This is a genomic window from Pseudomonas sp. R37(2017), from assembly GCF_002113375.1.
GTDB lineage: Bacteria > Pseudomonadota > Gammaproteobacteria > Pseudomonadales > Pseudomonadaceae > Aquipseudomonas.
The window spans coordinates 169,189-225,943 of the sequence record NZ_NEHO01000003.1; the positions used below are offsets into that span (position 1 = coordinate 169,189).

The following is a 56,755-nucleotide window of genomic DNA, read 5'->3' on the forward strand; positions in this document are numbered from 1 at the left end:
ATACTTCCAGAAAGAACAAAAACACCGCCGATTGAAATAAGTGTCGATAACCATGCACCAAAAATCGGCCCTGCGATCATAAATAACAATGTTAAGCTGCGTGCGGACGCTGACACTGTCCCTAGATTAGATAAAGGGCAGTATTTCTGCAAGGTTACGCCAAATCCTAAAGATGTAAGCCCATAGGAGAAGCCAGCGATGAAGAAAATAAACATCAAGGTGGCAAGTATCGATGCGTTTTCTATCATTGGAAGTAGTCCCGCAATTGCTACCATTAGACCAAATATTAGTAGAGAGAAAGTTGAGCATAGAGAGATTTTTCTGGGGTAAACTAGTTTGAAGGTCAGGCCGGCTAAGATTCCCCCTAGTGCCGTAGAACTAACGATTACTCCAAATACATATGCTTCAAATCCAATATTTTTCAGAAGTATACTTAGTAACGAGTCGTAGCACCCCAATACGGCAGATTGAATTAATGCGCAGGTGAAAAATAATTGAGTGGAAGGGCCGCTCCGTAACAGCACCTTTAATGCTTCTAGATTTCCAAATGATCGTCTTTCGGGATTGTGTATTTTTTTCTCTCGACAACTTAAAGAAAGCAGGGCTACACAGAATACACCGAATAGTGAAAAAGAAGCGGATATTAAAAAGCCGTATGCTTTATCTGCCATGGTCGCAATGATACCGGCCGCGAGAGGTGAGCAGACTTTAATGAACTGATCCATTATTGTTATCAGTGAAATATTGTTAACGAGATCTTTGTTTGTCAAAAGCTTTCTGGTTAAAATTATTTCTGCTGCTCCTGAGCCGAGATTTGATATTCCTTTGAGGCAGACAAACACCAGGAAGAAAGCTTCAGAGTTTGCTCCAAATAATAGACAGGCAACGATAAAGCGGATTAAAAAGCTGATAGTTAAGAATTTTAAAGGGCTCGTATGATCGGCCAGTGTGCCGAAGAATGGCCCTAATAGTAGTGATGGAAGTCCATATAATGCTGCTGCATACCCCAGTATTTGTGGAGAAGCATTGAATCCAAATGTAAGCACCGTAAAAATTAGAACGAAGTCTACCCAAAGTGTTACAGAACTACTAAATCGTATGCCACATAAGTAGCTGTATCCGTTTGCATGTGGACGCATTACTGTTCGGCCCAGTTGGTGCGATACATTGTTTGATCTACTACGAACATAGATATTTTGTTTTTCAAACAAAAAAGCTCAAGGTCGGCTAATGAATTTATAAAACCTCTTCCTTTGGTGTTTAGTGAGGTGTTACAAAGAACACTGACCCCCGATAGTTTTTTGAATTCTGATAATAAATTGTACATGTTGATGTTGTCCTTATAGTTGATCGTCTGGACCCTGGCCGTCCCATCAATATGAGTAATGGCTTTAAGTCGCTTGTCAATTACGTTGTGAAAAGACAACATGAATTTGCTTTGAGTGCAGTTTTCAAAGTAAAGCTTGGCATCGTCCTCTATGCAAATTGGAGCGACAGGCCGATAGTGTTCTCTTTGTTTTATAATGTTTAATTTTTCAGTGGTGCTCCTTGAAAAAGGTGCGGCGATAATTGATCGATTACCCAGTGCTCTAGGACCAATTTCACAGTTCCCCTGAACCCAGCAAACAATCTCACCTGCTAATAGTGCTTCGCACACATCTTTCAGAACTAAAGGGCTTTTTGAAAATTCAGATTTACCCACAGTTTCTGAAATGAAAGGTTGTCCTGAATAGACTGACCATTTGAGTTCGACATTACCCGTAAGTATTTTTTGCGCCACAGCGGATGCACCAATACCGACGCCTGTGTCATTGGTACAAGGAGGAACAAAAATATCTTCAAATAACCCTGATACTTCCCATTTCTTATTCCATTCACAGTTCAAGCCACAACCGCCTGATATCAGTAAGGGAAGTTTTTCGGTGATATGTTCGCTGACAAATTCATAAAATACGCTAAAAAGTCGGTCTGATAGCTTTTTAGCTAGATTGCAAAATTTTGCAGAGTCTACGCCTATGTTGTAGTAACCGCTGTCTATTAGTTCTGCCTTGTTGAGTGTGTCGATGGCAGATTCGCAGTTTATTATATAGTCGATAACTTTTGACTCAAATTCATCCGGTTCTCCGCCCTTTCCGAACGCAGCCAATGCCATCATTTTCCCTGCATCACCCAACCTGCAATAGCCTTTTTTTAGATTAAAAGTTGGGTCAGCCAAACCATAAGTAAATGCATATCGAAGCCCCGGTCCTTGCATAACTTCACCGATCAACTGAATCTCCATGTCGGGGGCGATCTTATAGAAGTTTCCTATAAATCCTTCCCAAAGTAACACGTAGCAGGCTTTTTTATCCGCGTAGGGAGATAGGGCGTAAGAGGAGATAATGTGTGATATCTCATGGCTGCAGTTTATCCAAATTATATCTTTACCACCTAAGTCACAGATACTTTGTTCGATATTTAGCCCAAGATACCCACCTTCGGTTGGCGTATTTCTGGGGTCCACACCTTCTGCCCATCCGCTTACGGCGATGGCATCCAGATCTCCAAAATTTTGAATGACATTGGTTATTGCTGAACTCAGGGATAGAGGCGCATATCTCGCGCCACTATTCTTTTCGGATTCGTGACTGAATACCAGCATCCCATTTTCAATTAAACAAATGTGGCCGTCATGACCAGTATTTATGCCCAGTATTTTCATCGTCATCTCCTTATGGTTTTAACCAAAACAAGTACATTTCGCTAAAAAAGGCAGGGCTTGAGCTTTCAAATCGCTTCCAGGCGTTAAAGAACTTTTCTATATCCGAATGATTTCCGAAGTCTCTGAATGTCGGAGATCCTGCCTGCCCGCCTTTTTCGAAACCTGCAAACTCGCAATTTAAAGTTTGTACAAGTTCATTGATTTCATTGGCGTTAAAAGTTTTTTCCGCTGGGTTGAAAAGTAAGTCCATACACCCGCTTCTGCTGAAAAAATCACGTGAGTTGACTATTTCACTTACTCTTCCTTGATTATAATTTTCAATTGCCAATTTTCGTATTTTTTCTAAGTTACTGTGCACGTATGGAATTCTTTTCTCTGCCGCCAGGCTTGCCAGTTCTGTTATTGGAGCCCGTGCGGATGTGCTGTACAGCCCTAATTTTGCTATACCACCCTGGCAGAGGGCTGAGAGAATCGCTCGGCATCCCTTCAATGGATCTTGTAAGTGGTGCAAGACTCCTATGCATTCAATAAGACTGTAGTTCATGCCAAAAGAGGAAATGTCATTCAAATCACCATGAATGAATTTCAGATTTCGTATTTTGTATTCGTCTCTTTTACGGGCAGCATATTCTAAACTCACCAGACTGATATCGAGCCCTATGACATCTGCATGCGGGTAGGTCAAGGCTAGTTGAATGGCATGTCTTCCTGTTCCACACCCCGCAACTAATATTCTGTTTTTCTCAGATGGCGGGCTGTTTAGGTTTAGGTTCCTGAAAAGTTGGTCCAATGTTGATGGGGTGCTTTTTGGTTTGGATGTCCATGCGGGATATGGATTGGATTCATAAAACGCCCTAATGAGTTGTTTGTTTCTCAATGAGTCTGTAATTGGTGTTGCTTTGCTGCCGAATTTGTGGGTTGAGTACTCTGGCAGGACGTTATTCGATTTCTCTATAACGTCGATCGCTGAATATGAACTGATTATTAACTGTGCATCGAAGCGGACGTCAGTTGGAAGCTCTAGAATTTTTTCTTTCAGCTTTTCAACGCCCGACAGTTCTTCGCTGTCAACTGGATAGATGAATCCGTTTAGTGTGCATTGTTTTTTTAAAGCTATGAGGAAGTCGGTATGCGTTTTTGTATAGCAGCCACTGAGCATGGATGTCATAAGGTTTTTTCTTATATCTAAAATGACTTCCTCTATGACATGGTTGGTGATTAGGTTATTACTTAGGATAGTAAGCGCGATTTGCTCTGTCTCTATAAGGTTAAGCGCAAATATAGTGTTTTTATTTTTTGGGTGTTTTGATTTTTCAAGTTTAAGTGCAAGCTGTGAAAGGTATACTTGAGCTAGCGCGTCTGTATCTATTTCTTCGACGTTAAAGAGTATGGCTAAGCTAGAAAATGTTATGGGGTCGAACGACGTGAGATGTGTTGAGCTAAGTAAATAAAGATAATTAAAAGCAATGCGGCTTTTCGTAAAGCCTTCTATTTTTACAGCCGATTGGTAAGTCCAAAGTGCCGCGTTAAGGTTTCCATTTTTTTCTTGGATAGATGCTAGGTTTTGAAGGTATTTAAGTTTATCTGCTGCTAGTGTTTCTGATATTCCGCAAGCTTGCTTGTAGAGTTGCTCTGCTTTCTTGTTGTCACCTAACTCCTCAGATAATACTGCCAGGTTGTTCAGTGCTTTTACGTTGTTTTGGTTTATCTTTATGCTAAGCTCGTACAGTCGTGACGCCTCTTTATATTTGTTATTTCTGAAATAGAGATCAGCCATTTTTCTGTTTTGTTCGGAGTACTCATTTTTTCTCACTGTTTCATCATGCATGTGAGCACCTAAGGGCTTGAGTTTATGATGCTGTTGCTTTCAATAATTTTGCGACTCCGGGGGTCAGAGGGTCTTGTAGGCCATGTCCTCCTGCCAGAACAAACAGAGAGTGCTCTTTGAAACCATCAACCTTGATTAGGTTGTTCAATAGGTCATCTATGAAGTAGCCGGTCAACCAAGTGTTTAGTTTGTGAGCTGTTGCCACGAGGTTGAATGTCTGAGATAAATGTCCTACATCCATTAAGGCCGAACGGTACGCTCGTGAGTGTGGGTATTTCCACCAAAGCTTATCAAAGCGTGAGCTCATTACAATGAGAAAGCTTGCATCCACTGCAAAACTTTGATGGCATAAAATTTGTGATAAATCAGAGCCTATTCCATCCTCCAGCTTTGTCAGAATATGTTGGTGGGACCTGTAATGGTAGACGCCTCGATCTAGGTTATTGACATTTAACGCTACCAGATACGCTTCTGTTGCTTGTAAGCATCCCGCGCTGGGTGAAGATCTGCGATAGCCAACGGTCAGAATTCCTCGCTCTGCAAGTTTGGATTTGTGCGAATCTCCGTGTATTTTCCCGAATGTAGTAAATAAGATGTTAGATACAATTTCCAGTGGGACGGATTTCTTGTTGAAGTTTCGACTTGTAGTTCTATTCCATAGAGCTTTTTTCAGGCTGTAAGAGTCAATTACCTTGCTGTTGTAATCGGGAAGATGCACCTGCTTTCCTTCTCGTTCTGTATCGAGGTTTGGTGTGCTTTCAGCAATGCTCTCGCAGAAATTTACATAACCGATCTCTTCGTTAGTCTCGGTGTTTGTGAATTTGCTAGGGAAGTTGTGCTTGCTTCCAAAGTGGAATATTTTTGAAATGAGATCCCATCCCCATGGTCCATTTAGAATTTTTTGTTTCTGGCACTCTTCAGCCTGTCTACCGATTAATAATATTCCTGCTTCAATTAATATGTCATCCTCTGTCTTAGGTGTATATGGCATTCCAATTAGTTCGTTTAGTTCGAAAATTCTATCAAGGTATTGCCTTTCGAATATTTCGTATTGCTCTCCCGTTTCCAAGTTCCATAATCCGAAGATACCTTCGTTTAGTGTGATCGTTAGGTTTTCATTAATTTTGAAGTAAGTCATTTTTAAGTGCTCCGCGTTGATGTGCCGAGAGGGCATAGTAACCAACCCGGCACTGGGCTCAATTAATTTGCTAGTTTCGAGTCCCGCTTCGCAGGAGTGATGAGAATGTTGTATGCGTTGTTGGAGAGCGCAGTCAGTCGAGTTTGCAGATTTGCTTTACGCATAATAAGAACCTCTTGCTATTTTTAGGGTTATGAAGCCGTTTGACTTCACTGACGAAACTAGTCGTCTTCAAAAAAATGGTCAATAATTTGAGTTGTAGGAATATTCGTATAATGTAAGTTCCTAGATCGCACACTAAATTCCTACTTGAAATCATTTTTGAAAGGTAATCATGCTGTTGCGGAAGGACTCATAGGATGTAGTTGTTTCTATACCTTCGGAAAAGGTGCCTGTTAGTAGCATTTCGTTACGCAATCGTAGGCACGATGGCTATGGGCGATAGAGGGTAAATATTGATCGAAGAAGGAGAAGTAAATCCTGTTCGACGAATGCCAGAACCTCACGCCGCACCAGATGAAAACCATCATCACCCGCGCCGGCGCCGGTTCCAAAGTGGTGTGCCTGGGCAACCTCGCACAGATCGATACCCCTTACCTGTCCGCGACCAGTTCCGGGCTGACCTACCTCACTGAACGCTTCAAGGACTTCCCGAACGGGGTGCACATCACCCTGCAAGGGGTGCCACGCTCGATCCTGGCCGAATACGCCGAATCGCACCTGTAACTATCTACCGGAACCGGGCGGCCGCAAGGTCGCCCGGTTTTTTATGTCCGACACAAATCCCTTGTGGGAGCGAGCTTGCTCGCGATGACGGTGTGTCAGTCGCCATCTCAGGTGAATGGCAGGCCGCTATCGCGAGCAAGCTCCCACAGGGGATTGTGGTGGAAGCATAATCGTGCGTGCGGAAATCTGACCCGCAGGTTTACAATCGATGCTCCTGATCAGGAGTAATCCCGTGCTGACTCATCTCGATTCCCAAGGTCGCGCCAACATGGTCGACGTCACCGAAAAAGCCGTGACGTTCCGTGAGGCGACCGCCCAAGCGCTGGTGCGCATGCTGCCCGAAACCCTGCGGATGATCGTCAGCGGTGGCCACCCCAAGGGTGATGTGTTTGCCGTGGCGCGCATTGCCGGCATTCAGGCGGCAAAGAAAACCAGCGATCTGATTCCCCTGTGCCATCCGCTGATGCTGACCGGCGTCAAGGTCGAGCTCAGTGCCGAAGGCGACGACTCGGTGCGCATCGTGGCGCGCTGCAAGCTGTCCGGGCAGACCGGTGTCGAGATGGAGGCCCTGACCGCAGCCAGCGTCGCCGCGCTGACGATCTACGACATGTGCAAGGCCGTTGACCGCGGCATGACCATCGAAAGCGTACGACTGCTGGAGAAGGTCGGCGGCAAGAGCGGCCATTTCCAGGCGGAGCAACCATGAACGTAACCGTGAAGTTTTTCGCTCGTTATCGTGAAGCGTTGGGTCTGGACTCGGTGAAGGTTCAAGGCGATTTCTCCACCGTCGATGATGTTCGCGCCCTGTTGGCCCAGCGTGAAGGTGCCGAGGTGTTGAGCGAGCAAAACCTGATGTGCGCCCGCAACGAAGACCTCTGCCAGCTCGACGAGCCGGTCAGCGAGGGTGATGAAGTGGCGTTCTTTCCGACTGTGACCGGGGGCTGAGACATGGCCATTCGCGTGCAGTCCACACCGTTCGACCCGGGTGCCGAAGTCAACGCCATGCACGATGCCAATGTCGGCGTGGGGGCGGTGGTGAGTTTTGTCGGCTATGTGCGCGATTTCAATGACGGCCTCGACGTCGCCGGGATGTTCCTCGAACACTATCCCGGCATGACTGAAAAGGCTCTCGGCAAGATCGCCATCGAGGCCGAGCAGCGCTGGCCGCTGCTCAAGCTGGAAGTGCTGCACCGCATCGGCGCCCTGGAACCGGGCGAGCCGATCGTTTTCGTCGGCGCGGCCAGCGCCCATCGTCAGGCGGCGTTCGACGCCTGCGCCTTTGTCATGGATTACCTGAAAACCCGTGCGCCGTTCTGGAAAAAGGAAAACACCAGCGACGGGCCGCGGTGGGTCGAGGGGCGTGACAGTGATCATGCGGCGGCGGATCGCTGGAAGCAGTAATTCCTGCGGCGTTTTCAATTAAGTCTTCGCGAGCAGGCTCGCTCCCACAGTTGAGCGCATTCCCCTGTAGGAGCGAGCCTGCTCGCGATGGCGACATCTGCATCACCAAAAACCTTGATGACTCACCACCCGACCATCGGCCGGCACGGGCTGCAATTGCCTCATTGACGGATAATACATAAAAGTCCAGTATGGAATTATAAGTACAAAAAAGGTTCCCATCCCGTTTCAGCTTTTTCTTCTGTCTTGCCAAACCAACAACAACCCGCGAGAAACGAACATGAAGAAGTTTCCCCTCATCACCGGTCTGGCCCTGAGCCTGTTGGCGTGCAGTTCTGTGTTTGCCGCCGAGAAAACCCTGCGCATCGGCATTGAAGCCGCTTACCCACCGTTCGCCTCGAAAACCGACCAAGGCGAGATCGTCGGTTTCGACTATGACATCGGCAACGCCCTGTGCGCGCAGATGAAGGTCAAGTGCGTGTGGGTCGAAGGCGAGTTCGACGGTCTGATTCCTTCCCTGAAGGTGAAGAAAATCGACATGGCGCTATCGTCCATGACCATCAATGAGGACCGCAAGAAGTCGGTGGACTTCACCCACAAGTACTATTTCACCTCGTCGCGCCTGGTGATGAAGGACGGCGCGGTGGTGGATGACCAGTACGCCAGCCTCAAGGGCAAGACCGTCGGCGTGCAGCGCGCCACCACCACCGACCGTTACGCCACCGAGGTGTTCGAGCCCAAGGGCATCAACGTCAAGCGCTACAGCAACAACGAAGAAATCTACATGGACCTGGCGGCCGGTCGCCTCGACGCGATTTTTGCCGACACCATTCCGCTCAATGACTTCCTGTCGATGCCGCGTGGTCAGGGGTATGCCTTTGTCGGGCCGGAGCTGAAAGATCCGAAGTATGTGGGCGAGGGGGCCGGGATTGCCGTGCGCAAGGGCAATACCGAACTGGTCAGCGAGCTGAACACGGCCATCGATGGCATTCGCAGCAGTGGCGAGTACCAGAAGATTTCCGAGAAGTACTTCAAGTCTGATATCTACGGCGACTGATCAATCGCCATCGCGAGCGTGCTCGCTCCTACAGGGCATGGTGTACGCCTATCCATTGTAGGAGCGAGCCTGCTCGCGATGGCGCCAGATCAAACAATACAGGTCTCAGGGTCTAACCCTTCAACTCCTTCAAATGCTTGTACACCGTCGCCCGGCCCATGTTCAGCACATTGGCCACGTAGTTCGATGCGCTTTTGCCCTTGAACGCGCCTTCGGCGTGCAGCGCCAGTACCAGCTCGCGCTTGTGGTCGCGGGTCAGCAGGTTCAGGCTCAGCTGACGTTCCCGTAGCCAGGCATGGAGGAAGGTGTTGATCCGTTCCTGCCAGTCATCGCGGAACAGGGCATCCGGTTGCGGGATCAATTTGGTCGGCGACAGGAACAGATCCAGGGCGGCCTTGGCATTCTCGAACAATGAAATATTCAGGTTGATGCACAGCACGGCCAGCGGATGACCTTCGCTGTCGCGTAGCACCGTGCTGAGGCTGCGAATCTTCTGACCATCCCAGTTGAGCTTTTCGTACGGTCCGATATTGCGCTCGCTGACATCGTCGCTGAGCATGTCTTCCAGCGCCGAGTCGTCGCCGATGTCCCGCTTGGACAGGTTGTTGGCGATGTAGTCGACCTTTTGTGAGCGCAGGTCATGCAGCACCACTTCGGCGTGGGGAAAGAACAACGTGGCGATGGCATCGGCGATCGCCCGGAAGTTATCCAGCGACGCGGTGTCGGGGGCCGAGTCTTTTTCGGGGGCGTTCATGCAGTGGAACTCCAGGCAGCGTCAGCGCCCCATCAAAGGGGCGCTGAAAGTGTGCCGTAATCGTGTGGGCGCGTCACCTGAGGATCTGGATCAGCCGAGGCGCGCAGGGGAGAGCATTTCGGCACTCAGGCCGAAACGGCCGAGCGCCTCGGGCAACGCCGCACCGCGTACCAGCGCAGCACTGGCCTGGCCCATGGCCGGCGAGGTCTGGATGCCGTAACCGCCCTGTGCCGCGACCCAGAACAGTCCCGGCACCTGTGGGTCGAAACCGGACAGCAGGTCGCCATCGCTGACGAAGCTGCGCAAGCCGGCCCAGGTGCGGGTCGGACGGCGAATGGTCAGGGTCGTGGCTTCTTCGATCTGGTAGATGCCCATGGCGATGTCCAGCTCTTCGGGCTGGACGTCGTGGGGCTCCACCGGGTCGGCGTTGGCTGGCGAACCGAGGAACATGCCGGCGTCGGGTTTCATGTAGAAGGACTCGTCGAGGCTGACCAGCATCGGCCAATGGTGGATGTCCACGCCTTCCGGGCCGGCGAAGATGAAGGCGGCACGGCGTTTGGGTTGCAGGCCCAGCGGCTTGGCGCCGGCCAATTCAGCGATCTTGTCGGCCCAGGCGCCGGCGGCGTTGATGATGATCGGCGCGCTGAATGTCTGGCTGCCGGTTTGCACGTGCCAGTGACCTTGATCATCGCGGCTCAGGCTGACGACCTCGCTGTCGGTATGCACTTCACCCTGGTTGCGGCGAATGCCGCGCAGGTAGCCCTGGTGCAGGGCATCGGTGTCGATGTCGGTAGCCGTTGGATCGTAGATCGCGCCGTGGACTTTTTCCCGACGCAGGATGGGTACCAGCGCGCAGGCCTCGTCGGTACTGAGCAATTGCATCTGCGGCACGGTGGCTTTCGCGCTCTGGTATTGCCTGTTCAGTTCATCAGGGTCACCGGTCAGGTCCACGGTCATCTCGCCGCGCGGGGTCAACAGCGGGTGTTCGCAGAAGCCGGTGGGCGGGTTGTCGAAAAAGTCGCGGCTGGCCAGGGTCAATGCCCGCACTTGCGGCGTGCCGTAGGCGGCGGTGTACAACGCCGCCGACCGACCGGTGGAGTGATAGGCCGGATGGGATTCGCGTTCGAGTACGATCACGCGGCCATGCTGCGACAGCCAGAAACCCGTGGAAGCGCCGGCAATCCCGCCGCCGATGATGATGAAGTCTGCCTGGCTCATGAACGTCTCCTTTTGGGGCGTAAATGCCAATGGTGTAGAGATTTCCTGTGGGAGCGAGCCTGCTCGCGAAAGCGTCGGATCAGTCAACATCCCTGTTGAATGAAAGATCGTATTCGCGAGCAGGCTCGCTCCCACAGGTGGATTGTGGTGTCAGTGCTGCAGGCGATAGATCGCACTGGCCAGCGCTATGTCTTCCAGGCCCAGGCCGATGGAACGGAAGAACACGTGGCGGTCGTAACCGGGGCGCTGTACTTTTTCGCTGATCAGGTCGGGCAGGTCGCCGACAATCGCGTCCTTGTTCCAGCCATGCCGTTCAGTCGCGATCAGCATTTCACCGGCCGAGCCCGGGGTGGTCTGGCGAAAGTCGCAGAACACCTGCATGTCGTTGAGGCTTTGCGGCGGCACTTCGTGGGCGCGCGGCGCGTTGGTGCTGATGGAGGTGATCAGCGCCGGTTTGCTCAGGCTTGACGGCTCGATCACCGGGCCGGCGGACGAGGTGCAGAGCATGATCACATCGGCGTCCTGAACGGCAACCTCGCGGCTGTCGACGATATTCAGGCGTGGTTCGATGTTTTTCAGCAGGCTCATGGTTTCGCCATCATCGCTCAGGTTCGGCGCGTACAAGCTGATGCTCTGCCAGTGGCGCAGGCCTTTCACGTAGTGCAGGTGCGCCTGGGCGACTTTGCCGCTGCCGATGATGGCCAGGCGATTGGCGGTGAGCGGGGCGAGGGCATCGACCGCCACGGCGGTGGTCGCGGCGGTGCGTGCGGTGGTCAGTTCACCTGCATCGCACAGCAACAGCGGCTGGCCGGTCTGCGTCGACATCAGCAGCGTCCATGCGGTCACTAATGGCCCCTGATCACGGACGATGTACGGCGAAGTCTTGATCCCGTACACGCCGTCTTCGGCCAACACACCCAGGTAGTTGATGAAGTCACCGGCGCCCTGTGGGAGCTCCACCAGTTGCTGCGCCGGTTGCACTGCTTGCCCGGACGCCAGGTCACGGAACATTTTGCGCAGGATCTGCGGCACATCGACCTGCGCCAGCAGCTCGCGAGCCTGGGCTTGGGTGATCACTTGGGGCGTACTGGACATGCTCGGCTCCGGCGTTGGCTGAAAGTAAACTATTTTGTCTATTATGGACTTTTAGTTGTCTCTCGCAAGCGTCTGTTGAAAAGCCGGGCGAAAAAAAAGCGCAGTCCGTTTCCGGCTGCGCTTCTCTTTTCAGCGTCGCTTAATGAGGACGCTTGCGTTCAACGGCCCGCAACAGATGGGTCGGTGGCGTTTCACAGCTGATCTTGCGCCCCAGTTTTTCTTCGATGGACGGTAGCTGGTAGGAGTCGTCTTCACCGGCAAAGCTGATGGATACACCGTCGGCACCCGCACGCCCGGTACGCCCGATGCGGTGCACATAGTCGTCAGGCACTTCCGGCAGGGTGAAGTTGATCACATGGCTGATGCCGTCGATGTGGATGCCGCGACCGGCCACGTCGGTGGCGACCAGCACGCGAATCTTGCCTTCGCGGAAACCTTCCAGGGTCTTGATGCGCTTGTGCTGCGGCACGTCGCCGGACAGTTGCGCGGCATTGATGCCGTCGCGCACCAGGCGTTCTTCGATGCGCCGCACTTCATCCTTGCGGTTGGCGAACACGATCACCCGCTCCCAGCCGTTGTCGTTGACCAGGTTGTAGAGCAGTTTGTATTTGTCGGCACCGGCCACGGCGTAGATGTGCTGCTCGACGTTTTCGTTGGCCACGTTGGTGGCTTCGATTTCGACGATCGCAGGGTCGGTGGTCCATTGCTTGGCCAGGTTCATCACGTCTTCGGTGAACGTCGCGGAGAACAGCAGCGTCTGACGCTCGGACTTCGGCGGCGTCTGGCGAATGATCTGGCGCACTTGCGGGATGAAACCCATGTCGAGCATGCGGTCGGCTTCGTCCAGCACCATGACTTCGACCATGTCCAGATGCACGTCGCCGCGCTGGTTGAAGTCCAGCAGACGACCGGGCGTGGCCACGAGAATGTCGCAGTGGCGGGCTTCGAGCTGCTTGAGTTGCTTGTCGAAGTCCATGCCGCCGACGAACGTCATGACGTTGAGGCCGGTGTACTTGGTCAGGCCGGCGGCGTCCTTGGCGATCTGCACCACCAGTTCGCGGGTCGGCGCGATGATCAGCGCCCGTGGCTCACCCATGTAGCGCTCTTTCGGCGGTGGGGTCTGCAGCAACTGGGTGATGATCGAGATCAGGAACGCAGCGGTTTTACCGGTGCCGGTCTGGGCGCGGCCGATCGCGTCCTTGCCCGCGAGGGTGAAGCCCAGCACCTGGGCCTGGATCGGCGTGCAATATGGGAAGCCCAGGTCGTGGATGGCGTGCATCAGTTCCGGGGCGAGCTTGAAGTCGTGGAAGCGGGTCTTGCCTTCCTGGGGCTCGACGACGAAGTCTTCGAGTTTCCACGGGATGACCGGGGCTTTTGGCTTCGGTTCGCGGCGTGGTTTGGCGGGCTTCGGCGTTTCGCTGCGTGGCTGCCCGGGGGCAGTGGTCGCCGCGGGCTGGGCGGCGGGAGGGCGCTTGGGCTCATGTCGCGGTTCGTCTTTCGGTGCCGCCGTGGGGGCGGTCCGGCCAGGCTGATTACCGTCGGTGCGGTGGCTGGGCTGGTGAGACGGAGCGCTGGGGGCTGGCGCGAGTTGTTCGGTCTCGCTTTTACCGAACATTTTCTTGAGTGCTTTGAGCACGGTCATCTCATCGATTGGTTAAGGAATGTACGCCGGCCAGTGTAATGCAAGAAACGGGCGCGGCGTAGTGGGATGGATCAATGGGCGCTTTTAAACAGAAAAACGCCGGTAAAACGTTTAGCGCAAACGTTCAGCAAGCCACTTACCGATGTCGCGAATTTCCTCGGGTAACACTTCGTGGGCCATTGGGTACTCTTGCCATGTCACGGTGACACCATGCTGCTTGAGGTGTTCGTAAGCGCTACGGCCCATCGAGCTTTGCACCACGTCGTCATATTGGCCGTGCATCGACAGTACCGGAATGCGCTGCTGACTCGCGGACAGTTGCAGTTCGTCGCTGAAGGTCGGTGCATAAGTGGACAGGGCAACGACGCCACCCAGCGGTCCCTGCCATTTCAGAAACGCGGTGTGGAACACCACGGCGCCACCCTGGGAAAAACCTGCCAGGAAAATCCGCGAGGCGTCTATTCCGCTGGATCGCTGCGCTTCAATCAGTTCGATAATCCAGTTGGCGGACTCTTCCAGTTGTTCGCGATTGATCGCGCGCGCCGGGCTCATGGCCAGGATGTCGTACCAGCTCGGCATCTCGTAGCCGCCGTTGATAGTGACAGGGCGATGCGGTGCCTGCGGCAGAACGAAGCGGGTGCTCAGCAGGCTCTCCTGCAGCGCTTCGGCCACCGGCAGGAAGTCGTAACGGTCGGCGCCCAGGCCATGCAGCCAGATGACGCAGGCATCTGCGGTCTTGACGGGCTGAAGAATCAAGGGGTTGGTCATGGCTGCTCCAAAAATGTGCGTGCGCGCTCATCGGGTGCGAGGAATGAGTGCGCGTCTGATTGATCAGTTACGAAGATGTCGCAAGGTTACAAGTTTTGCTATTGACCTGCAGCTCAACTGCTTCTGCGAGCGGTGTGGTACGGGCTTTGCTATGGGGAAACGGTGCAACCCATCTCGCGCCTGGCGGTAACACTATCAGTGTACTGCCGACTGTGGGATAGCAATGAATCCGGTGATGGATGTTCGCCAATGGCCGCTACGGGGCTTCGCGAACGTGAAAGGGCTACAGCCCGTTCGGCCGACTGGTGAGAGTGAGTTTTCCATGATGTGGATTTTCTCCTACTAGACTCAAAGCTAACGTCTTACGTCGGTTGACCCCAAAACAAGCCAACTCGGGTCAACTACGCCTCATAAGGGTGCGACAGGACTCACGCTCCGACACAACAAGAGCAAAACTGGAGGTTTGAATGAAGATGTTGAAATCCACCCTGGCTATCGTGACTGCAGCCGCGGTACTCGGTGTCAGCGGGTTTGCCCAGGCGGGTGCAACCCTGGATGCAGTGATGAAGAAAGGTTTCGTGCAGTGTGGCGTCAGCGATGGCCTGCCAGGCTTCTCGGTTCCGGATTCCACCGGCAAGATCGTGGGTATCGATGCTGACTACTGCCGCGCAGTGGCAGCTGCTGTCTTCGGCGACGCGACCAAGGTCAAGTTCAGCCAGTTGAACGCCAAGGAGCGCTTCACCGCGCTGCAATCCGGCGAAATCGACATCCTGTCGCGCAACACCACCATGACCAGTTCCCGTGATGCGGGCATGGGCCTGAAATTCCCGGGCTTCATCACTTACTACGACGGCATCGGCTTCCTGGTAAACAACAAACTGGGCGTCAAGAGCGCCAAGGAACTGGACGGTGCAACCATCTGCATCCAGGCCGGTACCACGACCGAACTGAACGTTTCCGACTACTTCCGCGGCAACGGCCTGAAATACACCCCGATCACTTTCGATACTTCCGACGAAAGCGCCAAGTCGCTGGAGTCCGGTCGTTGCGACGTACTGACCTCCGACAAGTCCCAGCTGTTCGCCCAGCGCAGCAAGCTGGCTTCGCCGAAGGATTACGTGGTTCTGCCGGAAACCATTTCCAAGGAACCGCTGGGCCCGGTCGTACGCAATGGCGACGACGAGTGGCTGGCCATCGTGCGCTGGACCGGCTACGCCATGCTCAACGCTGAAGAGGCCGGCATCACTTCGAAGAACGTCGAAGCCGAAGCCAAGGCCACCAAGAACCCTGACGTTGCCCGCCTGCTGGGTACCGATGGCGAGTACGGCAAAGACCTGAAAGTGAAGAAAGACTGGGTCGTGCAGATCGTCAAGCAAGTGGGTAACTACGGCGAAGTGTTCGAGAAAAACCTCGGCAAGAGCACTCCGCTGGAAATCGACCGCGGCCTGAACGCGCTGTGGAACCAAGGCGGCATCCAGTACGCACCACCAGTGCGCTGATGGTTCTATCACCCGGTGGGCCAACCACCGGGTGATGTTCTGTTCCATTATTTCCGGGGCACTTCATGCAAAATTCAATCGGCGCACCAAAGCAGAGGCTCAGCCTCAGCGATCCGCGAGTGCGTGCGTGGGTATTTCAGATCATCACGGTTGTCGCGGTGGTCTCGCTGGGCTGGTATCTGTTCGATAACACCCAGGCCAACCTTCAGCACCGGGGCATTACCTCCGGTTTCGACTTTCTGGAGCGCAGTGCCGGTTTCGGCATCGCTCAACACCTGATCGACTACACCGAGGCGGACACTTACGCACGGGTGTTTGTCATCGGCCTGCTCAACACCTTGCTGGTGACTTTCATCGGCGTGATCCTGGCGACGATCCTCGGCTTCATCATCGGTGTGGCACGGCTGTCGAAGAACTGGATCATCGCCAAGCTGGCGACGGTGTACGTGGAAGTCTTCCGCAACATTCCGCCGCTGCTGCAAATCCTGTTCTGGTACTTCGCGGTGTTCCTGACCATGCCGGGGCCACGCAACAGCCATAACTTCGGCGACACCTTCTTCGTCAGCGCCCGTGGCCTGAACATGCCGGCGGCGTTGATCGCAGACGGCTTCTGGCCGTTTGTGGTGAGTATTGTGGTCGCCATCGCCGCCATTGTGCTGATGAGCCGCTGGGCCACCAGGCGCTTCGAAGCCACCGGTGAGCCGTTCCACAAGTTCTGGGCCGGTCTGGCGCTGTTCGTGGTGATCCCGGCCTTGTGCGCACTGATCTTCGGTGCACCGGTGCACTGGGAAATGCCGAAGCTGCAAGGCTTCAACTTTGTCGGCGGCTGGGTGTTGATCCCGGAACTGCTGGCCCTGACCCTGGCCCTGACCGTGTACACCGCGGCGTTCATCGCCGAGATCGTGCGTTCGGGCATCAAGTCGGTCAGCCATGGCCAGACCGAAGCGGCGCACTCGCTGGGCCTGCGCAACGGCCCGACCCTGCGCAAGGTGATCATCCCGCAAGCCCTGCGCGTGATCATTCCACCGCTGACCAGCCAATACCTGAACCTTGCGAAGAACTCGTCGCTGGCGGCCGGTATCGGTTATCCGGAAATGGTCTCGCTGTTTGCCGGGACCGTGCTCAACCAGACCGGCCAGGCGATCGAGGTGATTGCGATCACCATGAGCGTGTACCTGGCGATCAGTATCAGCATTTCCTTGCTGATGAACTGGTACAACAAGCGCATTGCGCTGATCGAGCGGTAAGGAAAAGCGCATGAGCACTCATACTTTCAAACCTGACATGCCTCCACCGAGCAGCAGTATCGGTGTGGTGGCGTGGATGCGCGCGAACATGTTCTCCAGCTGGCTCAATACCTTGCTGACCCTGTTTGCGTTCTACCTGATTTACCTGGTGGTTCCACCGATCCTGCAGTGGGCGATCATCGACGCCAACTGGGTCGGCACCACTCGTGCCGACTGCACCAAGGACGGCGCCTGCTGGGTTTTCATCCAACAGCGTTTCGGTCAGTTCATGTACGGCTACTACCCGCCGGAGCTGCGCTGGCGCGTAGACCTGACGGTGTGGCTGGCGGTCATCGGCGTGGCACCGCTGTTCATCTCGCGCTTTCCGCGTAAAGCGGTCTACGGTCTGTGCTTCCTGGTGCTGTACCCGATCGTTGCCTGGTGCCTGCTGCACGGTGGCGTATTCGGACTGCCGCAGGTGGCGACCAGCCAGTGGGGCGGCCTGATGCTGACCCTGGTGATCGCCACTGTCGGCATCGCCGGTGCGCTGCCGCTGGGGATTGTCCTGGCGTTGGGTCGTCGTTCGAACCTGCCGGCGATTCGCGTGGTCTGCGTGACCTTCATCGAATTCTGGCGCGGCGTGCCGTTGATCACGGTGCTGTTCATGTCCTCGGTGATGTTGCCGTTGTTCCTGCCCGAAGGCATGAACTTCGACAAACTGCTGCGGGCCCTGATCGGCGTGATCCTGTTCCAGTCGGCCTATGTGGCCGAGGTGGTGCGCGGTGGTCTGCAGGCGATTCCCAAAGGTCAGTACGAAGCGGCTGCCGCGATGGGGCTGGGCTACTGGCGCAGCATGGGCCTGGTGATTCTGCCGCAAGCCCTGAAACTGGTGATCCCCGGTATCGTCAACACCTTCATCGCACTGTTCAAGGACACCAGCCTTGTGATCATCATCGGCCTGTTCGACCTGCTCAACAGCGTCAAGCAAGCCGCCGCCGATCCGAAATGGCTGGGCATGGCCACCGAAGGCTATGTGTTCGCCGCCCTGGTGTTCTGGATTTTCTGTTTTGGTATGTCGCGCTATTCCATGCATCTGGAACGCAAGCTCGACACTGGCCACAAGCGCTAAGTCGCTACCTGATTAGGAAGTTTTGTGATGAGCGAAGCAAACAAGAAGCCTGCGAGTCCTGAAGGCATTATTCAGATGCAGGGCGTGAACAAATGGTACGGCCAGTTTCACGTACTCAAAGACATCAACCTCAACGTCAGGCAGGGTGAGCGCATCGTCCTGTGTGGCCCGTCGGGCTCCGGCAAGTCCACCACCATCCGTTGCCTCAACCGACTGGAAGAACACCAGCAGGGCCGCATCGTGGTCGATGGCGTGGAACTGACCAACGACCTCAAGCAGATCGAAGCGATCCGTCGTGAAGTCGGCATGGTGTTCCAGCATTTCAACCTGTTCCCGCACCTGACCATTTTGCAGAACTGCACCCTGGCACCGATGTGGGTGCGCAAGATGCCCAAGCGCAAGGCCGAGGAAATCGCCATGCACTACCTGGAGCGCGTACGCATTCCGGAGCAGGCGCACAAGTATCCGGGGCAACTGTCCGGCGGTCAGCAACAGCGAGTGGCGATCGCCCGTGCACTGTGCATGAAGCCGAAAATCATGCTGTTCGACGAACCGACTTCGGCGCTCGACCCGGAGATGGTGAAGGAGGTTCTCGACACCATGATCGGCCTGGCTGAAGACGGCATGACCATGCTCTGCGTAACCCACGAAATGGGCTTCGCCCGCACCGTCGCCAACCGCGTGATCTTCATGGACAAGGGCGAAATCGTCGAACAGGCCGCGCCGAACGACTTCTTCGACAACCCGCAGAATGATCGTACCAAGCTGTTCTTGAGCCAGATCCTGCATTGATCTGACCCAGGCACTGAAATAAACCCGGACTGCGTTCCGGGTTTATTTTTACCCGCAGAAACCCCCGCCCTCCCTCTGTAGGAGCGAGCATGCTCGCGATGGAAGACCAGACACCACGGGGCGTCAGGCAGCCCGCGTTACCGTCGACGACCATCGCGAGCGTATCGTCGGTGTTCACACAGTCTGCATCGTTGTAGGAGCGAGCATGCTCGCGATGGAAAACCGGGCACCGCGGGGTATCAGGCAGCCCGCATTATCGTTGACGACCATCGCGAGCGTGCTCGCTCCTACAGGGGCCGTCGGTGTTCACACGCTCGCGATGGAAAGCATTGCCCTCCCGGAACATGTTGACTAACATGTCAGAAAATTCATCCTATGATTGGATGAGAGGGCGAATTCCATGTCAGAAATATCTCCGTTGGTAAAACGATCCCTGGTCGATCAGGCCCTGGATCAATTGCGCCAGCGTATCAACCAAGGCGTTTGGGCCGTCGGCCAGCGCCTGCCCACCGAGCCCGAGTTGTCGGCGGAGCTGGGCATCAGCCGCAATACCGTGCGCGAAGCCATGCGCGTGCTGGCGTTTTCCGGGCTGATCGAAATCCGCCAGGGCGATGGCAGTTACCTGCGGGCGATGGTCGATCCGCTCGATACGTTGAAAGCACTGTCCCGTTGCTCCCTTGAGCAGGCCCGGGAAACCCGGCACATCCTCGAAGTCGAGGCCATCGGCCTGGCAGCCCTGCGCCGTACCGATGAAGACCTGGTGGCATTGCGCGAGGCGCTGGGTGTCAGTGGCAGTCACTACCACGGCGATCTCGACACCTACATCGCCTGCGACCTGGTGTTCCACCGTCGATTGGTGGACGCGGCACACAACCCGACCCTCAGCGAGTTGTACCGCTATTTCTCCAGCATCATCGGCGCGCAATTGCGCCAGACCCTGAGCATCGCCCCGCGCCGCCAGGAAGTGTTCGACCTGCACATCGAATTGCTCGATGCCGTCGAACGACGCGACCCGGAACGGGCCAAAGCCCTGTCGAGGCAGTTGATCAATGAACCTTGAAACCGAGAAGTCCATGCACCACGGTGATTTATCCACAGGCCAAAAACGTTCGGCGGAGCTGGAAGAGCTGCTGATCGATGCCGAGGCCGATGACGAACAGGTCCAGCAAGCCCACCCGGTACTGCGCCGGCCGTGGTTGTTGCTGCTGGGCCTGGTACTGGTGGCGCTGAACCTGCGCCCGGCGCTGTCGAGCATGGCGCCGATGCTCAGCGAAGTGTCGAAGTCCCTCGGTCTTACGGCATCACAGGCAGGTTTGCTGACGACGCTGCCGGTACTTTGCCTCGGCCTGTTTGCGCCACTGGCACCGCTGCTGGCAAGACGTTTTGGCGCTGAGCGGGTGGTGCTGGGCATACTTCTGACCCTCGCTGGCGGGATCATCCTGCGCAGTTCCTTTGGCGAGATTGGCCTGTTTGCCGGCAGCGTGCTGGCCGGCGCCAGTATCGGTGTGATCGGCGTGTTGTTGCCGGGCATCGTCAAGCGCGATTTCCCCAGGCAGGCGGGGACCATGACCGGCGTCTACACCATGGCCCTGTGTCTGGGCGCGGCGATGGCAGCGGGTGCGACCGTGCCGCTCAGTGAGCATTTCAACAAAAGTTGGGCGCTGGGCCTCGGCTTCTGGGTCATCCCGGCATTGGCGGCCGCGCTGTTCTGGTTGCCGCAAGTCGGCCAGAAGCACGGTGCGCACAACGTCGCCTACCGCGTTCGGGGACTGTTGCGTGACCCGCTGGCCTGGCAGGTGACCCTGTACATGGGCCTGCAATCGTCCCTGGCTTACATCGTGTTCGGCTGGTTGCCTTCGATCCTGATCGGGCGCGGCCTGACCCCGACCCAGGCTGGCCTGGTGTTGTCGGGCTCGGTGATCGTGCAACTGGTCAGCTCCCTCGCCGCGCCATGGTTGGCGACACGTGGCAAGGATCAGCGCCTGGCGATCGTGATCGTAATGGCCCTGACCCTCGGCGGTCTGTTCGGTTGCCTGTACGCCCCGATCGAAGGTCTGTGGGGCTGGGCCATTGTGCTGGGGCTGGGCCAAGGCGCCACGTTCAGCCTGGCATTGACCTTGATCGTGCTGCGTTCGCGGGATTCCCATGTGGCGGCGAACCTGTCGAGCATGGCCCAGGGCTTCGGTTACACCCTGGCGTCCATGGGGCCGTTCGCGGTCGGTATCGTGCATGATTGGACCGGCGGCTGGACGGCCGTGGGCTGGATCTTTGGTGTGATTGGCCTGGGCGCGATCATCGCCGGCCTTGGTGCCGGGCGGGCGCTCCATGTACAGGTCAGCAGTGAAAAAACTCAACCGTGACGCACGCCTACAAATAGATAACCTCCAGGGTCGCAGAGCCGTCGAGTGTTGCATCGTTACTCAAGTCCAGCGTTGAGGTGGGGGCAATGACGGTGACGATCCTGACCCGGCTGCTCAGGTTCTGAATCGCGACGGGGCCTGCGCTGCTGCCTGCCGCATCGGTGAAGCCCAGATAACTTTTGGCGCCGATCGATATTGGGTCGGACCTGGATGTACTCCACGCCAGCCCTCCGGTGGTGGAGTCGGTTCGATACACTTGAGGCAGTGCGTCCACCCGGGTGCTGGCGGGATCGAAGTTCAGTGAATACAAACCGATCCTGTTGCCGCTGCGGTCGTACTTCAGGCCATAGAAGATATGACTGTCGGTGATGGCCGAGCCATCCCGGTTGTCGTGCATGAGCAATGCGAAACGGGCAGGTGCCGTGCAACTGATGTTGAGGTCGAGGGATTCGTCACGCAGTTGCGTCCTTTTGTCGACATTCAGTTCTTGCCGGGAGATGGGGCCGTAGTCGACAACGCCGTTGTTGGAAAAAGTCGGGGTGCAGGCGACCGGGGTGATGAGGCCGTTGACCGTCAGATCAGCGGCAGGCACCGCCAGGGCGCCAGTCGTACTTGTCAACAACGTTGCGGTCAGGGTCAAAGGTATACGCTTCATCGGTCAATTCCTTTTCGAGAAGAAGGTATGGGTGCTGAACCGCTTGTTCATGCAGGCAACGAACGGTTCAGCGTTTCACTCCTTAGAGGTACAGCACTTCGAAGGTTGCGGAGCCGTCAATGGCGAGGTCGCCATCCAGTTTCAGCTGGTCGGCACGGACGATGTAGGTATCGACCTTGAGGTCCACGGTGACAACCTTTGCATCGATTGGTGCAGTACTGCCTGTAGTGGCTGCGGACAACCAGTACCCCGCTTTGACAAGGTCTGTTTTCGCCCAGGTGCCTCCCTTGTCGTTTGACTCGACAGGATCAACCTCGACCATATCAGCTGTGACTTTCTGAATTGCTGGGCTGAAGAATCCCACCGGTTTATCCTCGCTGGTCAGGCCGAGGCCAAACCCGTCCATAATTCCTGTACCGCTCCTGTTGTCGATTGCATTGATGGCGAAGCCGATAGATCCATCGCAGTCCATGGTCAATGTAATATCGGTACTGTCGACCAGGGTATTGCGCTCCTGTTCAAGCTGCTGATACGAAATCGATCCCACGTCGATGAGCGCTTGGGAGAGTGTCGGCGTGCAAGCGGCTGGCGTGATGACGCCGCGGACTGTCAGATCGGTGCTCGGCCCTGCCAGAGCAAAAGGGGCGACACTGATCAGTGCCGTTGTGGTGAGTGCTGCAAAGTACTTTTTCATGGATGAAGCTTCCTTACTTTTGTTGGCCTTGAATTACCCTGGGCGCGGGATTGCGCCCAGGGTTCAACAAGGCAGGGGTGGGTGTTACGGGTAAAACATTTCGATCGTCCCTGAGCCGTCGAGGTGAACGGCGCTGCTCAGGTCCAGGCTCGCTGTCGGGGCGATGACCGCATCGACCGTCACCCTGGTTGTGAGGTTCTGGATCGAGGCCGGCCCTGCGGTGCTGGCGGCGCTGTCGGTAAAGCCCAGGTAGCTTTTCCGGGCGATCGCCATGGGGTTTGAACTGGAGGTGCTCCAGGCCACGCCTTCGGTGGTGGAGTCGGTTCGATACACGCGGGCAAAGCTGTCCGCGCTGGCGTTGGCTGGATCGACAGTCACTGAGTACAGGCCGATCTTGTTGCTGCGCTTATCCAGGCCCAGTCCGTAGTAGATTTCGCTGTTGTCCGTAGCCGTACCTGGGCGGTTGTCATGCATGACCAGGGCAAATTGGGTCGGTGCGTCGCAGCTGACCCGCAGGGTTAAATCCTTGGGAGGCAGCCGAGTGTTTTTGTCGGGACTCAGCTCGTTTATCGATAGCCGACCGAAATCCACCAGGCCGCCACTGGACAGTTCCACGTTGCACGCAGCGGGCGCGAAGCTGGCGCGCAGGGTCAGCTCCCGGGTGCGGCCCGTAGCGACGGCGTCGAACAGGCCAGTGGTTTCCCAGACAACGGTGTCACGTACCTGCAACGCATTTTTCGGCGCCCAGGCTGTCAGTTCCAGGTGCGCCGACAGGCTTTGCCCTTGTACCGCCACGCCGCCACGAACCGGAACAATCGCCTGTTGCGGTCGCCAAAGCAGACTCGAAGCGGTTGCTTCGGGTGCCTGGCCGACGGCGGAAATCAGGCCCAGGTCTACCGGTTGCCCATCGAGTACGGCATCCCCCATGCGCACGGCATAGCTGCCGTGCTCGGTAAAGCGAAAGCGTTCGGCGGTCGCGGCCATGGCGCGGTAGAACAGGGTCATGTCGGTGGGGTATGGGCAGTTCAGGTTCAGGCTCAGACGGCGCTCGCCCAGGGTTACCTCTGCTGGGGCATGGGCGCGTATGGCCCGATTCATCACGCCGTAATCGAGTACCGGCTGACTCAGGGTCAGCTGGCAGTCATCGGCGAGCGCCCAGGCCTGAGGCGCAAGTCCGCTCAACATCAAAGTGCCGAGTGTTGACAGCAAAGGGTGGGGCAGCTTCATGGGAGCATCCTTAAAGTGTTCGGCACTGGGCGGCAGCGGTCTCGTAATACACCTGGTTATTGGCCTCGGCGGGCAGCTCGAAACGCAATTCGCAGCGCTCCAGCCCCGGTGCGGTTATCCACAGGTCGCGGGTGTCGAGGACGTTGGGCAGAAACACCAATCCGCCTTCTTGAACGAGCGTGACGAACTCACCGTTTGCTGTGCTTACCGTCGCGCCACGAGGCAGGGGGGCACCCTTGTCGGTGGTGACTTTGAGCAAGGCACGCCGGGTCGACGTGATACCGAACTCGACTTTGTCGACGGCTCCGCGCCCGGCGGAAACCACGGCCACGCCATTGTCGATATCGAGGTTGCGTGGCAGCGAGCGGGTGTCGACTTCTACCGGGCTGCGGCCATAGGCGCGCACTTGAGGAGCCACGGCGTAACCTTGCCAATCGGTCCATACCGGACCGCTCGGGGTCGAGACTTTGATGGCGCTCGTATCGCCTACCGAAAGCAGCGCGAAGGTGTCCCGTACGGCATAGGGCGAAAACGTCAAACCGTCGCCATGCAACACAGCCGCGCCACGCGCGCCAATCTGGTAGCTGGAGTGTTCGGCGTCGGAGCGGGTGTGGCTCAAGTCCAATTGGCTGTAGCGCGGCAACAGGGAAACCCCCGCCGAGGACTGCACTTGTCTGTCTCGTGTGTCGTGCTCGAAACCGACGCGGTAACTCAGATGGTCGTTGAGTTGTTCGTTCAAGCCGACACCGCTGCGGTATTCGCCAGCGGAGCTGCGTACCCAGGTGCGCGCCCGACGACTTTCACCCAGCGGAATACTCAAACTCAGGTAAACGCTGTCGTCGCTGCGTTGGGTACCGCTGACTTGCCATTGCGCCGTGGCCGACACCGACACGCCGCCGATCCGGGTGCCCCAGGACGCCAGGGCGCGGCTGCTGTTTTGTCCGTCGAAAGTCGTTGAGCGATTGAAACCGCTGCTGAACGCGCCAAGCCCGGGGTGCGACCAGGCCAGCGACAGGCTCTGTTGATCGCGGTAACGCGACCGGCTGCGCTCGGACCGAGTATCGAACACCGCCTCCGACAGTTCGCGATAGCCGAAGGTTCGGTGCGACGTTCCGGCATTGATAGACCACTGCTTTGCCATGCGTTGCGAAACATTCAGGTCGGCCTGAAGCCCGCTGTCGGCCAGGTGGGTGCTGGTGTCTGTCGCTTGCAGGGTGGCCTGGATCTGTGTCTCCGGTCCTGGCAGCAGGCTCAGGCCAGCGCCCGCGGCGCGGTAGTCGGTGGCCCCCGTGGCACCGGTGATCAGCAGAGCGCTCGGGTTGAGTGCTCCGCTCCAGCCGCCGCTGATCACCCAGGGTTCGCCGCCCTGTGCTGCGCCGAGATTGCGTACCTGGCCAGCGGCGAGCGAAAAACCGGGAGCCGGCAAGCCAACACCGAGCATGGCGACGGGGACTGTGAAGCGTTGCTCGCTGCCGTCCGCTTCCTTGACGGTGACCTCGACATCGGAGCGACTGTCGAGCCGACGCACGTTGCTCAGGGAAAACGGCCCGGCCGGCACCACTGTCGAGTGGATCAGTGAACCGTTCTGGCGGATTTCGACCTGGGCCTTGCTCTGAGCAATCCCTTCGATGGGCGTGCTTTGGCCTTCGACCTGGAGCGCCTGCTCGGTCATGAGCTGGACGCCGGTGATCTGCGCGCCAGCCAGTATCGGGTTGTAGAGATTGACCTGACCCGCTTGAAGCACCGTCTCATGGCTGGCAAAGGTGCGCTGGGCGTAAGCGGCCAGGTGAGTGGTGCTCGACACATCGTTCTGCCAGGTCTGCACCTGGCGACTGCGCACAATCCAGTCGCCGGCATTGAAACCGACTTCGGTATTGGCTGAGAGGTAGCGGTTCGATTGGCTGCCGTATTGGCTGTGAAGGCTGTTGACGTCGTAGTTGAGTAACCCGGCGATACCGCCGGTTTGATAACCGGAGATGTCGCGGACCGCCGGACGTATCGCCTGGGTGGGCACGATCAATGACAGGCCGAGGTTGGCCGGGTCCTGTTCGATTCGGGCTTGCGGCCAGGTGGCGAGTACATCGAAGCAGCCTTTGTCGTTGGCTGGAGTCGGGGGGGCGGTCAGGTTTGCCGCATCGAGCAGGGCACGGTCAAAGCACAAGTCGCCTTCACGGTTGAATGTGACATCGACCCGGCCACTGCGCAGGCCATTGACCGTGAGGGTGATCGGATGTTGGCCAGCGGTGAAGTTCGGAGCGGCCAGCAACAGGGTGGCGAGACTGGGGTCGATACCGCGTTGACTGAGCATTTTCTGGTCGAACGAAGTCAGTGACGAAGCAGCATCGAGGTCTTCGGCATTCGCCTGGAACCCTGTCAGCAAGTTGCTCAGCAGCAACACCATGCCGGTCCCGGCCCGCGACAGTTGAGGGAACGTGTTGGTCGACCGAATCGCAGGCATGGCTTCGCCATCACGGTATTTCAATACGGTGTTCATGAAGTTCGCTTGGGTAATGTCTGGGGGCCGGCTTGATTCGCTACGGCTTCGTCATACAGGCGGCGACGGCAAAACAGTCCGTCACCTTGAGATGTCTGTGTCTGCCTTTTCTTGCGCTAGGGAACGAGCAGCGCTTCATAGGGAGGCACGGCAAAGCCATAGACGGTCGCGGGATGAATTCGAACCTGGGTGGCAGCCTTTACTGGGGTGGAAACGCTGATGTGGTCACCGGGCAGCACGTAGGTTCGCGGCAGCATTGCAGCGCTTCCGGAAGGCAACAGTTGTACTTCCTGAGCCAGGCGTACGACATAAGGCGTTTCGTTGCGTACGCTCAGTTGACCCTCCTGCAGCGACCATTTCAGGTCGGACCAGGGTGTGCGGTTGGGTGCCAGGCCCGCGGGGTGAAGGATGATCGGCAGGTTCTGGCGCACCGTCACGCCGACACGGGCATGTCCGGCCTCGGGAGCAGATTTGTCTTGGGGGATGCCTTCGAAAATCACTCGTTTCAAACGCTGGGTGAGCAGGGGCTTTTCCGATTGCAGGATAAAACGCACCAGTTGCGACTTTGAGGCTTCAACGCGTGCCAGTGGCGGCGTCACGAACACCAAAGGTTCGGTGTCTTCGGGAATGTCTTCGATGGTTACGTGCAGCAGCGCCAGGCTGGCGTCGGTATTGGTTACCGATACAGCCGTTTCTCCGTTGGTTTCATTGACGATGACCACGGATGTATCCGGCACCATACCGTCGGCATGGACCTGTGCGATCCATAACAGAATGCACACACTGAAACCCGCCCGGGTCAGGCGGCGCACCTGGTTCAAAAATATTGTCGTGATGTCTCTCATGGAAATTCCTGGATCAAAGTCCGTTGGCATGGCTCGCAATTCAGGTAATCCAGTGATTGTGTGAGCAGGAGTTCAGTGCGTTGGGTCATTGGTGTCTTGTTCATGTATTCGATAGTCATGCAGAGCGTGAGCGCTGTTCTGTACGGGCATGGCCGGACTGTTTGGCAGGCCACAAATTAGCGGGCGGGCGGAGCAGGAGGAATGCAACTAGTACGAAAAGAGAGGGGGCGTGTATGAAAGAGTGTTGCGGACTACATAGTGTTTTCTTACGAGGAATACTTTGTTTGTAGCCCTCCCTGTGTAGTCTTTAGCGCGCTGCAATGTAGGAAGCATCTATTTGTTAGTTGGGCAAAAAGTTAGTCCATTGAACGCGTTGAGGGTGGGACGTTGGGACGGGAGACGGGGCGTTGTGGAATGGGTAGGAACGGCGCTATTTTCCGCGCCTTTGTGCCACCAGCAGGAGGTATCCCACAATGCGAGTCGTTTTTGCTGACGACCACTCCGTCGTTCGTATCGGGTTGCGCATACTCATCAATGCCAGTCGACGCTGCGTGATCGTCGGCGAAGCTGACAGTACCGACAACCTGATGTATCTGCTTTCAAGCTCGCCCTGTGACCTGCTGATCACGGACTTCTCCATGCCGGGAGGGCAGCAGGCCGATGGCTTGAAAATGTTGAGTACGATTCAACGCCATTACCCGACCTTGCCGATCATTCTGGTGACGATGTTTACCAGTGTGGCGACGGCAAGGGCTGCGCTGGCGCAAGGGGTGATGGCTATAGTCGCCAAATCCGCATCGGCGAAAGAGTTGCCCCTGGCAATCAATGCGGTGCAGGAAGGGCGCCGCTACCTCAGCGAGCCCCTGCGTGCGCAATTGATTAACGCCAGCCTTCAGTCACATGAATCGCCATTGTCGGCCAAAGAGCACGAAGTGGTCCGAATGCTCGCCAGCGGCATGACCGTCAGCGAAATCGCCATTCATTTCAAGCGCAGCGTGTCGACTATCAGTAAACAAAAGAACATGGCCATGCACCGGTTGGGTATTTCCACGGATGTTGATCTTTTTTCCTACGCCCGGGATAACGGAATGACCTATTGAAATGACGCGAATAATTCCCCCGTTATTTTCGTCATGAATGCAGATAGTGTTCGAGGCAATTGCAGACTATCGTGCAGGCAGTCTTTTGAAGTCATCATGCAAGTCCAGGGGAACCCCGCAAATGAGTGAAGCCCATAGTGCCTTGATCAGCCGTTTCTACCAGGCTTTCCAGCGTCTGGATGCCGATGCCATGGCGGCCTGCTACACCGATGATGTGGTGTTCAGCGACCCGGCGTTCGGCGAGCTTCACGGTCGCGATGCCGGTGACATGTGGCGCATGCTGACCACCCGGGCCAAGGACTTTTCCCTGACCTTCGATCATGTTCACGCCGACGAGCGCACCGGCGGCGCCCATTGGGTCGCGACCTATCTGTTCAGCCAGACCGGCAACACCGTGGTCAACGATATCCAGGCGCGTTTTGTCTTCCGTGACGGCAGGATTTGCGAGCACCACGACAGTTTCGATCTATGGACATGGGCGCGTCAGGCGTTGGGTTTCAAAGGCCTGCTGCTGGGCTGGACACCTTTGGTGAGAAACGCCGTTCGCACGCAGGCATTGAAGGGGCTGAAGGCATTCCAGGCCAGTCGCTGATAAGATCGCGGCTTGTTTTCCATCCAGTCCTGATCGTTACGTGACCACCCTCAGCGAAAGCCCTGTCGATGCCGATACCCCGGCGAGCAAAACCTGGTTCGTCTACCTCGTTCGCGCGGCCAATGGTTCGCTCTATTGTGGGATCAGCGATGATCCCGTGCGTCGCTTCGCCAAGCATCAAAGCGGCAAGGGCGCACGATTTTTTCTTTCCAGTCCTGCCATGGCCCTGGTCTACACCGAACGCTGTCGCGACAAGAGCGATGCGTTGCGTCAGGAACGGCTGATCAAAAAACTCAAGAAAAGCGCCAAGGAATGTCTGGTGGCGAATGGGCCTGCGGCTTATCAACCTGATTGATCGGTTCCCATCAGGCAGATCTGTAGGCTGCCACATGATTGCGCGCTAAGCTGGAGACTCCTGATCCTTGCGGCGGAGCCGAGCATGTCCGAGTTGATTCTGCATCATTACCCGACGTCCCCCTTTGCCGAGAAGGCGCGCTTGCTGCTGGGATTCAAGGGCTTGTCCTGGCGTTCGGTGAAGATCTCGCCAGTGATGCCCAAACCGGATCTCACCGCCTTGACCGGTGGCTATCGCAAGACACCGGTGTTGCAGGTCGGTGCTGATATTTATTGCGACACGGCATTGATTGCCCGGCGACTGGAGCAGGAAAAAGCCTTGCCGGCGTTCTTCCCGGAAGGTCAGGAAATGGTCACCGCTTCGTTCGCCACCTGGGTCGACTCGGTGGTGTTCCAGCATGCGGTCAGCCTGGTGTTCCAGCCGGAATCGATAGCGGTGCGCTTTGGCAATTTGCCGCCGGAAGCGATCAAGGCGTTCATTGCCGACCGTGCCGAATTGTTCAGTGGTGGCAGTGCGACCAGGTTGGCCGCCGAACAGGCCAGACATCAGTGGCCAACGATCATGTCGCGTCTGGAGTTGCAGTTACAGCGCGAAGAGGGAGATTTCCTTTTCGCCGAGCCGTCGATTGCCGACTTCTCCCTGGCCCATTGCATCTGGTTCTTGAAAGCCACGCCCGTTACGGCGCCACTTGTGGATGCCTACCCGGCAGTTTCCGCGTGGCTCGCGCGGGTACTGGGCTTTGGTCATGGTGCGTGCAGCGAAATGAGTTCCGAAGAGGCTCTGGCAGTGGCGCGCACGTCCACGCCGGCGCCATTGCCGGATGAGCCGTTCATCGATCCCAACGGGTTCACGGCGGGTCAGCAGGTGGTCATTGCGGCCACGGACTATGGCGTTGATCCGGTGGTGGGGGAATTGCTGTTCGCTGGCCGTGAAGAATTGATTGTGCGTCGCAAGGACGAACGTGGCGGGGTGGTGCATGTGCACTTCCCGCGGTTCGGTTTCCGGATTGAAGCCTGCTGAAACCGACATGCTCCCTCGCCACAACAATCGTGCAAATCTGGCGGGTTACTTCAGGGCCGCCAGAATCGCATCCGGGTCATACCCGCGAATCAGGGTTCCGTTCACATCGATGATCGGAATCCCGCCTCCACCCAGCGCCTTGTAGTCCTTGCGCGCGACGGCATCTTTCTCGATATCGAACTCCTTGTATGGAATGCCTTTCTGATCGAGAAAACGTCGGGTCAGCTTGCAGTATCCACACCATTCGGTGGCGTAGAGCACGACGTTGGCCTGGGCCTGCGTCTGCGCAGGTACCACTTGTGAAGGGTTGAACACCCGCTCGATCTTGCCCCAGTTCTGGTAAGCCACGACCACCAGCAGGATCGGCAGGAATTTTTTCAGTACGCCGCCGAGCATCAGTTGCGACGCTTGAGCTGGTCGGTGAGCGAAGTGGGCAGGCCCTTGATGATCAACGTGCCGGCTTCTTCGTCGTACTCGATCTTCGAGCCCAGCAGGTGTGCTTCGAAACTGATCGACAGGCCTTCGGCGCGGCCAGTGAATCGGCGGAACTGATTCAGGGTGCGTTTATCGGCCGGGATTTCCGGCGACAGGCCGTAATCCTTGTTGCGGATGTGATCGTAGAAGGCCTTCGGGCGTTCTTCGTCGATCAGCCCCGACAATTCTTCCAGGCCCATCGGCTCACCGAGCTTGGCCTGGCTGCTGGCGTAATCCACCAGCGCCTTGGTTTTCTCGCGGGCGTCGTCTTCCGGCAGGTCTTCGCTTTCAACGAAATCACTGAAGGCTTTGAGCAGGGTGCGGGTTTCGCCCGGGCCGTCGACGCCTTCCTGGCAGCCGATGAAGTCGCGGAAATACTCCGAAACCTTTTTCCCGTTCTTGCCTTTGATAAACGAAATGTACTGCTTGGATTGCTTATTGTTCTGCCATTCGGAAACGTTGATCCGCGCAGCCAGGTGCAATTGACCAAGGTCCAGGTGGCGGGACGGGGTCACATCCAGTTCGTCGGTCACGGCCACGCCTTCGCTGTGGTGCAGCAGGGCGATGGCCAGGTAGTCGGTCATGCCTTGCTGATAGTGCGCGAACAGCACGTGGCCGCCGACCGACAGGTTCGACTCTTCCATCAGTTTTTGCAGATGCTCGACCGCCACGCGGCTGAATCTGGTGAAATCCTGGCCTCCCTCGAGGTACTCCTTCAGCCAGCCGCTGAACGGGAATGCGCCGGATTCCGGATGGAACAGGCCCCAGGCTTTACCCTGCTTGGCGTTATAGCTTTCGTTGAGGTCGGCGAGCATGTTCTCGATGGCCGCGGACTCAGCCAGTTCGGATTCCCGGGCGTGGAGGACTGCAGGTGTGCCGTCGGGTTTTTTGTCGATCAGGTGGACGATGCAATGACGGATCGGCATGGGCTTCTCGGCTGAATGAAGAGAGGAGGGCGTGCTCCCCCGAAAAAGCCCTCAGTGTACCGCAACCACCGGTTTTGGCGCGGTGCGAAGGGCAATTGGCAGGCGACCGACGGTGCTTATGGGGTTTTTTCCTGTTTTGGCGCAATAAAGCTGACCAAATGGGTAGCTAGAGGCGGATATTTCCACGTCGCTGTGCTAGTTTTGCCCGGTCTTGCGCGAAGTCACTGCGTAAAGCCTGCAGTCAGCTTTTGTCAGGTCGAACCAAACCCTGATTTCGGTATCTATAACCCCGATCCCGAGGTTATTTCGCCGAGGGTGCCAGATCCAGAAGATCGGGCTCGATGGCTGACATTGCACTCTGCAATCCATATGAATTTGATAGGGAAGGAACACTAAATGGCTCTTACTAAAGACCAACTGATCGCCGACATCGCTGAAGCTATCGACGCGCCGAAAACCACCGCGCGTAACGCTCTGGACCAACTGGGCCAAATCGTTGCCGATCAGCTGGAAAACGGCGGCGAAATCACTCTGCCAGGTATCGGCAAGCTGAAAGTGACCGAGCGTCCTGCCCGTACTGGCCGTAACCCTTCGACTGGCGCCGCCATCGAAATCGCTGCCAAGAAAGTGATCAAGCTGGTTGTGGCCAAAGGCCTGACCGACGCTGTCAACAAGTAAGACTTGTTAAAAAACCGTGCACCGGAGCGATTCGGGCACGGTTTTTTTGTGGGCGTTGTAAATGTTTCCGCAAGGAAGATGGTGGAATCATCCATTTGTTTTGAAATTAGTTGTTACTTGCGCGTCAGGTAGGATAACGCGCTAGCGTTGAATGGCACTTTTCTTCCTGTATAAAACGAACGCTCCTACATAACTGATAGTTGAGTGCGCGCCTTGGATGGGTAGTATCAATAAGGTGCAGCGCATAGCGTTGCGTAAAGAGCCAAAATCAAACTTCAGTTGTTCGTCACAGGGGCGTTTTTATGAAAGTTAAACAGTTGTTGTTGTGTGTGTCGTTTCTGGTCTCCGGCCAGGCTTTGGCAAATGTTACTGAGTACTGCCCAAGCCCTGCTGACATCAAGGAGTTGGCAAACGGTGCCTACAAGGCCCCGACAGCAAGTGGCGGCGGGGATTGGTACGGTGTTTCGCAATCGGGACGTGGGCCGGTAGGCGAGTTCGAACTGGCGATATTCGCACCTCGCTTGACAGCCGAGGGTGGCACTGTTGCCGGTGAAATTCTGCGTTGTGGTTACAAGTTGAAAAATGGAGGCGAACTGGATATGAGATACAAGCGAGAGGGAACTATCGTAAGTATTGATGCCAATGGATCGTGGGAACAATGGCATGCTCAGTATTACTGCGAAAGCAAAGAGGCGCGAGCCTGTGCGTTCACAGAAATTGTTCGCACAAAACATTAAGGCAAGATGTCAAAACTTTCCTGTAATCGAGTTTCGGAAAGTTGTCGGATAATTGGTAGTTGCAGGTCTGAACGTTACTGTTGATTGCTAAGTTCTGTTGAAAGCCGTGCGCAGGAGTCATCCTCGCGCGGCTTTTTCGTGCGCCCTGTGTTTATTCGGCAGTAGCTTTCGACCATCGTGCCTGACGCCAGGCCAGTTGCTGCGCTTTGGTCTGAAAGGTCCAGGCGACGAAGCGGCTCTGTTTCTGGCCCTGTCCCATTTCTATCACCTGACTCTCCAGCGCACCGGCCTTTTTCAAGGCGGTCTGGATCGCTGGAAGGTTCGACGCCTTCGACACCAGAGTGCTGAACCACAACACTTGTTGCGCCACCTGCACGCTCTCGCTGACCAATTGCGTGACGAAACGCGCTTCCCCGCCCTCACACCACAATTCCGCCGCTTGTCCGCCGAAGTTCAGTACTGGCAGCTTGCGCTTCGGATCGGCTTTGCCCAAGGCGCGCCATTTGCGCGTACTACCCCGTGTGGCCTCTTCCAGCGAGGCATGGAATGGCGGGTTGCACATGGTCAGGTCGAACCGCTCTGTGCTCTCCAGCAGGCCTGTCAGGATTTGCTTGGGGTTGCTCTGCCGACGTACCTGGATCGCTTTGTTCAAGCCGTTGGACTGAATGATGGTCTTCGCCGCGGCGATGGCAGTCGAGTCGATATCGGAGCCGAGGAACTGCCAGCGATAGTCGCTGTAACCGATCAGCGGATATACACAGTTGGCGCCCATGCCGATGTCCAATACTTTCACGGCGGCGCCACGGGGGATTACACCGTCATTGCCACTGGCCAGCAGGTCGGCGAGGAAGTGCACATAATCGGCACGGCCCGGCACCGGCGGGCACAGGTAGTCGGTCGGGATGTCCCAGTGGGCAATACCGTAGAACGACTTGAGCAGCGCCCGATTGAACACTCGCACGGCTTCCGGGCTGGCGAAGTCGATGCTTTCCTTGCCGTACGGATTGATGATCACGAATTTCTTCAGTTCCGGGGCGCTTTTGATCAGCGCCGGAAAGTCGTAGCGACCCTGGTGGCGATTGCGCGGGTGCAGGCTGGCCTTTTCCTTCGCGGCGACGGCCGTGGCCGGAGTCTTCGGGGCAGGCTTTTGGCGCGCAGGCTTGGGGGGGCGGGGGGCGGTCATGGCTGTGATCGGTTCGGGTATGGCTGAAAGTGGCGGGCATTGTCCCACATCTGTGGGGCAACACCGATCAAATGTGGGAGCGAGCCTGCTCGCGAATGCGGTGGGTCAGTCGCCATCATCGGTGATAGATACTCCACATTCGCGAGCAGGCTCGCTCCCACAGGGGATTTGCATTGGATGCAGGAAAGTGACAGGCGCAAAAAAGGGAGGCCGCCCGGGCCTCCCTTTTTCATTGCGATTTGCCGTTACAGGCTGGCAATCCGCGCATGCTGCTCGGCCAGTTTGCCCAGGGCCTGTTCGGCCTCGGCCAGTTTGGCGCGTTCCTTGTCGATGACTTCGGCAGGCGCCTTGTCAACGAAACCGGCGTTGGACAGCTTGCCGCCGACACGTTGCACTTCACCTTGCAGACGCTGGATTTCCTTGTCCAGACGCGCCAGTTCCGCACCTTTGTCGATCAAGCCGGCCATTGGCACCAGCACTTCCATCTCGCCGACCAGCGCGGTGGCGGACAGCGGTGCTTCTTCGCCGGCAGCCAGCACGGTGATCGATTCGAGGCGCGCCAGCTTCTTCAGCAGGGCTTCATTCTCTGTCAGGCGACGCTGATCCTCGGCGCTGACGTTCTTCAGGAACAACGGCAGCGGTTTGCCCGGGCCGATGTTCATTTCGCCGCGGATGTTACGAGTGCCAAGCATCAGGCCCTTGAGCCATTCGATGTCGTCTTCGGCCGCCGGATCGATGCGCGTTTCGTTGGCCACTGGCCAGGCTTGCAGCATGATCGTCTTGCCTTCGATACCGGCCAGCGGCGCGATGCGCTGCCAGATTTCTTCGGTGATGAACGGCATGAACGGGTGCGCCAGGCGCAGGGCGACTTCCAGTACGCGAACCAGGGTGCGACGGGTGCCACGCTGGCGTTCGACCGGAGCGTTCTCGTCCCACAGCACGGGCTTGGACAGTTCCAGGTACCAGTCGCAATACTGGTTCCAGATGAACTCGTACAGGGCTTGCGCAGCCAGATCGAAACGGAACTGGTCGAGCTGACGGGTCACTTCGGCTTCGGTGCGTTGCAGCTGCGAAATGATCCAGCGATCGGCCAGGGACAGTTCATAGGCTTCGCCGTTCTGGCCGCAGTCTTCGCCCTTGTCCAGCACGTAGCGCGCGGCGTTCCAGATCTTGTTGCAGAAGTTGCGATAGCCTTCGACGCGGCCCATGTCGAACTTGATGTCGCGACCGGTGGACGCCAGCGAGCAGAAGGTGAAGCGCAGGGCATCGGTGCCGTAGCTGGCGATACCTTCGGCGAACTCGTCACGGGTCTGCTTCTCGATCTTCTTCGCCAGTTTCGGCTGCATCATGCCGGAGGTGCGCTTCTGCACCAGGGCTTCGAGCTCGATGCCGTCGATGATGTCCAGCGGGTCGAGGACGTTGCCCTTGGACTTGGACATCTTCTGGCCCTGGCCATCACGCACCAGACCGTGCACATAAACAGTCTTGAACGGAACCTGCGGGGTGCCGTCCTCGTTCTTGATCAAGTGCATGGTCAGCATGATCATCCGGGCAACCCAGAAGAAAATGATGTCGAAGCCGGTGACCAATACGTCGGTGGAGTGGAATTTCTTCAGGAATTCGGTCTTTTCCGGCCAGCCCAGGGTGGAGAACGTCCACAGGCCCGAGCTGAACCAGGTGTCGAGTACGTCGTTGTCCTGTTGCAGCGCAATGTCCGCGCCGAGGTTGTGCTTGGCGCGCACTTCGGCTTCGTCGCGGCCGACGTAGACCTTGCCCGACTCGTCGTACCAGGCCGGAATCCGGTGGCCCCACCACAGCTGACGGCTGATGCACCAGTCCTGGATGTCGCGCATCCACGAGAAGTACATGTTTTCGTACTGTTTCGGCACGAACTGGATACGGCCGTCTTCAACGGCGGCAATCGCAGGCTCGGCCAACGGCTTGGTGGATACGTACCACTGGTCGGTCAGCCATGGTTCGATGACGGTGCCGGAGCGGTCGCCTTTCGGCACCTTCAGGGCGTGATCGTCAACGCTGACCAGCAGGCCGGCGGCGTCGAACGCGGCCACGATCAGCTTGCGTGCTTCGAAGCGGTCGAGGCCGGCGTATTCGGCCGGGATCTTGCCGTCGATGGATTCGTTCAGCGTGCCGTCGAGGTTGAACACCTGGCAAGCCGGCAGGACCGCTGCGTTTTTGTCGAAGATGTTCAGCAGCGGCAGGTTGTGACGCTTGCCGACTTCGTAGTCGTTGAAGTCGTGGGCCGGGGTGATTTTCACGCAGCCGGTGCCGAACTCAGGGTCGCAGTAATCGTCGGCGATGATCGGGATGCGGCGGCCGACCAGCGGCAGCTCGACTAATTTGCCGATCAGGGCTTTGTAGCGCTCATCGCTCGGGTTAACGGCCACGGCGGAGTCGCCGAGCATGGTTTCCGGGCGAGTGGTCGCGACGATCAGGAAATCGTTGCCTTCAGCGGTCCTGGCGCCGTCGGCCAGCGGGTATTTCAGGTTCCACAGGGAGCCTTTTTCGTCGTGGTTCTCCACTTCGAGGTCGGAAATTGCCGTGTGCAGCTTGGTGTCCCAGTTGACCAGGCGCTTGCCGCGATAGATCAGGCCGTCTTCGTGCAAACGGACGAAGGCTTCCTTTACGGCTTCCGAGAGGCCGTCGTCCATGGTGAAGCGCTCGCGGCTCCAGTCGACGGACGAACCGAGGCGACGGATCTGACGGCTGATGTTGCCGCCGGACTCATCCTTCCACTCCCAGACTTTCTCGAGGAACTTCTCGCGACCCAGGTCGTGACGGCTCTGGCCTTTGGCTTCGAGCTGACGCTCCACCAGCATCTGCGTGGCGATACCGGCGTGGTCGGTGCCCGGCTGCCACAGGGTGTTGCGACCCTGCATGCGGCGGAAACGGATCAGGGCGTCCATGATCGCGTTGTTGAAGCCATGGCCCATGTGCAGGCTGCCGGTGACGTTCGGCGGCGGGATCATGATGGTGTAGGACTCGCCCGCGCCTTGCGGGGCGAAGTAATTCTCTGACTCCCAGGTGTTGTACCAGGAAGTTTCAATGGCGTGCGGCTGGTAGGTCTTATCCATGCGCGGCGGGACCCTATTGGCATTTATTCAGGAAAAGCCGGGAAGTATAGCGGGGATGAGCCGATGCGCGTAGAGCGAGGTGACAATGGGCGGGGGAAAACCGAGTTTTTTCGGGGAGTGTCCAGTCAGTAAAGACGCCATCGCGGGCTTGCCCGCGATGGCGAACTGTCAGGCGATCTGATTCAGGTCGTTATGCCGCGTCTCCTTCAGGCACAGCACTGCAATCAAGCTCAGCACCGCCGCACCGGACACATACCCGCCGACGTCACTCAATCCGCCCATTGCCACCAGTTTCTGGGCGAAGAACGGTGCCGCGGAAGCGCCCACGATACCACCCAGGTTGTAGGCCGCCGAGGCGCCGGTGTAGCGCACGTGGGTGGGGAACAGCTCCGGCAGCAGCGCACCCATAGGCGCAAATGTCACACCCATCAGAAACAGCTCGATGCACAGGAACAGCGCCACACCCCAGGTCGAGCCTTGGGTCAGCAACGGCTCCATGAGGAAACCGGACAGGATCGCCAGCACGCCGCCGACGATCAGCACCGGTTTGCGTCCGCAACGATCGCTGGCCCAGGCTGACAGCGGGGTGGCGGCCGCCATGAACAACACCGCGAAGCACAGCAGGCCGAGGAATGTTTCGCGGCTGTAACCGAGCGTTGCAACGCCGTAACTCAGAGAGAACACGGTGGAGATGTAAAACAGCGCGTAGCACACGACCATTGCGCCGGCCCCCAGCAAAACCGGCGCCCAGTATTGGGCGAACAGTTCGAGCAGCGGGATCTTCACGCGCTCCTGGCGTGCAACGGCGTTGGCGAACACAGGGGTTTCATGCAGCTTGAGGCGCACGTACAAGCCGACCATCACCAGTGCGGCGCTGAGCAGGAACGGGATTCGCCAGCCCCATGAGCGGAATTGCTCATCGTCCAGTATCACGGCCAATGTCAGAAACAGGCCGTTCGCCGCCAGAAAGCCAATGGATGGGCCGAGTTGCGGGAACATGCCGAACCACGCGCGCTTGCCTTTGGGGGCGTTCTCCGTGGCCAGCAGTGCCGCGCCACCCCATTCACCGCCCAACCCCAGGCCTTGGCCGAAGCGCAGGACGCACAGCAGGATCGGTGCCCAGGCGCCAATGCTGTCGTAACCCGGCAGCACGCCGATCAGCGTGGTGCACACGCCCATCAGCAACAGCGAGGCAACCAGGGTCGATTTGCGACCGATACGGTCGCCAAAGTGGCCGAACAAAGCCGAACCCAAGGGACGTGCCAGAAAGGCGATACCGAACGTGAGAAACGCCGAAAGCATCTGGGCGGTGCCGGACGTCTGTGGAAAGAACACCGGGCCGATCACCAGCGCGGCTGCGGTGGCATAAACGTAGAAGTCGTAGAACTCGATTGCAGTGCCGATGAAGCTCGCGGTGGCCACGCGGGTGGCGGAGTTCGTCGGATGCGCAGGTGTGGAGTCGCTGTAAGTCGTACTGGTTGTCATGCGGTTATCCCTGACTGTCATGTGCTCCAGTGGAGCGAATTATTATGGTCGAGAACCCAGGGATGTGGGTGAGGGCGCGGTCGCTGTTTCAGGTAGAAACAATCGTCGGTTTGCTGCGGTTCTTGCTGATGGTCGGGCCGGAAGCTGCGAAGTGCGGGGTAAGCACGGGGCCGGCGAGGCTTGGGTAAGCGATTCGATTATAGGAAGGTGGCTAACGATCGAACAAGAGGGAGGCGCTTTGGATCAATGTGGCGAGGGCGCAAGCTCCCTCTCCACAGAAAACCGCGCCGTCCTTAGATAACCACCGGCATTGAACTGGTCTGCCAGATCAGTACTCGTGTTACACGGTTGTCCTCGGTCTCGAGAATTTCCAGGCGATACCGACCGATCTTCAGGCACACCACGCTTTCGGGAATGGTTTCCAGGGCCTCGGTGACCAACCCGTTCAGGGTTTTCGGGCCATCGCTTGGCAGGTGCCAGCCGAGGCTCTTGTTCAGCTCGCGAATGGACGCGGCACCGTCGATCACCAGGCGTCCGTCGGCTTGCGGATGAATGTGCGGGTTGTCCAGGCTGTGCTGGCTTTCGAACTCGCCGACGATTTCTTCGAGAATGTCTTCCAGGGTGACGATGCCCAGCACTTCGCCGTATTCATCGACCACCATGCCCAGGCGTCGTTGCTGCTTGTGGAAGTTGAGCAATTGCAGCTGCAGCGGAGTGCTTTCCGGCACGAAGTACGGCTCGTGACTGGCCGCCAGCAACGCTTCCCTGGTCAGGCTCGCATCGGGCAGCAAATGAAGGATGTGGCGGGTGTTGAGGACGGCTTCGACCTGGTTGATATCGCTGTGGAAAACCGGCAGGCGAGTGCGCTTGTTGTGGCGCAATTGTTCGATGATTTCGTCGATGGGGTCATCGAGGTTGATGCCGTCCACGTCACTGCGCGGCACCAGGATGTCATTGACCGTGATGTTGTCCAGCGCGTGGATGCCTGGCAGCGGGTGAGGGCGGCTTACGGTTTCCGGCGTGTCCTGCCGCTCCGTCGGCGCTTCGTCCTCGCTTCGTTGCACCACTTTGGCTTTGCGGGCGAATGGCCGCGTCAGCAGCTGACTGATGCTGTTGAGCAGCCATGCCGCGGGATAGATGACTTTCAGTGGTACGCGCAACAGATTGTTGCCCTGGGCCAGGATCGCATCTGGATATCGGGTGGCCAGCATTCTTGGCAAGTAGTCGGAAAACACCAGCAAAATGGCGCCCGCCCCCAGGCAAGCGACCCATGGGCCGTTCTCGGCCCAGGTGAAAATGGCCAGCAAGGTGCTGATGACCACCGCGAGTGCACGGCAGAGGGTATTGCAAAAAATCAGGCTGGCCAGGGGGAAGCTGAGTTTCGCCACCGGTTTGTCGCTGGAGCGCGTTGCGGTGCGCTGGGCCAGTAAATGCTGGTGCGCCGCTTCGATGGCGGTAAAGAGCCCCGACCATAAAATCAGCAGGGTCACTACCGCGAGCATCGGCCCTATGGGCAAGTCGTCCATTAATGCCGCCCGTCAGATATGCAGGATGTATTCACGAACCAGTTTGCTGCCGAAATACGCCAGCATCAGCAGGCAGAAACCGGCCAGGGTCCAGCGAATGGCTTTGTGACCGCGCCAGCCAAGGCGATTGCGTCCCCACAGCAGTACGCTGAAAACGACCCAGGCCAGGCAGGCCAGCAGGGTTTTGTGCACCAGATGCTGGGCGAACAGGTTCTCGACGAACACCCAGCCGGAGATCAGCGACAGCGACAACAGCGTCCAGCCGGCCCAGAGGAAACCGAACAACAGGCTTTCCATGGTTTGCAGCGGCGGGAAGTTCCTGATCAGCCCGGAGGGGTGCTTGTGCTTGAGCTGGTGGTCTTGAACCAGCAGCAGCAAGGACTGGAACACCGCGATGGTGAACATGCCATAGGCCAGGATCGAAAGCAGGATGTGGGCGAGCATGCCCGGCTCCTCATCGATGACCTGTACCGTGCCGGCGGGGGCAAAATGCGCCAGCATCACGGTGAAGGCCCCGAGCGGGAACAGCAGGACCAGCAGGTTCTCCACCGGAATCCGCGAGCAGGCCAGCAGGGTCAGCGCGATGACCGCCACGGCAATCAGGCTCGCGGAACTGAAGAAGTCCAGGGCCAGGCCGGTCGGGGTCGGCAGGAGGGTGAGCAGGCTGACGCTGTGGGCCAATACGGCGAGCACGCCGAGCATGACCAACAGGCGTTTGTTGACCTTGGCGCCGGACGCCAGGTGAGTGCCCTGGTAAATGGTCGCAGCGGCATACAAGCAGGCGGCGGCGAGGGTGGTTAGCAAGCTGGGTGACAAGGGGAGCATAAGTCCTGTTAGGCAAGCCCGAAAGTCGCTGAGTTTGGCATAGAACCCCCGTTGCACGAAAGACCGCGCAACCCGACGGCGAGGTGTCCGCCAGCCGCAGTCTTCGCTATAATCCGCGACCTGCCCACGCCGCAGGCTCGCCGAGCACATGTTTAGTCCGGTCCGGGCCGCCATTATCCCGGTCTACACAGGGCCTGAAAGGATCGCGCAATGTTTGAAAACTTAACCGACCGTCTCTCGCAGACGCTGCGCCATGTCACCGGCAAGGCCAAGCTGACCGAAGACAACATCAAAGACACCCTGCGTGAAGTGCGCATGGCGCTGCTTGAAGCCGACGTCGCCCTGCCGGTGGTCAAGGACTTCGTCAACTCGGTCAAGGAACGCGCCGTCGGTACCGAGGTATCGCGCAGCCTGACGCCGGGCCAGGCCTTCGTGAAGATCGTCCAGGCCGAACTCGAAAGCCTGATGGGCGCGGCCAACGAAGACCTGAACCTGAGTGCCGTTCCGCCCGCCGTCATCCTGATGGCCGGTTTGCAGGGGGCGGGTAAGACCACCACTGCCGGCAAGCTCGCGCGCTTCCTTAAAGAGCGCAAGAAAAAGTCGGTCATGGTCGTGTCTGCCGACGTTTACCGTCCGGCGGCGATCAAGCAACTGGAAACCCTGGCCAACGATATCGGCGTGACCTTCTTCCCGTCCGACCTGAGCCAGAAGCCGGTCGACATCGCCAGCGCGGCTATTAAGGAAGCAAAACTCAAGTTCATCGACGTGGTCATCGTCGATACCGCCGGTCGCCTGCACATCGATGAAGAGATGATGGGCGAGATCAAGGCGCTGCATGCCTCGATCAAGCCGGTCGAAACCTTGTTCGTGGTTGACGCCATGACCGGCCAGGACGCCGCCAACACGGCCAAGGCCTTCGGCGATGCTTTGCCGCTGACCGGTGTGATCCTGACCAAGGTCGACGGCGACGCCCGTGGCGGTGCCGCCCTGTCGGTGCGTGCCATCACCGGAAAGCCGATCAAGTTCATCGGTATGGGCGAGAAGAGCGAAGCGCTCGATCCGTTCCATCCCGAGCGTATCGCCTCGCGCATCCTCGGCATGGGCGACGTGCTCAGCCTGATCGAGCAGGCGGAAGCGACCCTCGACAAGGACAAGGCCGACAAGCTGGCCAAGAAGCTGAAGAAGGGCAAGGGCTTCGACCTCGAAGACTTCCGCGATCAGCTGCAACAAATGAAGAACATGGGCGGCCTCGGTGGGCTCATGGACAAGCTGCCGAACATGGGTGGCGTGAACCTGGCGCAAATGGGCAATGCCCAGAATGCGGCAGAGAAGCAGTTCAAGCAGATGGAAGCCATCATCAACTCCATGACTCCGGCCGAGCGCCGCGACCCTGAAATGATCAGCGGTTCGCGCAAGCGCCGGATCGCCATGGGTTCCGGCACCCAGGTGCAGGACATCGGCCGCTTGATCAAGCAGCACAAGCAGATGCAGAAGATGATGAAGAAGTTCTCCGCGAAAGGCGGAATGGCCAAGATGATGCGCGGCATGGGCGGGATGTTGCCCGGCGGCGGCATGCCGAAAATCTGAAAAAACTCGCCGGTCGTCGCACCGGCGCAGTCCCGCAAGGATGCGGGATCTCCAGCAAACCCGCGCTTGGCGGGAGCTGACCGGCCGTTTTCAACGACGGCTCTATGGCGAATCTTGATGTCACGGCGATAGGTGTCGGAAAAAGGCATTTGCAAAAGTCCGGATATTCCTTAGAATATGCGGCCTTTCGGGCACCCATGCCCGCTGTGCATTTAGATTTGCAGCACCGACTACAGGAACGATGTTCACATGCTAACAATCCGTCTTGCCCTTGGCGGCTCCAAAAAGCGCCCGTTTTACCACTTGACCGTAACCGACAGCCGCAACCCGCGCGACGGTTCGCACAAGGAACAGGTTGGCTACTTCAACCCTGTTGCTCGTGGTCAGGAAGTTCGTCTGTCCGTGAACCAAGAGCGCGTAGCCTACTGGCTGAGCGTTGGTGCACAACCTTCTGAGCGCGTTGCTCAGTTGTTGAAGGAATCTGCCAAGGCTGCGGCCTGAGCAATATGAACGCGACGCCAGCCATTGCTGATGATTTGATCGTTATCGGCAAGATTTATTCTGTTCACGGCGTTCGCGGCGAAGTGAAGGTGTATTCCTTTACTGATCCGATCAAGAACCTGCTGGATTACAAAACCTGGACGCTCAAGCGTGACGGCAATGTAAAGCAGGTGGAGCTGGTCAGCGGACGCGGGAACGACAAGTTCCTGGTCGCAAAGCTCAAGGGTCTCGATGATCGTGACGAAGCTCGTCTTCTGGCCGGTTATGAGATCTGCGTGCCGCGCAACCTGTTCCCTGAACTGACCGACGGCGAGTACTACTGGTACCAGCTGGAAGGTCTCAAGGTCATCGATACCCTCGGGCAACTGTTCGGGAAGATCGATCACCTGCTGGAGACCGGCTCGAATGATGTAATGGTGGTCAAGCCTTGCGCTGGCAGCCTGGATGATCGCGAACGCCTGTTGCCCTATACCGAGCAATGCGTGTTGGCAGTCGACCTGGCCGCGGGCGAGATGAAGGTGGATTGGGACGCGGATTTCTAAGCGTGGCTAACTTGCGCGTAGAAGTGATCAGTCTGTTTCCCGAGATGTTCTCCGCCATCAGCGAGTACGGCATCACCAGTCGTGCGGTGAAACAGGGGCTCTTGCAGCTCACCTGTTGGAATCCGCGAGACTACACGACGGATCGACATCACACTGTGGACGATCGCCCGTTTGGCGGTGGTCCGGGCATGGTGATGAAGATCAAGCCCCTGGAAGATGCTCTGGTTCAGGCCAAGGCAGCAGCCGGGGAGGCGGCGAAGGTCATTTACCTGTCGCCCCAAGGCCGCCAGCTGACTCAGTCGGCGGTACGCGAGTTGGCGAATCTGGATGCATTGATCCTGATTGCCGGCCGCTATGAAGGCATTGACGAGCGTTTTATTGATGCTCATGTCGATGAAGAGTGGTCGATTGGCGACTATGTACTGTCTGGCGGCGAGCTGCCGGCGATGGTCCTGATCGATGCGGTTACACGACTGCTGCCCGGAGCTTTAGGGCATGCGGACTCCGCGGAGGAAGATTCCTTTACGGATGGTCTGCTGGATTGCCCGCACTACACCCGACCGGAGGTGTATGCGGATCAGCGTGTTCCCGACGTATTGCTAAGCGGCAATCACGCGCACATCCGGCGTTGGCGTTTACAGCAGTCCCTTGGTCGGACCTATGAACGACGCGCCGATCTTCTGGAAAGCCGCTCGCTTTCTGGAGAAGAGAAGAAGCTGCTCGAGGAATATCTCCGCGAGCGGGACGATAGTTAACAACGTATCGATGGTAGATCAGACGATTTACCTTAGGAGCACAGCATGACCAACAAAATCATCCTTGCACTCGAAGCAGAGCAGATGACCAAAGAGATCCCTGCCTTTGCCCCGGGCGACACCATTGTCGTTCAGGTGAAAGTGAAGGAAGGCGACCGTTCCCGTCTGCAAGCGTTCGAAGGTGTTGTTATCGCCAAGCGTAACCGCGGCGTAAACAGCGCATTCACCGTTCGTAAAATCTCCAACGGTGTTGGCGTAGAGCGTACTTTCCAGACCTACTCCCCGCAAATCGACAGCATGGCTGTCAAGCGTCGCGGTGACGTACGTAAAGCCAAGCTGTACTACCTGCGCGACCTGTCGGGTAAAGCAGCTCGCATCAAGGAAAAACTGGCTTAAGTCCAGCTTCCGATGCAGAAAAAAGCAGCCTACGGGCTGCTTTTTTGTTGTCTGCGATTTGGCTCCCGTCTGTGTTTACGCCGTCTCTGGCTGGATCAATGCCAGTAGCGTCCATCCCGCGGCGGGTTTCAATGCACTGTCCGGCGTCACTACGTGCACCCAGCCGCTGTCGTCTCGCACGAACAGCAAAGTCGCCCGCTCACCATGCAGTGCGCGGTAATCGTCCCAACTGAAGCCGTCGGTCAATGTCGTGCTGTACAACTCGGCGCCCTGGCTCAGTTGGCTGGCGAGTTTGGCGTAGGTCAGTGCTTCGCTGCCCAATTGATTGCCGCGATGTTCCAGGCTGGTGCGGTGCTTGTCGGTGCGACGGCTTTCCTGGCCGTTGGCCAGGCCGAACATGCGCTGGTGGCCCAGTTCATGACGAAAGCGCATCAGCGCCAGGGTGTTCATCTCGCCAGAGGGTGACAGCGCCAGCAAATGCCCAAGACCTACCAGATCCAGATGTGCATCGGCATGTTGCGACGCCGGATTGCCAAAGTAGGTCGGCAAACCTTCCATCCGCGCTGCGCGAATGTTTTCCCAGCTCGAATCCGTCAACAGTACGCGGCTTCCCAGTTGTTGCAGGGCCTTGCCCAGCGTGCGTGCAGGTCCGTTGGCGCCGATGATCAGGAAGCCGCTCGGTGCCGGTTCCGCCACCTTCAGCAGGCGAGCCAGCGGTCGTGCTGTCGCGCTTTGCAACACCACCGTGCCGATGATCACTGCAAAGGTGAGCGGTACAAGCAGCAATGCCCCCTGATGGCCGGACTCATGCAGGCGAATGGCGAAGATGGCCGACACCGCCGCTGCCACGATTCCGCGCGGGGCGATCCAGGCCAGCAGCGCCCGCTCGCGCCAGCTCAGGCTGGAGCCCGCGGTGGAAAGCAGTACGTTCAAGGGGCGGGCGATAAGTTGAATGACCAGTAGCAGGATCAGCACCAGAGGCCCGAGGCCGATCATGGCGTTCAGGTCCAGTCGTGCCGCCAGCAGAATGAACAGGCCGGAGATCAGCAGTACGCTGAGGTTTTCCTTGAAGTGCAGAATGTGCCGCACGTCGACGCCTTTCATATTGGCCAGCCACATGCCCATCAGTGTCACTGCGAGCAATCCGGATTCGCGCGTGACCTCGTTGGAAGCAATGAAAATACCCAGGACAGCCGCAAGCGCTGCCAGGTTGTGCAGATATTCCGGCAGCCACTGGCGGCGAATCAGGGTGCCGAGCAACCAGCCACCAAAAATACCGAACAGACTGCCGCACAAAATCACGCCACCGAATGTCAGCAGGCTTTCCTTGAGGCCGTCACCTTCGGCGCTGGCAATGATGAAGCTATAGACGACCACCGCCAGCAGGGCGCCAATGGGGTCGATGACAATACCTTCCCAGCGCAGGATGTTGGCAATCGAGGCTTTGGGTCGCACGACGCGCAGCATCGGGACGATCACCGTCGGGCCGGTCACCAGGGTCAGGCTGCCGAACAGGATGGCCAGCATCCAGTCGAAACCCAGCAGCCAGTGAGTGGCGACCGCAATCACTGCCCATGTGGAAAGGGCGCCAATCGTGACCAGGCGGTGGACGACGTTGCCGATTTCGCGCCATTCCGACAGATGCAGGGTCAGGCTGCCTTCGAACAGGATCAGCGCCACGGCCAGGGATACCAGCGGCATCAGCAGTGGTCCGAACATCTCCTGCGGGTCAAGCAAATGCAGCACGGGGCCGGCCAGGATACCGGTCAACAGCAGGAAAAGGATTGCCGGCAGTTTCAAGCGCCAGGCCAGCCATTGACAGAGCAGTGCCGCCGCACCGATTCCACCAAACGCCAATAAGATCTGCTGTTCGCTCATTGCGGTTCCCTGTTCCTTGAAATGGCGGCCTATGAAAGACTAGCGGCCGTTTCCCTGTCTATTTTAATTTTGTGCGCAGCCTCAAGGCTGCGTGAAACGAGTGCCCATGCCTGCCATCGACCATCCGCTGATAGACCAATTCCTCGATGCCTTGTGGTTGGAGAAAGGCCTTTCCGACAACACCCGCGATGCCTATCGCAGTGACCTGGCGTTGTTCAATGGCTGGATGCAGGACAAAGGGCTGGAGCTGCTCAATGCCGGGCGCGAGTTGATTCTCGACCATCTGGCCTGGCGCCTGGAGCAAAACTACAAGCCACGCTCCACAGCGCGATTTCTCTCCGGTGTGCGTGGTTTCTATCGCTATTTGCTGCGGGAAAAATTGATCGCCGTCGACCCAACGTTAAGGGTTGATATGCCTCAGCTCGGCAGGCCGTTACCCAAATCCCTGTCGGAGGCCGACGTCGAAGCGCTGCTGGCGGCACCGGACTTGAGCGAAGCCATCGGTCAGCGCGACCGGGCCATGCTGGAGGTGCTGTATGCCTGTGGCTTGCGGGTCACCGAGTTGATCAGCCTTACCCTGGAACAAGTCAACTTGCGCCAGGGCGTGTTGCGAGTGATGGGCAAGGGTAGCAAGGAACGGCTGGTGCCGATGGGCGAGGAGGCGATTGTCTGGGTCGAGCGCTACATGCGTGATGCCCGCGGCGAACTGCTTGGCGGGCGGCCCAGCGATGTGTTGTTCCCCAGCCAGCGTGGCGAGCAGATGACCCGCCAGACCTTCTGGCACCGCATCAAGCATCAGGCCAGGGTCGCCGGGATCGGCAAGTCGCTGTCGCCACACACCCTGCGCCATGCGTTCGCCACGCACCTGCTCAACCACGGCGCCGACTTGCGGGTGGTGCAGATGTTGCTGGGGCATAGCGACCTTTCGACCACCCAGATCTACACTCATGTCGCCCGGGCACGGTTGCAGGATCTGCATGCCAAACACCATCCACGCGGCTGAACACGATCCCCTGTGGGAGCGGGCATGTCCAAAATGTCTTGCGACAGGCGCATTCGGCCCCGCGAGCCTTATGTGATAGGCTGGACCGGTTTGCACGATGGGCGGTTATGACCCGGTGTTCTGGCACGGGTGTTCTGATCGTCCCATATGTTCGCCTTCAGGAGTTCTCATGCGTCTGACCCAGATTTTCGCCGCCGCAGCCATTGCGTTGGTCAGCACCTTTGCCATCGCCGATGATGCGGCCGACAAAGCCATTCGTAAAAGCCTGGAAAACCTCCAGCTCGAAGTGCCGGTAGAAAGCATCACCGCCAGCCCGTTGCCTGGCCTTTACGAAGTCAAACTCAAAGGCAGCCGTGTGCTGTACGCCAGTGCCGACGGCCAGTACGTGGTTCAGGGCTACCTGTTCGATCTCAAGGACGGCAAGCCGGTCAACCTGACCGAGAAGACCGAGCGCCTGGGCATCGCCAAGCTGATCAACGACATCCCGGTTGCCGAAACCGTGGTGTACCCGGCCGTTGGCGAGACCAAGTCGCACATCACCGTATTCACCGACACCACCTGCCCGTACTGCCACAAGCTGCACGCCGAAGTGCCCGAGCTGAACAAGCGCGGCATCGAAGTGCGTTACGTCGCCTTCCCGCGCCAGGGCCTGGGCTCGCCGGGTGACGAGCAATTGCAAGCGGTGTGGTGCTCGAAAGACAAGAAGGCGGCCATGGATAAAATGGTCGAAGGCAAGGAGATCAAGGCCGCCAAGTGCGATAACCCGGTCTCCAGGCAGTTCGCCCTCGGCCAGTCGATTGGCGTGAACGGTACACCGGCCATCGTTTTGGCCGACGGTCAGGTCATTCCGGGCTATCAGCCTGCGCCACAAGTCGCCAAACTGGCGCTGGGCGCGAAGTAAATTCGCATCGTCACGGCAAGCCTTGACGATCATGGTCCGGCAGCGACATTCGCCGGGTCATCAATAGAGAACCGCGAGTCTGCGGTTGTTTTCACGGCCGGCCTCGAGTCGGCCGTTTTATGGGGAGTTCACAGTGAAACCGGTCAAAGTAGGCATCTGTGGGTTAGGAACCGTCGGTGGCGGTACCTTCAACGTACTTCAGCGCAACGCCGAGGAAATTGCTCGTCGTGCCGGGCGTGGTATCGAAGTGGCGCAAATTGCCATTCGCACGCCAAAGCCTCAGTTCCAAACGACCGGTATTGCGATTACCAACGATGTCTTCGAAGTGGCCACGAACCCTGAGATCGACATCGTCATAGAGCTGATGGGCGGCTACACCGTTGCCCGCGAGCTGGTACTCAAGGCCATCGAGAATGGCAAGCATGTGGTCACCGCGAACAAGGCGCTTATCGCCGTTCACGGTAATGAAATTTTCGCCAAGGCTCGCGAGAAGGGCGTGATCGTTGCGTTCGAAGCGGCGGTGGCCGGCGGTATTCCAGTCATCAAGGCGATCCGTGAGGGCCTGTCCGCCAACCGCATCAACTGGGTGGCCGGCATCATCAACGGCACCGGCAACTTCATCCTCACCGAAATGCGTGAGAAGGGTCGCACCTTCGAAGACGTATTGGCCGAAGCCCAGGCGCTGGGTTACGCCGAAGCCGATCCGACCTTTGACGTTGAAGGCATCGACGCCGCTCACAAGCTGACGATCCTGGCTTCGATCGCGTTCGGCATCCCGCTGCAATTCGACAAGGCCTACACCGAAGGCATCACCAAACTGACCACCGCCGACGTGAACTACGCCGAAGCGCTGGGCTACCGCATCAAACACCTGGGCGTGGCGCGCAGCACCGCGGCCGGTATCGAATTGCGCGTGCACCCGACGCTGATTCCGGCCGATCGCCTGATCGCCAACGTCAACGGTGTGATGAACGCGGTAATGGTCAATGGCGATGCTGCCGGTTCGACCCTGTTCTACGGTGCCGGTGCCGGCATGGAGCCGACCGCTTCGTCGGTGATCGCCGACCTGGTGGATGTGGTTCGCGCCATGACTTCCGATCCGGAAAATCGTGTGCCACACCTGGCCTTCCAGCCGGATTCGCTGTCGGCTCACCCGATCCTGCCGATCGAAGCCTGCGAAAGCGCCTACTACCTGCGTATTCAGGCCAAGGACCATCCCGGCGTATTGGCTCAGGTTGCAAGCATCCTCTCGGAGCGCGGCATCAACATCGAGTCGATCATGCAGAAGGAAGCCGAGGAACACGACGGCCTGGTGCCAATGATCCTGCTGACCCACCGCGTGCTGGAACAGCACATCAACGATGCCATCCAGGCACTGGAAGCTCTTCAGGGCGTGGTTGGACCGGTGGTCCGGATTCGCGTCGAACATTTGAATTAACACAGCGACAAGCTGCAAGCTGCAAGCTGCAAGTAAAAGCAGAGGCGCTTTTCACTTGTAGCTTGCAGCTTGTAGCTCGAAGCTCAAACCGAAGGTTTGCTCTTATGCGCTACATCAGTACCCGCGGCCAGGCACCGGCCCTGAATTTCGAAGACGTCCTGCTGGCAGGTCTTGCCACCGACGGCGGTCTGTACGTCCCGGAAAACCTGCCACGTTTCACCCAGGAAGAAATCGCTTCCTGGGCCGGCCTGCCGTATCACGAGCTGGCTTTCCGCGTCATGCGCCCATTCGTTGCCGGCAGCATTCCAGACGCGGATTTCAAGAAAATCCTCGAAGAAACCTACGGCGTGTTTGCCCACAACGCCGTTGCGCCGTTGCGTCAGCTGAACGGCAACGAATGGGTACTGGAGCTGTTCCACGGCCCGACCCTGGCGTTCAAGGACTTCGCCTTGCAACTGCTCGGTCGCCTGCTTGACTACGTGCTGGAAAAGCGCGGCGAGCGCGTGGTGATCGTCGGCGCCACCTCCGGTGACACCGGTTCAGCCGCCATCGAAGGTTGCAAGCGTTGCGAAAACGTAGACATCTTCATCCTGCACCCGCACAACCGTGTGTCCGAAGTGCAGCGTCGGCAGATGACCACCATTTTCGGTGAGAACATCCACAACATTGCCATCGAAGGCAACTTCGATGACTGCCAGGAAATGGTCAAGGCGAGTTTCGCCGACCAGGGTTTCCTCAAGGGCACTCGCCTGGTGGCCGTGAACTCGATCAACTGGGCGCGGATCATGGCCCAGATCGTCTACTACTTCCACGCGGCCCTGCAGTTGGGTGGCCCGGCGCGTTCGGTAGCGTTCTCGGTACCGACCGGCAATTTCGGCGACATCTTCGCCGGTTACCTGGCGCGCAACATGGGCCTGCCGATCAACCAGTTGATCGTCGCCACCAACCGCAACGACATCCTGCACCGCTTCATGAGCGGCAACCAGTACGTCAAGGAAACCCTGCACGCCACGCTGTCGCCGTCCATGGACATCATGGTGTCGTCGAACTTCGAACGCCTGCTGTTCGACCTGCATGGTCGCAACGGCGCGGCAATCGCCGGGTTGATGGATTCGTTCAAGCAGGGTGGCGGTTTCAGCGTCGAGCAAGAGCGCTGGACAGAAGCCCGCAAGTTGTTCGACTCGCTGGCCGTGGATGACGCACAAACCTGCGAAACCATCGCCGAAGTCTACGAGCAGACTGGCGAAGTGCTGGATCCACACACTGCCATCGGCGTGAAAGCTGCGCGGGAATGCCGTCGTAGCCTGGACATTCCAATGGTGGTCCTGGGCACCGCGCACCCGGTCAAATTCCCGGACGCCGTGGAAAAAGCCGGTGTAGGAAAAGCTCTCGAACTGCCTGTACATCTTTCTGATTTGTTTGAGCGAGACGAACGTTGCACCGTATTGCCAAATGACCTGAAGGCCGTGCAGGCCTTTGTCAGCCAGCATGGCAATCGCGGCAAGCCGCTGTAACCGGTCAGCGCTGTTACATTTTGAAGCCCGTCTCCTGACGGGCTTTTTCATTTCTGCATGCACACTTGTCGTGTTATCGCCCAGAACGGACAGGCGAATGGATCACCAAGGACAAGGGAATGCTGTTTACAAGTGTGTTCAAGTCAGTCGCGCGCTGGCTGTTTTTACTCGGCATCGTGGGCGTCGCCGAATGGGGGGCGGCAAGCCCGGCATCGATTCAGGAACGTGGGAAGCCCGCCGCACGTTCGGCGGTCGTGCTGGACGACCAGGAGTTGCAGTGGATAGCCAGCCATCCACGGGTCGTGGTCACGGCACTGGAATACCCGTTGTACCAGTTCAAGGATGAGTATGGTCAATGGACGGGGCTGAACAGTGACCTGCTCAAGCGCATCAGTGATATGACGGGGTTGCAGTTCGTTTACCAGGAGTCTTTTTCCACCGATCAAATGCTGGCCCATTTGGAAAGCGGCTCTGCGGATTTGAGTACGACCCTGGCGATGAACGACGAACGCAAGGCGTTTCTCGATTTCAGCCATGCGTTCGGCGGTGCCGGATGGGTCTTTGTCGGGCGGGCCGAAGCACCACCGGTGCAGTCGCTGGAGGATCTGGCGAAGCGGGTACTGGCGCTGCCGGCTCGGCATGCACTGGAAGCGATGGTCCGTCGCAATTATCCGTCCATCGAGTTGCGTTCGGTTAAAACCCACGCCGAAGCCCGTGCCTGGGTGGAAAGCGGCGAAGCCTACGCCACGATCGAAAGTGAAATCGCCGCCCGGCTTATTCCGTCGGGCCGGCTACAGATCGGCGCCGTGGTACCAGGCAAATGGGATGGAGATTATCTGGCGGTGCGCAAAGACCAGCCGCAGTTGCTGAGTATCCTCAACAAGGCGCTTGAGGCGTTTCCTGAACAGGAACTGCGCAACCTTCGCTTGAAGTGGTTCGGCGGTGCTCCCACGCTACGGGCGCCTGGCTTCTGGCAGAGGATTGACTCGTGGATCGGTTGGGGCATGTTTGTGCTCAGCCTGTTCGGCCTGTTCGGCCTGTTTGCACTGTTCTGGAGTCGGCGGTTGACGGTGGCGGTCCGGCAGCGGTTCGAGGCGCAAAGGAGCCTGAGCGATCAGCTCGCATTCCAGCATGCCCTGATGGATGCCATGCCGGACCCGATGTTTGTCCGGGATCTGCAAGGGCGTTTGATCATGTGCAACAAAAGTTATGAGGACGCCTTGTCGACACGTTTTGACCGGATGCAGGGGCGGCAGTTGATCGAAGTCGATGTCATGCCCAGACAAACCGCAGAATTGTTGCATAGCGAGCTTCTGGCGCAGTTGACTACACGCAGGACGCGCTTCTTCGAGCGTCAATTGTTGTTCAAGGAGGGCGTCAGGGATATCTACCAGTGGGCGGTGCCGTTTTACACGGCGGATGGCCAGCTCCAAGGATTGTTGGGTGGTTGGGCTGACATCGCCCGGCGCACCCGACAGACGTGATGGCTGCGTTTTTTCTCTGTCATGTTCGCCGTGCATGCTCACTTGACTGGGTGGCAGGTTCGCCTGCGGACAGTAGTACCCAGAACTTTCTTCTCGGGCCAGCGGTCATTTGTTGTAGGCATGCCCCAGACACGTTGTATTCGGACTATTGAGTGGTGATCGGGATGGAAAGTATCAGTCTGTTGCTCGGTGAGGCGCTGAGCCCGTATCAGGTTACCTTGACCCCGTCTGGCATTCGTGGCGAATGGCGGGTGACCCTGAAGAATGCTGTCGGCACGACCGTTGTCGAGCGCGAGTTCAATCAGGCCCAGTTGAGTGACAAGCGCCAGCTGACGGATGTGGTCGACGGTTTGCATCGCGACGTGCTGATCGCTGAGGGACGCCTTGAGCCTTGTGTCATCGCGGCATTGCGTCATGCGGCGCAGGACAAGCTTCTGGCCAGCCGCAATTGAACGGTTTTTTGTGGGAACCTTCCTGCGTCCAGGTCAGTCAGACTTTGTAACAGCAGGATGAAGCATTGTGCTCCGGTGCTTGTAGCTTGCTGTTACTGGTCTCCAAGCAGGCCACGTTAAACCCCGGGTCGTCTCCCCACTTCTCGGGGTTTCTTTTTGCCCGGAATTTCTCATGGCTGCGGCAGATGGTCGAAAAACGCCTTGGTGTCTTTCAGGTAATCGCTGCGGCTATCGGGATCCAGCCAGGCGGCGTAGGCCTCATCGAGGCGTTCGCGGGGAAGGGTGCGCAACACCTGATTGATGTCGACAATGGCCTGTCGGCCCTGTGGCGTATCGGTACAACCGATGTAGCCGGACAGGTATTTGCCCGTGCCATGGATCGGATAGAACTGCAATTCATCCTCGGCGATGCCTTGCAATGAGGCCTGGTAGCGAATTTCCGGGCGATAGCCCAGCAGCAGGCGCAAGCGTCCCAGGCGCTGCATTTGCAGCAGGCTGCCCAAGGCGTCGTTGCCGTAATGGGGAGCCAGTGCATCGACTGGCGCTTGTTTGAGCAGCCCATCGAGGTATTCGCCGTAGTTGCGCTCGGCAATAACGCCCAGTTTTTCACGGCCGCTGGCGAGGAGCGCAGCCAGGTCCACTTCGCCATCCTTGATAAAGGGTGCCAGCACTTCCTGGTCAACGCGCCGCACGGCCAGGCCATTGCTCATGGCGCGGAAGACCGGAATGGAAAAGGCGATCCATTCTTCCCGTTCCTTGCTCCAGTTCAGCGCAGCGTCGCAGACGAGAGACGGTTCGTGGAGCATTTGCAGGCCACGCGCGCGATTGACCCTCATCACGCTGTGTTGGTACTGCGGCATGCCGGCAATCAACAGCAGCAGTAGTTGATCGATGACGCCCTGGCCTTTTTTCGGCCCGTCGAAGATCGTCAGCGGTGGCAGGTCGCGCTTGAGCCAGATCAGGTTTTCCTTGGGTTGCGCCAGGGCTGACGGGGTCAGTTCAAGGTACAAGAGTAAAATCGCCAGCATGCACAGCAGCCACCCGCCGCGCGACGGGTAGCGTCGAGCCGAGCGCCTGAGCCTAGATGGCTCCGTCTTTGCGCAACTGTGCAATCTGCGACGCGTCATAGCCAAGTTCCTGGAGTACCTGTGCGTTGTGCTCACCCAGTTGTGGCCCGACCCATTCACATTCACCGGGTGTCTCTGAGAGTTTCGGCACAATGCCTGGCATCTTGAAGTCTTTGCCGTCCGGCAGCTTGGCTTGCAGGAACATTTCCCGCGCCAGGTACTGGGGGTCATTGAACATGTCTTCGGCGCTGAAGATTCGACTGGCCGGCACGTCGGCCTGATTGAGTTGCGCCAGCACGGTGTCCAGCGGCAACGATTTGACCCAGCGATCGATGACGCCATAAATCTCGTCGCGTCGGGCATCGCGACCATCGTTGCTGGCAAGCTGTGGGTCGTTGGCCAGATCCTCCCGGCCAATGATCAGCATGAAACGTTTGAAAATCGCATCGCCATTGGCGCCGATCTGCACGTGTTTGCCGTCGGCACTGGTGTGGATCGAGGATGGGGTGATGCCCGGCATGATGTTACCTGTGCGTTCGCGGATGAAACCGAACACATCGAACTCCGGGACCATGCTTTCCATCATGGCGAAGATGGCTTCATACAGTGCCACGTCCACCACTTGGCCCTGGCCGCCGTTGACCTCGCGATGACGCAGGGCCATCAAGGCGCCGATCACGCCCCATAGCGCGGCTATCGAGTCGCCGATGGAAATGCCGGTGCGCACCGGTGGCCGATCCTCGAAACCGGTGATGTAGCGCAAGCCACCCATGGACTCACCGACCGCGCCAAAGCCGGGCTGGTCTTTCATCGGGCCGGTCTGGCCGAAACCCGACAGGCGCACCATGACCAGTTTCGGGTTCAAGGCGCTCAGGACGTCCCAGCCCAGGCCAAGTTTTTCCAAAACGCCGGGACGAAAGTTCTCGATCAGAATGTCTGCTTCGCTCAGCAGCTGTTTCAGAATCGCCTGGCCTTCAGGGTGCTTGAGATTGAGGGTCAGGGATTTCTTGTTGCGTGCCTGGACGAACCACCACAACGAAGTGCCTTCATACAATTTGCGCCACTTGCGCAACGGATCGCCGCCGTCCGGGGACTCGACCTTGATCACGTCGGCACCGAACTCGGCGCAAATGCGTGAGGCAAACGGGCCGGCAATCAAGGTGCCCAATTCGATGACTTTCAGACCGGAAAGCGGTTTGGCGGTGAACGGCATGCGAGATCCTGTAGGACAAGGTTGAGCGAATACAGCGTTTTAACATAGCCGACTGTCAGACGCTTGAGGTTGATCACCTTCGATTCGTGGATTGCCCGCCGCATCGGTTAGACTTGCCGCCTTTCCTCGTATCAAGAAGCCCGTTCATGGCCCAGCCGTCCACGACCTACAAGTTTGAACTGAACCTCACCGACCTCGACCGCAGCGTCTATGAGAACGTGAAGCAGACCATTGCCCGCCACCCTTCGGAAACCGAAGAGCGCATGACCGTTCGCCTGCTGGCCTACGCCCTCTGGTACAACGAGCAGTTGTCGTTCGGCCGTGGCCTGTCGGAAGTCGATGAACCTGCCTTGTGGGAAAAAAGCCTCGATGATCGTGTCCTGCACTGGATCGAAGTCGGCCAACCCGATGCCGAGCGCCTGACCTGGTGCTCGCGCCGCACTGAACGTACCAGCCTGTTGGCTTACGGCAGCTTGCGCGTATGGGAAGGCAAAGTGGTGCCCGCGGCGAAGAACCTGAAGAACGTCAACATCGCTGCCGTGCCTCAGGAAGCTCTGGAAACCCTGGCCAAGGACATGCCGCGCGTTATCAAGTGGGATGTGATGATCAGCGAAGGGACGATCTTCGTCACCGACGACCGTGGTCAGCACGAAGTCCAGTTGCAGTGGCTGGCCGGAGAGCGCGGCTGATTTTTCGCCACTGCACTGTGTCTCCCGGTTTTATCCTACGTATTGAAGAGAAGCTCCTGTCACCCCATGCGCATCGAACCTCGCTTGTTGCCC

General features: G+C 57.7%; 53 protein-coding genes and 1 pseudogene (2 of these 54 running past the window's edge). 30 read left to right on the forward strand and 24 right to left on the reverse strand.

The annotated features are described in order from the left end of the window. The 4 genes in view from CAG47_RS06570 to CAG47_RS06585 are tightly spaced (at most 22 nt apart) and all read right to left on the reverse strand, a layout consistent with a single transcriptional unit that may run on beyond the window. Positions 1-1,139: the 5' portion of an MFS transporter gene (locus CAG47_RS06570; RefSeq protein WP_085724101.1), read on the reverse strand. 82 nt of this gene lie to the left of the window's left edge; the window shows 1,139 of its 1,221 coding nt (coding positions 1-1,139); its start codon is at positions 1,137-1,139; the stop codon falls past the left edge of the window. Next, positions 1,139-2,701 carry a carbamoyltransferase C-terminal domain-containing protein gene (locus CAG47_RS06575; protein WP_085724102.1) on the reverse strand — a complete coding sequence of 521 codons (1,563 nt, stop codon included), beginning with the start codon at positions 2,699-2,701 and terminating at the stop codon, positions 1,139-1,141. Before CAG47_RS06575 ends, CAG47_RS06570 begins: the two co-directional genes overlap by 1 nt. Positions 2,702-2,711: 10 nt before the next feature. Then, positions 2,712-4,529 (reverse strand): class I SAM-dependent methyltransferase, encoded by a 1,818-nt coding sequence (locus CAG47_RS06580; RefSeq protein WP_085724103.1) that lies wholly within the window; start codon positions 4,527-4,529, stop codon positions 2,712-2,714. A 22-nt stretch (positions 4,530-4,551) separates the two neighbouring features. Next, on the reverse strand, positions 4,552-5,667 hold the full coding sequence (locus tag CAG47_RS06585) for a SagB/ThcOx family dehydrogenase (protein ID WP_085724339.1): 1,116 nt from the start codon (positions 5,665-5,667) through the stop codon (positions 4,552-4,554). A gap of 477 nt (positions 5,668-6,144) precedes the next feature. Between CAG47_RS06585 and CAG47_RS06590 the strand changes: the two are divergent. The 5 genes and pseudogenes from CAG47_RS06590 to CAG47_RS06610 form a co-directional block, all read left to right on the forward strand. Then, positions 6,145-6,393 (forward strand): annotated as a pseudogene (locus CAG47_RS06590) (PhoH family protein); the annotation flags it as partial. A gap of 232 nt (positions 6,394-6,625) precedes the next feature. Continuing rightward, positions 6,626-7,099 (forward strand): cyclic pyranopterin monophosphate synthase MoaC, encoded by a 474-nt coding sequence (gene moaC / locus CAG47_RS06595; protein WP_085724104.1) that lies wholly within the window; start codon positions 6,626-6,628, stop codon positions 7,097-7,099. Further along, the gene (gene moaD / locus CAG47_RS06600; protein ID WP_085724105.1) at positions 7,096-7,338 is read left to right on the forward strand and encodes a molybdopterin converting factor subunit 1; all 243 of its coding nucleotides are present in this window, start codon (positions 7,096-7,098) and stop codon (positions 7,336-7,338) included. The genes moaC and moaD overlap by 4 nt, the downstream gene beginning before the upstream one ends. Before the next feature lie 3 nt (positions 7,339-7,341). Further along, the gene (moaE, locus tag CAG47_RS06605; protein ID WP_015096731.1) at positions 7,342-7,794 is read left to right on the forward strand and encodes a molybdopterin synthase catalytic subunit MoaE; all 453 of its coding nucleotides are present in this window, start codon (positions 7,342-7,344) and stop codon (positions 7,792-7,794) included. 280 nt (positions 7,795-8,074) lie between these two features. Continuing rightward, positions 8,075-8,851 carry an ABC transporter substrate-binding protein gene (locus CAG47_RS06610; protein WP_085724106.1) on the forward strand — a complete coding sequence of 259 codons (777 nt, stop codon included), beginning with the start codon at positions 8,075-8,077 and terminating at the stop codon, positions 8,849-8,851. Between the two features lie 112 nt (positions 8,852-8,963). On the opposite strand, the gene CAG47_RS06615 is transcribed toward CAG47_RS06610, so the two are convergent. The 5 genes from CAG47_RS06615 to CAG47_RS06635 form a co-directional block, all read right to left on the reverse strand. Continuing rightward, positions 8,964-9,605, reverse strand: a complete 642-nt coding sequence (locus CAG47_RS06615) for a transcriptional regulator (RefSeq protein ID WP_085724107.1) — start codon at positions 9,603-9,605, stop codon at positions 8,964-8,966. A 90-nt stretch (positions 9,606-9,695) separates the two neighbouring features. After that, entirely contained in the window at positions 9,696-10,823 is a 1,128-nt protein-coding gene (locus CAG47_RS06620; RefSeq protein WP_085724108.1) for an FAD-binding oxidoreductase, read from the reverse strand. Between the two features lie 150 nt (positions 10,824-10,973). Continuing rightward, the gene (locus CAG47_RS06625) at positions 10,974-11,918 is read right to left on the reverse strand and encodes an ornithine cyclodeaminase family protein (RefSeq protein WP_085724109.1); all 945 of its coding nucleotides are present in this window, start codon (positions 11,916-11,918) and stop codon (positions 10,974-10,976) included. Positions 11,919-12,057: 139 nt separating this feature from the next. Continuing rightward, the gene (gene rhlB / locus CAG47_RS06630; protein ID WP_085724110.1) at positions 12,058-13,560 is read right to left on the reverse strand and encodes an ATP-dependent RNA helicase RhlB; all 1,503 of its coding nucleotides are present in this window, start codon (positions 13,558-13,560) and stop codon (positions 12,058-12,060) included. Between the two features lie 111 nt (positions 13,561-13,671). Beyond that, a complete protein-coding gene (locus CAG47_RS06635; RefSeq protein ID WP_085724111.1) occupies positions 13,672-14,328 on the reverse strand; it encodes an alpha/beta hydrolase in 657 nt (218 codons plus the stop codon). 467 nt (positions 14,329-14,795) lie between these two features. Here CAG47_RS06635 and CAG47_RS06640 point away from each other — a divergent pair, with 467 nt between their 5' ends. The 6 genes from CAG47_RS06640 (at position 14,796) to CAG47_RS06665 (ending at position 21,334) form a co-directional block, all read left to right on the forward strand. Then, a complete protein-coding gene (locus CAG47_RS06640) occupies positions 14,796-15,827 on the forward strand; it encodes an amino acid ABC transporter substrate-binding protein (protein ID WP_085724112.1) in 1,032 nt (343 codons plus the stop codon). A 65-nt stretch (positions 15,828-15,892) separates the two neighbouring features. Continuing rightward, entirely contained in the window at positions 15,893-17,074 is a 1,182-nt protein-coding gene (locus tag CAG47_RS06645) for an amino acid ABC transporter permease (RefSeq protein WP_085724113.1), read from the forward strand. A 10-nt stretch (positions 17,075-17,084) separates the two neighbouring features. Then, positions 17,085-18,182 carry an amino acid ABC transporter permease gene (locus CAG47_RS06650; RefSeq protein ID WP_085724114.1) on the forward strand — a complete coding sequence of 366 codons (1,098 nt, stop codon included), beginning with the start codon at positions 17,085-17,087 and terminating at the stop codon, positions 18,180-18,182. 27 nt (positions 18,183-18,209) lie between these two features. After that, the gene (locus CAG47_RS06655) at positions 18,210-18,974 is read left to right on the forward strand and encodes an amino acid ABC transporter ATP-binding protein (protein ID WP_085724115.1); all 765 of its coding nucleotides are present in this window, start codon (positions 18,210-18,212) and stop codon (positions 18,972-18,974) included. A 400-nt stretch (positions 18,975-19,374) separates the two neighbouring features. Further along, positions 19,375-20,034, forward strand: coding sequence for a FadR/GntR family transcriptional regulator (locus CAG47_RS06660; RefSeq protein WP_085724116.1), 660 nt, complete (start codon positions 19,375-19,377; stop codon positions 20,032-20,034). Further along, on the forward strand, positions 20,024-21,334 hold the full coding sequence (locus tag CAG47_RS06665) for a CynX/NimT family MFS transporter (protein WP_085724117.1): 1,311 nt from the start codon (positions 20,024-20,026) through the stop codon (positions 21,332-21,334). Before CAG47_RS06660 ends, CAG47_RS06665 begins: the two co-directional genes overlap by 11 nt. Before the next feature lie 7 nt (positions 21,335-21,341). Here CAG47_RS06665 and CAG47_RS06670 read toward each other — a convergent pair whose 3' ends face one another. The 5 genes from CAG47_RS06670 to CAG47_RS06690 form a co-directional block, all read right to left on the reverse strand. Beyond that, positions 21,342-21,989 (reverse strand): DUF1120 domain-containing protein, encoded by a 648-nt coding sequence (locus tag CAG47_RS06670; RefSeq protein ID WP_085724118.1) that lies wholly within the window; start codon positions 21,987-21,989, stop codon positions 21,342-21,344. A gap of 82 nt (positions 21,990-22,071) precedes the next feature. Continuing rightward, positions 22,072-22,683, reverse strand: a complete 612-nt coding sequence (locus CAG47_RS06675) for a DUF1120 domain-containing protein (protein WP_085724119.1) — start codon at positions 22,681-22,683, stop codon at positions 22,072-22,074. 84 nt (positions 22,684-22,767) lie between these two features. Further along, the gene (locus CAG47_RS06680; RefSeq protein WP_085724120.1) at positions 22,768-23,910 is read right to left on the reverse strand and encodes a DUF1120 domain-containing protein; all 1,143 of its coding nucleotides are present in this window, start codon (positions 23,908-23,910) and stop codon (positions 22,768-22,770) included. A 10-nt stretch (positions 23,911-23,920) separates the two neighbouring features. After that, a complete protein-coding gene (locus CAG47_RS06685) occupies positions 23,921-26,404 on the reverse strand; it encodes a fimbria/pilus outer membrane usher protein (RefSeq protein ID WP_085724121.1) in 2,484 nt (827 codons plus the stop codon). A 116-nt stretch (positions 26,405-26,520) separates the two neighbouring features. Then, complete coding sequence (locus CAG47_RS06690) at positions 26,521-27,249, reverse strand: fimbria/pilus chaperone family protein (protein WP_085724122.1); 729 nt, start codon at positions 27,247-27,249, stop codon at positions 26,521-26,523. Positions 27,250-27,722: 473 nt separating this feature from the next. Between CAG47_RS06690 and CAG47_RS06695 the strand changes: the two genes are divergently transcribed. From CAG47_RS06695 to CAG47_RS06710, 4 genes are all read left to right on the forward strand, one after another. After that, complete coding sequence (locus CAG47_RS06695; RefSeq protein ID WP_085724123.1) at positions 27,723-28,349, forward strand: response regulator transcription factor; 627 nt, start codon at positions 27,723-27,725, stop codon at positions 28,347-28,349. Between the two features lie 121 nt (positions 28,350-28,470). After that, on the forward strand, positions 28,471-28,941 hold the full coding sequence (locus CAG47_RS06700; protein ID WP_085724124.1) for a nuclear transport factor 2 family protein: 471 nt from the start codon (positions 28,471-28,473) through the stop codon (positions 28,939-28,941). A 40-nt stretch (positions 28,942-28,981) separates the two neighbouring features. After that, complete coding sequence (locus CAG47_RS06705; RefSeq protein WP_085724125.1) at positions 28,982-29,296, forward strand: GIY-YIG nuclease family protein; 315 nt, start codon at positions 28,982-28,984, stop codon at positions 29,294-29,296. An 84-nt stretch (positions 29,297-29,380) separates the two neighbouring features. Beyond that, positions 29,381-30,316, forward strand: a complete 936-nt coding sequence (locus tag CAG47_RS06710) for a glutathione S-transferase family protein (protein WP_085724126.1) — start codon at positions 29,381-29,383, stop codon at positions 30,314-30,316. 45 nt (positions 30,317-30,361) lie between these two features. Here CAG47_RS06710 and CAG47_RS06715 read toward each other — a convergent pair whose 3' ends face one another. Next, entirely contained in the window at positions 30,362-30,712 is a 351-nt protein-coding gene (locus tag CAG47_RS06715) for a glutaredoxin family protein (protein ID WP_085724127.1), read from the reverse strand. After that, positions 30,712-31,716, reverse strand: coding sequence for a nucleoid-associated protein YejK (gene yejK / locus CAG47_RS06720; protein ID WP_085724128.1), 1,005 nt, complete (start codon positions 31,714-31,716; stop codon positions 30,712-30,714). Before yejK ends, CAG47_RS06715 begins: the two co-directional genes overlap by 1 nt. 396 nt (positions 31,717-32,112) lie before the next feature. Here yejK and CAG47_RS06725 point away from each other — a divergent pair, with 396 nt between their 5' ends. Together CAG47_RS06725 and CAG47_RS06730 are read left to right on the forward strand one after the other, a co-directional pair. Beyond that, entirely contained in the window at positions 32,113-32,394 is a 282-nt protein-coding gene (locus CAG47_RS06725) for an HU family DNA-binding protein (RefSeq protein WP_007905514.1), read from the forward strand. 302 nt (positions 32,395-32,696) lie between these two features. Continuing rightward, positions 32,697-33,131: a DUF3757 domain-containing protein gene (locus tag CAG47_RS06730; RefSeq protein ID WP_085724129.1), complete on the forward strand. Its 435-nt coding sequence runs from the start codon at positions 32,697-32,699 to the stop codon at positions 33,129-33,131. A 151-nt stretch (positions 33,132-33,282) separates the two neighbouring features. Here CAG47_RS06730 and rlmF read toward each other — a convergent pair whose 3' ends face one another. The 5 genes from rlmF to CAG47_RS06755 all read right to left on the reverse strand — a co-directional run bounded on the left by rlmF (position 33,283) and on the right by CAG47_RS06755 (position 41,242). Further along, positions 33,283-34,314, reverse strand: coding sequence for a 23S rRNA (adenine(1618)-N(6))-methyltransferase RlmF (gene rlmF / locus CAG47_RS06735; protein WP_085724130.1), 1,032 nt, complete (start codon positions 34,312-34,314; stop codon positions 33,283-33,285). A gap of 245 nt (positions 34,315-34,559) precedes the next feature. Further along, on the reverse strand, positions 34,560-37,406 hold the full coding sequence (locus CAG47_RS06740; RefSeq protein WP_085724131.1) for a valine--tRNA ligase: 2,847 nt from the start codon (positions 37,404-37,406) through the stop codon (positions 34,560-34,562). Between the two features lie 168 nt (positions 37,407-37,574). After that, a complete protein-coding gene (locus CAG47_RS06745) occupies positions 37,575-38,891 on the reverse strand; it encodes an MFS transporter (protein WP_085724132.1) in 1,317 nt (438 codons plus the stop codon). A gap of 293 nt (positions 38,892-39,184) precedes the next feature. Continuing rightward, positions 39,185-40,417 (reverse strand): transporter associated domain-containing protein, encoded by a 1,233-nt coding sequence (locus CAG47_RS06750; protein WP_085724133.1) that lies wholly within the window; start codon positions 40,415-40,417, stop codon positions 39,185-39,187. A 12-nt stretch (positions 40,418-40,429) separates the two neighbouring features. Then, the gene (locus tag CAG47_RS06755; RefSeq protein WP_085724134.1) at positions 40,430-41,242 is read right to left on the reverse strand and encodes an inner membrane protein YpjD; all 813 of its coding nucleotides are present in this window, start codon (positions 41,240-41,242) and stop codon (positions 40,430-40,432) included. 210 nt (positions 41,243-41,452) lie between these two features. Here CAG47_RS06755 and ffh point away from each other — a divergent pair, with 210 nt between their 5' ends. The 5 genes from ffh (at position 41,453) to rplS (ending at position 45,023) form a co-directional block, all read left to right on the forward strand. Continuing rightward, the gene (gene ffh, locus CAG47_RS06760; protein ID WP_085724135.1) at positions 41,453-42,829 is read left to right on the forward strand and encodes a signal recognition particle protein; all 1,377 of its coding nucleotides are present in this window, start codon (positions 41,453-41,455) and stop codon (positions 42,827-42,829) included. Between the two features lie 249 nt (positions 42,830-43,078). After that, the gene (gene rpsP, locus CAG47_RS06765; RefSeq protein ID WP_007972721.1) at positions 43,079-43,330 is read left to right on the forward strand and encodes a 30S ribosomal protein S16; all 252 of its coding nucleotides are present in this window, start codon (positions 43,079-43,081) and stop codon (positions 43,328-43,330) included. Between the two features lie 5 nt (positions 43,331-43,335). Beyond that, the gene (gene rimM, locus CAG47_RS06770; protein ID WP_085724136.1) at positions 43,336-43,872 is read left to right on the forward strand and encodes a ribosome maturation factor RimM; all 537 of its coding nucleotides are present in this window, start codon (positions 43,336-43,338) and stop codon (positions 43,870-43,872) included. 2 nt (positions 43,873-43,874) lie between these two features. After that, positions 43,875-44,627 (forward strand): tRNA (guanosine(37)-N1)-methyltransferase TrmD, encoded by a 753-nt coding sequence (gene trmD / locus CAG47_RS06775; RefSeq protein ID WP_085724137.1) that lies wholly within the window; start codon positions 43,875-43,877, stop codon positions 44,625-44,627. Between the two features lie 45 nt (positions 44,628-44,672). Next, positions 44,673-45,023, forward strand: a complete 351-nt coding sequence (rplS, locus tag CAG47_RS06780) for a 50S ribosomal protein L19 (RefSeq protein WP_009047143.1) — start codon at positions 44,673-44,675, stop codon at positions 45,021-45,023. A gap of 75 nt (positions 45,024-45,098) precedes the next feature. Here rplS and CAG47_RS06785 read toward each other — a convergent pair whose 3' ends face one another. Then, positions 45,099-46,901 carry a sodium:proton antiporter gene (locus CAG47_RS06785; RefSeq protein ID WP_085724138.1) on the reverse strand — a complete coding sequence of 601 codons (1,803 nt, stop codon included), beginning with the start codon at positions 46,899-46,901 and terminating at the stop codon, positions 45,099-45,101. A gap of 106 nt (positions 46,902-47,007) precedes the next feature. Between CAG47_RS06785 and xerD the strand changes: the two genes are divergently transcribed. From xerD to CAG47_RS06815, 6 genes are all read left to right on the forward strand, one after another. After that, positions 47,008-47,904, forward strand: a complete 897-nt coding sequence (xerD, locus tag CAG47_RS06790; protein ID WP_085724139.1) for a site-specific tyrosine recombinase XerD — start codon at positions 47,008-47,010, stop codon at positions 47,902-47,904. Positions 47,905-48,073: 169 nt separating this feature from the next. Beyond that, positions 48,074-48,805 (forward strand): bifunctional protein-disulfide isomerase/oxidoreductase DsbC, encoded by a 732-nt coding sequence (gene dsbC / locus CAG47_RS06795; protein ID WP_085724140.1) that lies wholly within the window; start codon positions 48,074-48,076, stop codon positions 48,803-48,805. Between the two features lie 133 nt (positions 48,806-48,938). Further along, on the forward strand, positions 48,939-50,243 hold the full coding sequence (locus CAG47_RS06800) for a homoserine dehydrogenase (RefSeq protein WP_085724141.1): 1,305 nt from the start codon (positions 48,939-48,941) through the stop codon (positions 50,241-50,243). A 104-nt stretch (positions 50,244-50,347) separates the two neighbouring features. Beyond that, a complete protein-coding gene (gene thrC / locus CAG47_RS06805; RefSeq protein ID WP_085724142.1) occupies positions 50,348-51,757 on the forward strand; it encodes a threonine synthase in 1,410 nt (469 codons plus the stop codon). A 119-nt stretch (positions 51,758-51,876) separates the two neighbouring features. After that, positions 51,877-53,241: a transporter substrate-binding domain-containing protein gene (locus tag CAG47_RS06810; protein WP_085724143.1), complete on the forward strand. Its 1,365-nt coding sequence runs from the start codon at positions 51,877-51,879 to the stop codon at positions 53,239-53,241. Positions 53,242-53,405: 164 nt separating this feature from the next. Continuing rightward, on the forward strand, positions 53,406-53,693 hold the full coding sequence (locus tag CAG47_RS06815; protein ID WP_085724144.1) for a DUF3509 domain-containing protein: 288 nt from the start codon (positions 53,406-53,408) through the stop codon (positions 53,691-53,693). A 170-nt stretch (positions 53,694-53,863) separates the two neighbouring features. Here CAG47_RS06815 and CAG47_RS06820 read toward each other — a convergent pair whose 3' ends face one another. After that, positions 53,864-54,820 (reverse strand): TIGR02285 family protein, encoded by a 957-nt coding sequence (locus tag CAG47_RS06820; protein ID WP_085724145.1) that lies wholly within the window; start codon positions 54,818-54,820, stop codon positions 53,864-53,866. Then, positions 54,774-55,973: a CaiB/BaiF CoA-transferase family protein gene (locus CAG47_RS06825; protein ID WP_085724146.1), complete on the reverse strand. Its 1,200-nt coding sequence runs from the start codon at positions 55,971-55,973 to the stop codon at positions 54,774-54,776. Before CAG47_RS06825 ends, CAG47_RS06820 begins: the two co-directional genes overlap by 47 nt. 146 nt (positions 55,974-56,119) lie before the next feature. Here CAG47_RS06825 and CAG47_RS06830 point away from each other — a divergent pair, with 146 nt between their 5' ends. Together CAG47_RS06830 and recJ are read left to right on the forward strand one after the other, a co-directional pair. Next, a complete protein-coding gene (locus CAG47_RS06830; protein ID WP_085724147.1) occupies positions 56,120-56,662 on the forward strand; it encodes a YaeQ family protein in 543 nt (180 codons plus the stop codon). 66 nt (positions 56,663-56,728) lie between these two features. Beyond that, on the forward strand, positions 56,729-56,755 hold the 5' portion of the coding sequence (gene recJ / locus CAG47_RS06835; RefSeq protein WP_085724148.1) for a single-stranded-DNA-specific exonuclease RecJ. Its footprint extends 1,683 nt past the window's final position; the window shows 27 of its 1,710 coding nt (coding positions 1-27); it begins with the start codon at positions 56,729-56,731; its stop codon lies beyond the right edge, outside the window.

Excerpts from the sequence above, each read along its gene's own strand:
- CAG47_RS06575 (WP_085724102.1), bottom strand. The coding sequence starts at position 2,701 with ATGAAAATACTGGGCATAAATACTGGTCATGACGGCCACATTTGTTTA.
- CAG47_RS06580 (WP_085724103.1), bottom strand. The coding sequence starts at position 4,529 with ATGCATGATGAAACAGTGAGAAAAAATGAGTACTCCGAACAAAACAGA.
- CAG47_RS06585 (WP_085724339.1), bottom strand. The coding sequence starts at position 5,667 with ATGACTTACTTCAAAATTAATGAAAACCTAACGATCACACTAAACGAA.
- moaD (WP_085724105.1), top strand. The coding sequence starts at position 7,096 with ATGAACGTAACCGTGAAGTTTTTCGCTCGTTATCGTGAAGCGTTGGGT.
- moaE (WP_015096731.1), top strand. The coding sequence starts at position 7,342 with ATGGCCATTCGCGTGCAGTCCACACCGTTCGACCCGGGTGCCGAAGTC.
- CAG47_RS06610 (WP_085724106.1), top strand. The coding sequence starts at position 8,075 with ATGAAGAAGTTTCCCCTCATCACCGGTCTGGCCCTGAGCCTGTTGGCG.
- CAG47_RS06615 (WP_085724107.1), bottom strand. The coding sequence starts at position 9,605 with ATGAACGCCCCCGAAAAAGACTCGGCCCCCGACACCGCGTCGCTGGAT.
- CAG47_RS06620 (WP_085724108.1), bottom strand. The coding sequence starts at position 10,823 with ATGAGCCAGGCAGACTTCATCATCATCGGCGGCGGGATTGCCGGCGCT.
- CAG47_RS06625 (WP_085724109.1), bottom strand. The coding sequence starts at position 11,918 with ATGTCCAGTACGCCCCAAGTGATCACCCAAGCCCAGGCTCGCGAGCTG.
- rhlB (WP_085724110.1), bottom strand. The coding sequence starts at position 13,560 with ATGACCGTGCTCAAAGCACTCAAGAAAATGTTCGGTAAAAGCGAGACC.
- CAG47_RS06635 (WP_085724111.1), bottom strand. The coding sequence starts at position 14,328 with ATGACCAACCCCTTGATTCTTCAGCCCGTCAAGACCGCAGATGCCTGC.
- CAG47_RS06640 (WP_085724112.1), top strand. The coding sequence starts at position 14,796 with ATGAAGATGTTGAAATCCACCCTGGCTATCGTGACTGCAGCCGCGGTA.
- CAG47_RS06645 (WP_085724113.1), top strand. The coding sequence starts at position 15,893 with ATGCAAAATTCAATCGGCGCACCAAAGCAGAGGCTCAGCCTCAGCGAT.
- CAG47_RS06650 (WP_085724114.1), top strand. The coding sequence starts at position 17,085 with ATGAGCACTCATACTTTCAAACCTGACATGCCTCCACCGAGCAGCAGT.
- CAG47_RS06655 (WP_085724115.1), top strand. The coding sequence starts at position 18,210 with ATGAGCGAAGCAAACAAGAAGCCTGCGAGTCCTGAAGGCATTATTCAG.
- CAG47_RS06660 (WP_085724116.1), top strand. The coding sequence starts at position 19,375 with ATGTCAGAAATATCTCCGTTGGTAAAACGATCCCTGGTCGATCAGGCC.
- CAG47_RS06665 (WP_085724117.1), top strand. The coding sequence starts at position 20,024 with ATGAACCTTGAAACCGAGAAGTCCATGCACCACGGTGATTTATCCACA.
- CAG47_RS06670 (WP_085724118.1), bottom strand. The coding sequence starts at position 21,989 with ATGAAGCGTATACCTTTGACCCTGACCGCAACGTTGTTGACAAGTACG.
- CAG47_RS06675 (WP_085724119.1), bottom strand. The coding sequence starts at position 22,683 with ATGAAAAAGTACTTTGCAGCACTCACCACAACGGCACTGATCAGTGTC.
- CAG47_RS06680 (WP_085724120.1), bottom strand. The coding sequence starts at position 23,910 with ATGAAGCTGCCCCACCCTTTGCTGTCAACACTCGGCACTTTGATGTTG.
- CAG47_RS06685 (WP_085724121.1), bottom strand. The coding sequence starts at position 26,404 with ATGAACACCGTATTGAAATACCGTGATGGCGAAGCCATGCCTGCGATT.
- CAG47_RS06690 (WP_085724122.1), bottom strand. The coding sequence starts at position 27,249 with ATGAGAGACATCACGACAATATTTTTGAACCAGGTGCGCCGCCTGACC.
- CAG47_RS06695 (WP_085724123.1), top strand. The coding sequence starts at position 27,723 with ATGCGAGTCGTTTTTGCTGACGACCACTCCGTCGTTCGTATCGGGTTG.
- CAG47_RS06700 (WP_085724124.1), top strand. The coding sequence starts at position 28,471 with ATGAGTGAAGCCCATAGTGCCTTGATCAGCCGTTTCTACCAGGCTTTC.
- CAG47_RS06710 (WP_085724126.1), top strand. The coding sequence starts at position 29,381 with ATGTCCGAGTTGATTCTGCATCATTACCCGACGTCCCCCTTTGCCGAG.
- CAG47_RS06715 (WP_085724127.1), bottom strand. The coding sequence starts at position 30,712 with ATGCTCGGCGGCGTACTGAAAAAATTCCTGCCGATCCTGCTGGTGGTC.
- yejK (WP_085724128.1), bottom strand. The coding sequence starts at position 31,716 with ATGCCGATCCGTCATTGCATCGTCCACCTGATCGACAAAAAACCCGAC.
- CAG47_RS06725 (WP_007905514.1), top strand. The coding sequence starts at position 32,113 with ATGGCTCTTACTAAAGACCAACTGATCGCCGACATCGCTGAAGCTATC.
- CAG47_RS06730 (WP_085724129.1), top strand. The coding sequence starts at position 32,697 with ATGAAAGTTAAACAGTTGTTGTTGTGTGTGTCGTTTCTGGTCTCCGGC.
- rlmF (WP_085724130.1), bottom strand. The coding sequence starts at position 34,314 with ATGACCGCCCCCCGCCCCCCCAAGCCTGCGCGCCAAAAGCCTGCCCCG.
- CAG47_RS06740 (WP_085724131.1), bottom strand. The coding sequence starts at position 37,406 with ATGGATAAGACCTACCAGCCGCACGCCATTGAAACTTCCTGGTACAAC.
- CAG47_RS06745 (WP_085724132.1), bottom strand. The coding sequence starts at position 38,891 with ATGACAACCAGTACGACTTACAGCGACTCCACACCTGCGCATCCGACG.
- CAG47_RS06750 (WP_085724133.1), bottom strand. The coding sequence starts at position 40,417 with ATGGACGACTTGCCCATAGGGCCGATGCTCGCGGTAGTGACCCTGCTG.
- CAG47_RS06755 (WP_085724134.1), bottom strand. The coding sequence starts at position 41,242 with ATGCTCCCCTTGTCACCCAGCTTGCTAACCACCCTCGCCGCCGCCTGC.
- ffh (WP_085724135.1), top strand. The coding sequence starts at position 41,453 with ATGTTTGAAAACTTAACCGACCGTCTCTCGCAGACGCTGCGCCATGTC.
- rpsP (WP_007972721.1), top strand. The coding sequence starts at position 43,079 with ATGCTAACAATCCGTCTTGCCCTTGGCGGCTCCAAAAAGCGCCCGTTT.
- rimM (WP_085724136.1), top strand. The coding sequence starts at position 43,336 with ATGAACGCGACGCCAGCCATTGCTGATGATTTGATCGTTATCGGCAAG.
- rplS (WP_009047143.1), top strand. The coding sequence starts at position 44,673 with ATGACCAACAAAATCATCCTTGCACTCGAAGCAGAGCAGATGACCAAA.
- CAG47_RS06785 (WP_085724138.1), bottom strand. The coding sequence starts at position 46,901 with ATGAGCGAACAGCAGATCTTATTGGCGTTTGGTGGAATCGGTGCGGCG.
- xerD (WP_085724139.1), top strand. The coding sequence starts at position 47,008 with ATGCCTGCCATCGACCATCCGCTGATAGACCAATTCCTCGATGCCTTG.
- dsbC (WP_085724140.1), top strand. The coding sequence starts at position 48,074 with ATGCGTCTGACCCAGATTTTCGCCGCCGCAGCCATTGCGTTGGTCAGC.
- thrC (WP_085724142.1), top strand. The coding sequence starts at position 50,348 with ATGCGCTACATCAGTACCCGCGGCCAGGCACCGGCCCTGAATTTCGAA.
- CAG47_RS06810 (WP_085724143.1), top strand. The coding sequence starts at position 51,877 with ATGCTGTTTACAAGTGTGTTCAAGTCAGTCGCGCGCTGGCTGTTTTTA.
- CAG47_RS06815 (WP_085724144.1), top strand. The coding sequence starts at position 53,406 with ATGGAAAGTATCAGTCTGTTGCTCGGTGAGGCGCTGAGCCCGTATCAG.
- CAG47_RS06820 (WP_085724145.1), bottom strand. The coding sequence starts at position 54,820 with ATGACGCGTCGCAGATTGCACAGTTGCGCAAAGACGGAGCCATCTAGG.
- CAG47_RS06825 (WP_085724146.1), bottom strand. The coding sequence starts at position 55,973 with ATGCCGTTCACCGCCAAACCGCTTTCCGGTCTGAAAGTCATCGAATTG.
- CAG47_RS06830 (WP_085724147.1), top strand. The coding sequence starts at position 56,120 with ATGGCCCAGCCGTCCACGACCTACAAGTTTGAACTGAACCTCACCGAC.